The following is a 45,589-nucleotide window of genomic DNA, read 5'->3' as shown; positions in this document are numbered from 1 at the left end:
CACGCCATTTTTCGAGAGGCGCTGCCAGCATTTCTTCCAGTTCGGCATCATCTTCAACAATATAGAATCTGCGCTTACTGTCATCGGTTTCCAAGGCAGTATCAAAGTCTTCTGTATTAATTTGGAGTAGCGAAGCCATGCCGTCAGGCTTATCGCTCTGCTTATCTTGTAGCTTTAGAACGTCGTCAAGTGAATAACCAGCAGCAAGTAGTAAAATAGCATCGGCAGCCTCTTCTGGTAGTTTAGAGATTAATTTATCGACATCATCATCCGTAACGACAGCCCGAACTGCTGGTAATAATTCTTCTGGAACTCCCAATCTTAATAGGTGACGATCGCGAATATCGGCAAATCTTTTTTGTCTGGATGCTTTAGAGTCTGCTGCTATTTCTCGCTCAATTGCTGCTACTTCTTCGACATCAATAATTTGTAATGCACCAGATTCGGGATTAATTTTACAAACTCTTCTTTGCGCCCATTGGTATGCTTCGTCGTGATTATCCACCCATAATAGTAAATAGGTATTACCAGTTTCGGGTTTAAGCACGATCGCTCGATAGCTGCCATCAACTCTGACGGATTTGAGGTTTTTATCAGTAGCATTATGAATTGATTCGTAGTTAATCCCTGAGCTAGTAGGATTTTGCTTGAATTTACTAATAAAGGAATTGGTTTTAGCTTGAGTCTGTCTGGGTAGCTTGCTAAAAGCATCTAAAAAGTCGGCGGCGATCGCCATGCGGATATTGTGATTTAGCATTTTTAAGTAATAAGTAATGAGTAATAAGTAATAAGTTTTTTTGTTTATGTTTAGGAAGTTAGATGGTCATTGTAAAAAGCTTCTGGGTCATTCAATACTTCGGCTATAGTGAAAGTTTTCCATTGATTCTGGGTAAAGATTTCGGTTTCGCTGGTGTCTATGACTAAGGCTAAATTGCGCTCACTCCAGGCTAATTCTGCTTCAGCAATTACGGTATCGGTATCGTCGGTAAGTTCGTAACCGACTTCGGGTACTTGCCAGTTATGAGTTGACATATAGTCGATTAGGGCGATCGCATCTTCATCAAAGACTAATTCTTTAATTTCTTGCCAAATTGGATTGCTATTACTGGCAAAAGTTTCTTTATCTATTGGCGGTGAAAGTAATAATGGTTCAAGTTCTGTTTCGGTTTCAAAACTGCGAGAAGTAACTACATAGCTGTAGTCGAGAAACTGGAATAGGTTGTATTGCCGTAATATTCCAGTCCAAGCTTTAACTATTTCATCATCGATTTCTGCAAAGCGATCGCCGATCGACATAACTACTAACGAACCTTTACTATCAGAAGATTTATGCTTTGGTGGTGCGATCGCAAAATAAGATTGAATTAAGTCATTTTGCTGTATCGACTTCCAGCTCAAATTTGCCAAACGGCAGGAAGTGTTTAGGTCGAATGTATTAATTATCTTAGAATCTGTTAATTGACTGACTTCTTGTTCCCAAAGGTTACGATCGCACTGTGCTTGAGGATTGATGTATGCCAGGGTTCTGAGTAATGCCCAACGTTGCCATAGATTGCGATCGGGTAGCTTGAGAAAGTTAACCAACCATGTAAAACTATCTTTGTCTTTTAAGGGGCGTAATTGTTCGCACTTATATTGTTCGTGAAGTTTATTTTGATTGGTACGAAACAAGCTACTGATATCTTGAGTTAGGAGATTGACGTAAGCACCTGATTGGGAATTAAACTGAGATTCAACATCAGACCAAGTAAGCGACCAAACATGAAAATTTCCGCTTTTAGCGATCGCCATTCTTTGTTGAAAGTCGTGTGATAAGCGATCGCGATGATATTCCCAACCATCGGTAAAGACAACAATGGGTTTGATATCTAGAGATTCTTTGGCAGGATAGAATACGAAGTCAGCGCGACTGGGAATAGCTATTCCATCATTTTGTCCTAGTTCTACCTGGGGTTCGATTTGCCAGGTTTGTTCGCCGATAGAAAGCAAATAACCAGGTTTGCCGTTGATTACTTCTTTACGCAAAGTAGTTGGTTTATCCTCATGGCGATAACGAGCTAAGGCATCAATGAAACGTTGTTCTAAAACGCTATCAAATAAGGCATTTAGCTTTACTTCTGATAATCCAGGCTGAGATAGAGTAATTTTATCTTTGCGGGTGATAATGTCATTTAAAACGGCGATCGCGCTTTTACGACTAGTATTGTCCTGCTCGAAGTTGTTACGATAGGCGTAAACGCATTCATAGCAACCATCATCACAACTACAGCTAACCAGAACAGCTAAAGCTTTTTCTAAAACTGATATTATTTCTTGAGGATTACGAAGTAGCTGCTTGAGATAGCCAGTCCCCCCAGGAACGGTATCGTAGAGGAAAAGGAAGGGTTTTCTGCGGGAACTATTAGCAACGGGTTCTTCACTGACTAAAGTACGAAGATGGTCTACTTTGCCCTGGAAGTGTAGTTTTAGTCCTAGATGTAAAGCAGCTAGGAATGAGGGTAACTGTTGAGAAGAATTGATGGTATCGACGGGCATTAGAATGCGAATTGCTTCTGATTCAAACTGTCTGAATAGATACAGGACATCAATAAAGTTTTTCGGGTTATCGTCTTTCTTACAAGCTAGAGTATGATTGGCTTGATCTTCCCTATCTTGAACTTTGCCACACTCACGACAGATTTTAAACCCGCCCCTCGGACGAGCTTCACCTGCTATTTCTACTGTTTCAGCTTGATTGGTGATTTGACCAAAATTGATTTCACGGAAGTTAACCCGCGAGAGGAATTCAAAGCCAAAGGGAAATTCTTCTGAGTCAATTAGATAAGACTTTTCTCTGGCTTCGGGGGCAAAATCAGCTAGTAGCTGATTGCTAAAAAATGAAGGATTGCGATCGTCTCGGTCATCTCCAATCCGACTTTTGCGATCGCCTGTAGTTGCCATTACCTGACGCAGACGAATCATTTTGCGTTTACGCCCTTCGTCAGCCCACATGGTATCTCCACAGCGCGGACAGGTTTTTTGGTCTGCTGTTTTATGGATATTGAGAGTAGCATAGCTACAGTTACGACAAAAACGCCATTCTTCTATTTCAGACAGTTTTACGTCTATCTGGTCTACTCTAACCTTACGACCTTCAGCATAAAAGGTACTGGAGGGAACGAGTTCTTTGATAGCTAATGCCCCTGGACGTTCGTATTCAAAGGGGCGGGTTTCGTATTTATTATTGGGCTGGTTACTTCTGCGCCAGATGATCGATTTGAGGGTTACGCCAGCTTCGGGGAAAGCATAGTTAGGTAGTAAACCCTCGTCGGTGAAGAAGTTAAGAGTATTTTTTTTGTTGATAAGCTCTACTAATTTCATAAAGCCTTTTCTTTCTAGCTTTAATTCATCTAATTCAGCCTCAAAGTTTTGCGATTTAGCACCTTTTTCTTTATCTTTGATGCGACGACCAAGGGTTTTGATTTGATTTTGCAGTCTTTTCCGTTCCTCAACTACTTCCTGTAGTCGATTGAGGATACGCCACCGCAAACCGCCTTTTTCTTGCTCTCCCTGAGTAATGAAAAGTTCTAGTTGTTCTTTGGTATCTTTATCTATTTCTGCATCAAATAGCCGAATAAAGCCAGATAATAGTTGTTCTCGATCGCGATCGATATAGTTTAACCAAGTATAGGGAAAGCGGTTAATGTCCCCCTGCTGTACTGGTGCTAGAACTCGATTAAAGATTTCTGGTAAATCTGGGGTTTTGCTCGAATCACCGATCCAACAGTCAAGACAGTAAGCGGTTAACTGACGTTGGAGAATTGCCGAAGCATCAAGATAACAACCTGGGGTTTCTACTCCTCCCGCAATCATTTTTAGAGGATTAGACCAGAAATAGAGGTCATGATTTGTACCGTTAGCAATGGTAGTGATAAAGGCATTACCGTCTCTTCTTCCCGCCCGTCCGATTCTTTGCTGATAGTTTGCCTGTTGGGGAGGAATGGAACAGAGTAAGACTGAGGATAAATCTCCGATATCAATCCCCATTTCCAAGGTAGAAGTGGCAGAGAGTAAATTGGGGTCAGAACGATGTTGACTGGCAATAAAGCGACGTTCTAGTTCTTCTCTGACTTCTCTTTCTAATAGTCCCGTATGTTCTTGGGCAAAGATACGTCGTACATTACCTTTAGAGTAGAGATTTTTGTAGAAGTTTAATTTTGCTGTTCTTTCCTCATAATGTCCTAAGCACTGCGATTGTAAACAGGACATTCCATTCCAATAGGATAGTTCGCTATTGTCAGTGACAACAGAGTGATGACAGCTAGAACAAGATAAATGCTTAGTGTCTGTATCAAGATTTAAAGCTGTAGTTTCGATTCCCCAGACTTTAGCGTTTTTATTGGTATAGCGATCGCCTAAAAGACCAAACTCAACTAGAGTATTGAAAGTATATTGATAAATAGCGGGTGTCTGTGCGCCAATTAAAGAATAATCCTGGGTGTCAAAGAAGTTATAATCCTGAGTGTCAAAGAAGTTTTTAACTGCCCAATTTTCCCACCACGTAGAGTTTTTGATAATAACTGGTTCAAATTCCTCGTGGTTTCTCGCTTCTATGGGATAGCTAGGTTTAATCGAAGCGGGTCCCATGTTGGGCATAAAAGTAGGTTTTTGCAAGAGGAAAATATTGCCATCCTGTTCGATGTATTGTTTGGTAAGAGGATGTAAGATTGCTCCTTTTTGTCTCATATGATAAAAAATGCCCAAGATAAACTGTTTTACCCTGTCATTGTTTATATGATGCAGTCCCAGTTCGTTTTGCAGCTTAATTAATACTTCTGCTGTAGCTTTGTCTAACTGTTCGAGATTAAGCCCTACTGCACAAGTCCCTGTCTGTTCTAATGAACCGCCAAAAGAAGTTTTAAGACTGAGTTCTGAGATAATTTCCCAGTCCAAACGGCGATCGCAATATTCTTTTAACTGGGAACTACATTTACCTGTCTTCTGTAACTGTTCCCATTCATACAGCCATTCCAAATCTGAAGGCAGAAAGGTAGCTACATAATCAGTATCCGAACCTAGTTTTTCTTGCCAATATTGTTTAAATTCGGGAATAATTTGCTCTAAGTATTTGTCATTACCCCGTTCATCCAAATACTGTTTGATAGCGGTACGTAAAGTAGTCCTAAAAGTACGGGCAGCAAAGAAACCAGCGCGATGGGCAGCATCCTGTACGGAGTCGGAAAAGGTAATTAATTTGCGATCGTCGTTATAGGTAGAAGCAAACAGCGTACCAATAGCAGCACTAGCCAAACTAGCAGCACGAGAACCCAAGATAGCTAGATTATTCTTAGCCTTACAGAAGGGGCAATCATGACTGGTTTCTCGCCATTTAGAGCCGTTTTTACTCTTCTCTTGCACCATATTCGGTTCGATAACCGAAAGTAAGTTTTTCCCATTACAGGTATGACAGTAAGTAGCTTTGGAAATATTTAACCTCAAGCAGTCCTGGCATAGCTTGCTTTCAATTCTTTCTTTCTCAAGGACACGGGGGGCGAGGTTGCCTCGCCCCAGTGAGATGTCCGTTTCGTATTTTTCATTGTCTTTAATGGGAAAAACAAAAGCAGTTAAAGGATTACGATTAAAAAATGCCGTATAAAAAGCTCTGAGATCGCAATCTAGCTGTTGGTCATTTTGTTTGCGCCGTAAGCTTCCCCAACCAGTAGCCCCACATTCACGACAGTGAATTACAGGTAAGCTTTTCCCCGATTCTTCCGTAGTCAGATCGTCAGCAAAAGTTAGTGCAGGGCGATCGCTTATATCAGCTACCATACGCCGTAATTCTCTCAGCCATAGCTGTATACGAATATTAGCCCAAGGACGGTTATTGATGTCTCGTGCAATGGAAAATAAAGCAGCTAGGCTAGTAAATAAAGCAATTTGATAGGTTGTATCCGTACTATTTGGCAGACGCATTTTACGACTCAATTGCGTCCATAGAGAAGGCAAGGAAGTTGGTTTGCCTGAAAGGATTTTTAGCAGGTTATGAACGATGGGAAGAGACTTCAAGCGATCGCCTAAATCGATGCGCCAGTCTGTTTCATCCCAATCATCTTCTAGGGGATAATTAAACCAGAGTTGATATTGAGCGCGGATATACTTCTCTACGCTCTCATAGTTTTGCGGTAGTAACGAGTCTAGTAAATCTGGACTGGGTACTGGTTGAGGATCGATAAAGGCATCGGCTAAAAACTCTGCTGCACTTAACCTATCTTCGGTAACGATAGAGTTATTATTGAATGTCTCATTAAATATCTTTCCCGCATAGCTTATTAATTCATTCCCCGTGTCTTTATTTCCGCCTAAAGTTGCTGAAGTTCCCACACAAGCCAAATAATTCGCGGGTGTTTGCAAACGAGCCTTGAGACGACGAATCAAACAGGCTAAATCCGTTCCCTGTGCGCCATCAAAGGTATGGATTTCATCTACAACTAAATAACGCAGAGTTTCGGGACTATTACCCACCCATAAACCCCGGTCTTTGGGACGAATTAACAGATAATCCAACATTTTATAGTTGGTTAACAAGATATCTGGGGGACGTTGGCGCAGAATATCTTTACTGGTAATTACTCCCGTTTCTGTCATTACTGAAGTAGGTTCGCGTTCGTTTTCCCCCACAAATAAACCCGCCGTAACATAACCTTTAAGGTTAGAATTGTGCCAAATTAGCTGCGCTAATCTTTTTGCTTGGTCGGTAGCCAAAGCATTCATCGGATAGACTAGGATTGCTTTGATACCTGGTTCGCCTCGATATTTAAAACAATGATCGAGGATAGGCAGCATAAAACATTCAGTTTTACCCGAACCCGTCCCAGTAGCGACAATAGTTGACTGATAGTTAGGGTGTTGCAGTCGCCCGAACGCCTGCTCTTGATGTCGGTGGGGAGGAAAAGCCATCGGTACGTCGGGAAAATAGTTAGCTCCCGCAGTTCCCGATCTAAAAGGCAAACTGGTAGATAAATATGGTCCTTTAAAGATGGCTTCTGGTTCTGCCAAAAAGCGATCGATTAAATCCTCAAAACCAGGAGAAGATGAGCGAAATTCGGTCTTGAGGAAGTCTGTAATACTGGCTTGAATTTCGGAGGCAAGAACGGATGGTATCATGCTTTAACCTCCTGATTAGCGAATCTTTGTTTAAAAGCTGACCAAGCAATCTTGTAATCTTCCTCGCGATTGCAAAGATCGAATGGGGCCTGATAAACAATGGTTCTGGTAACTGTTCCTCCTGGTAGGGTGTTATCTTCGATAGTGCGTTCTACCGTTTCCGTCTTCATATCTTTGATATCTTCCCAACCCGTTTCGCCTCTGGGTGCAGTACGAAGGAAGCCTACCCCTGGAAGTCCTTTACTAGAAGTGAAGACAATGCGCCCGTTTTGGTCGTACCAGGTATCTTTTTCGTATTGGCGCATCACGGGGAATTGCACGCGGTAGATGGTGATTAGTTCGTCTAGGGTTAAACCCAATGCCATTGCTGCGAGTACGTCTATTTCTACTAATGCCTGTCGGCGTTTGTAGTCAGTGCGGAGGGCAACGTTTCTTTGCCAATTTGGGGTTAGGTTGTGGAAGAATTGGTTATTTAATCTGGGGTCTTGTTTTGTCCAGGTGTCTTGATTGAATTCTGGGGTGTAGCTCGTCTCCCAAAGTTCAGCGTAGTGAGTGGTTAGGCAAGAAAGTGTTAAGAAACGGATTTTTAAACTGTTATCAAAACAAGTACCGTAAATTAATGGAAAATCATCTAGTATTTGATGAAGATTTGTTTTTCCTGTCGTTTTAACTAAAAAGTCATAAGCTATAGAATATGTAAAAGAGCCAAAAATTGTTAATTGATTAATATATTGATCGGCAAAAGCATAACTTCTACAGCCATTAATGTGTGCCACACCTTTAGGTATAACTGAACCGATTAAAGTTCTTTCATTGCCAGGAGGTAGCATCCCTCGAAAAGCTAAACGATAATACTCTGTAAACTTTTTGGATTGATTTGTTGTCGTTTCAACCCACGTAACGAGAGGTATTTTGCTTCGATATTCTTCCTTAGTGCAAGCAAGAAAATAATTAGTTCGTGGTAAATATTCATTGGAAATACTTGTTAAATCTAAAACATTATAATGGCTATTTGCGGTACAAACTTCTCTTGGTGTTTTGTTCAGTGGATTACCAACATAAAAATGAGGACCCGAAAGAATTAATTGTTCTGTTGAGCTAGGAAAACAAGTTTGTCTCTTAATAATTCCATCATTTTGAGCATTCACTTCATTCCAACAAGATGTACTAAAGTAGTTCTCTTTTAAATGACTTAATTTTTGAGGTTGAATTGCAAATTTTTCTAATACACTTAATAATTGTTGAGAATGAAGTGCTGGAAGGCGAGTTTGTAAAGCAGGTATATTTTCTCCATCATAAAGTTGAGCAAACAATTTTAGTTTTTGTTCGTCGATCTCAATTATTCTTTTAAGATGATTATCTGTATTCCACTGATTTTCATCGTCTTTTATTCCTGGAACATTACCCTTACCATCATGTTCAAAACTAGCATCAATAGTTTTAGTTAAGAATAAATTAGATATGTTTTTAAAAAATACGGTTTTCGACTTTTCTCCATAAACATTAATACTATATTTATTGTGATGATCGATGTCTGGAAAAAGTTGTAACTCATTAATAAATTGAAAATGAGCTTTAAGGCGTTGATAAATTGATTGTCTAAAAATACCACCTTTTGGATCATCGTAGATTGATTCTTGATGAATGAAAGCTTGTATCCCTTTTTTATGACTCTTTGACCAACTTTGAGGAATAAAACATTTATACAAGTTAGCTTTTTGACCGACCAATAAAGGATAGTTTTGAAAAGCATTAAGAAAATTTTGCGTACCTTCTAAACCTTCATAAACATTAAAATAATCAGGTTTTAATTGAGAATATTTAGTCAAAGTTTCTTCTCTTAATTTTCCTAGCTTACTAGCAGTAAAACCTCGTAATACAAATAAAGGTTCGGCATCACCTAAAACATCACCTTCTTTCCACTCAACTTTTATCCAAGGTGGATTACCTAAAATAAAGTCAAAGCCATTATTATCGGCAAAAATATCGGCAAATTCTAATTCCCAATGAAAGAATCTTTTTTCTTTGGCTATTTCTTCTACTAACTGCAATCGCGGAAAGCGACTACAAAGCATTTTTAAATCTACCGAACCATATTTAGCAATAAATTCTTTGGCTTCTTCTGGGGGTGTAGTTTCAGGAAATAAAGGAATATCTAACTGTTTTTCAGGGGCGATGGGCATTTCTCCTAAAATGACAGCAAGCTCCATCAAATATTCACTACGGCTAGGTAATAAATCGGCTTGTTCGATGCGCCAAAACCATAAAGCACACCAATAATCCATCACCAGTTTTAATCGCCGATAGGCACTGGAATTACCCACACCTTCGGACATTCTTTCTTGAGCCACAATCTTATCTTTCATGCTCAAGCTGCTACGTTTTAGCTCATCATCCTCCTGACCAAAAACAGATAAAGGATCGGTGGTGCGGTTTCGCATCTTACGCTGTTCTTTGACATGGCGTTGCCAAAGTTGATCGATCTTTTTGCTCAAGCTAACTAACTGTTCGATTTCAAATTCACTGTAAGCTTCTCTGCAAAATTCCTTCTGCCAATCTTTAATCTTTTGGATATTGTCTGGTGCTAATTGTTTGATTACCTTGTCGGTATAGTTAGCCATTCCTGGATCGGGTAACAGGAAATGAAAGATAGTCTTAACTGGTAATTCTTCTGTTAATAAAACTCGTTTGGGTTCGTTATCATACCAGTAGTTTTTGTGTCTGTTACTTTGAGGAACTAAACTGGTGTCGTAAACTTGACGACGCGCCCCAATTAAAGAATTACCGCAGTGTAACTGCATTCCAAACCAAGGTACGTGCGCCCCTTGATAAATAGAATTGAGCCATAAAGATACTTCCGCCAACTCAACCGCGACGGGATTTAAGTCAATGCCAAACACATTACGATCCGCCAACAGCATTTTGACTTTCTGCTTTTCTTGCAGATAATTTTCTTGTTTGATACGTCGATCTAATTCTTTTTGTTTGAATTCTAAATAAGCCTCGGCTAATTGGTTAATCGCTTCATTCAAAAACGCAGCACTCCCCATTGCTGGCTCACAAATACGCAACTTGAGAATATCATCAGCCTTTTTATCCTTGAGTAACTCCTTGAGGGAATATTTGACCAAACAACGAGTTAAAGATTCGGGAGTATAGTAAGAAGCGGAGTTTTGGCGATCTCGTCCCGCTAAACGATAGATAAAAGTACCCCTGGGATAACATCTCGGCGTACCGTCATCATTAAAAACTCGTTCCTCCTCGGTATAGTTTTCTAAATCTGGTAACTTAACAAAATAAGCCACCTTTAATTCATCAGTAGTCTTCTCTTTGGCTGACTTAACCTCATACAAATCTTCTTCCGCGAAAAACCCCCGAAAGCAGAGTAAAGCTTCGTAAACCGCACCTAATTGGTTGATTCCCAACTGGGCATATGAAATACGCCCTCTTCTTTTACCTTTACTCGCTCTAGAAAGAGACATTAACTCAATTACGCGACGCAAAACCACGTTACGAAACTTGACTTTATTGAGTAGAAATAAACGCGCAGGATCGAAGAGATGACTTTTCAACGCTTTTAGTTCAAAAGTATCGTGGGTAATTTCTTTCTGCTCTAAATTAAGACTAAAATTCTCATCACCTTCAGGAAATCCCTCCCAAACCAATTTAAACAGCTTTGTAATCGAAGCATCAATAAAATAGCCTTCCGTATCTTCCGTAGTGCGTAACTCTGCTTGTTCGAGATTACGCAAAAACTCTAAACTATACCCCTGACGGTAGATATCCGAATTCATCGGCGCATAACCCAATTCTCGACGCGCCTCGATGTAAAAGAGAAACAACAGGCGATACATATACCGCAGGCATTCTAGAGTTAGCTGTCCTTCATCCAGTTTTCCTTTGAATACTCCTTCATGAAGCTTATTTTGCTTATACCAAACCGCCTCATTACCTAATAACTCAATCGACTCCCGCAGCGCATACTTAAGATCGTCGGAGACAGAAAAAGCGTGTTTGTGAGAATTTTCATCCAACTCATCTAGTAAAGCTGTTCCCTCACTAGGACAAGTATGTTCGCGATGGAGTAAAATCGCCTTAGCTTGCAGGGCATTATTATCCAGACGGGCAAGAATTTCCTCTAGGTCAAAACGCAACAACCGCGAAGCATTCCACTTAAAGCGATCTAGCAAAACTACTTGGTGCATACCAGCCAAAATAATCCAACGAGGCGGATCGTCTTGAGCAAAAATATAGTCAGAAATTAAGTCTTCAAAGTCAATGTTGAGTAGTTCGGGATTTAGATGTTGCTCTGAGCGATCGCTTTCAAACTGATTTTCATTTAAGCTAAGAGATAAGACATCAACTGCTTCTTCTGTCTCGGAAATAGCCTCAATAATCCACAGTAAAGGCTGTCCGTTACTCTTACTAACCTCGGCAACTACAGGAATTATTTCATCGTCTTCTACAACTTTCTCCGTCGGTTTAAACTCATAACCCAGTACAGAGAAAAACTTACATAACCATTGCCTTTGAAGCAATAATTGCTCTCGAACGTCTTTTTCCTGGCTAATCTGACTGCGAGTTTTACAATAATCAACTTTTAGAGATGCGATCGCTTTTGGTGGGGACTTATCTCCTGTTGTTTCTGCTTCTTCATTCCAGCGTTTAACAACCTCTTTGAGATCGTTATGTAAAATAGCATCAAGATAATGGTGGGAATAAAATTCATTCTCGTTGATAATTCCAGTTAAAACAGCCATGCTTTTTAAGTAATGAATAATAAGTAATAAGTAACGAGTTCGGAATTACTTATTAGCCACTACCTCTTAAAACAGCGACAATCTTGATATAGGGTGATTTTTCAGTCGTGGTGCTTTCTTGTACAAAATTCCAATAATCTTCAAAAGTACGTTGAATACGATTTTGCTCTTTTTCTTTTTTACTTTTGGCAATGTTATATGTATTAACTGTCGGCAGTTCAAGCTGCTCACAAGACTTTCCTCGCCATTTTTCCAAGCGATCGTATTGTTCTTGTAACTTTGGATTAATGCAATCGTTATACTCTTTATCTGCTGCCAGGATATTTTTAGTCGCTTCCTCTACAGCTTGCGATCGCAGTTCTAATAAAGACTCGTCTACCTCTTGATTGGTATTGGGAATTGGTTCTTTGCCTAAAAGGGAGCGATCGCGTGTGGCGGTAAATTCTTCTACTCTGACAAACTTATTTTTCTCAAACACTACCCCCAACCACTTGTTAATCAACGGTTGTCCCCGACGATTGGGAATTACTCCAGAGATAATAAATACAACTTCTTGGGGTGCTAAATTATCCCTTAAAGTAATTACTGGTGCTTGATGGCGACCAAATAAAGTTACTCCCCTATCATTGAGCCAAGTAACTATCGGGTGTAATTCCCAAAGATATTGCAAAGAAGACCAACTATCTTCAGCGCGTCTGGCTTCTTCTAAGTCAGTCGCGATCGCTTTTTTATCTGCCGATAACCTTAAAGGTTCATTTTTCTCAGGTAAAATCTCTCTAGGAAAGCGTTTATAGCGATCGCGTAACTCCTTCGGCATAGTCAACTCAATTAAGAGTTCGTCTTCGAGAACAGATAACTGTAAGTCTTGCTCCTGCTTAAACTGCTCTAATGCAGCCACGACATAGCTAAAGTCATCTTTAAACAAGCTCGGCATTTCACCAATCTCTGACTCTTCCCTTGTCTCTGTGCCATCTTCTTCCTGTTTCTCCACAACAGGCTCATCTAATAAAGCAAAGAAATCAAAATCATCATCTGCTAGCTGTTTTGGTTCGAGGGAACTAGCAAAATCATCTGCCGATGTCCCAGACTCAATAGCTTTACTGACAATCCTTATTTCTTCATCAACATCAAACACCCCCATAAAGACTGAAGGATCGCCAATATTCTTAACTGCTTGCTCGTCTTTAACTAATAGCACCTGAATAATTCTCTCAACCTCATCCATCCGAGAATTATTAGAACGAGTTAACAAATAACGAATTTGTGGCTGTTCCTCTTGTCCATAACGATCGATTCTCCCGTTACGTTGCTGTAAAGCCATCAAAGACCAAGGAATATCAAAGTGAATCAAGCGATGGGATAGGTAATGTAAGTTGATTCCCTCTGAAGCTACATCCGTAGCAATCAATAACCTTAAAGAAGACTTTTCGTTACCAAAATCTTCGATGATGCCCATTAAATCTACATCAGACATACTTCCATCTAATGTTGCGATCGCTTCTTTGCTAAGAGACAAATCCTCAGCTAAATTCTTCGCCAAAAAGCGCATTGTTTCCAAACGCTCGGTAAAGATAACAATACGGTCTTTTGAGTATTTCCCCTTCCACGCAAACTCATCTTTGCTTTTACCTTTGATGACAGACAATAGCTGTTGATACTTAGAAAACTCCGCAGCAGTAATTTCTTCTAAGACAGACTTGAATTCTTCTAACTCAGCAATATCTTTATCTTGTGTAAGCGAATCACCGTTTTTCTCTACTTTCTTAATGCGTTTAACAACTGTCTCCAAGCAAGCCATCGGGCTAGACAACATTGCTTTCAACAAAGTTGTCTTAAATAACATCCCTGCTTTCCCCTTCTTATTAATCGAAAGGAGTTTTAAACTATCTAGTATTTCAAAAGCTGACTCTTCTAAACTAGAAGCATCGGCAGCAATTGCGATCGCGCTTCGTTCGGGGAAATTCTTAGCTAACTGATCCTTGACATCCTTTTTAAAACGACGGACATAGAGATCGCGAATTTCGCTTTTACTGTAGTCTTGCTCGGATGCGATCGCCGTGGGATCGAGCATATTCATCAAGCTAGCAAAACTTTCTGCTCGACCATCATGAGGCGTAGCCGACAGCATAATTAAACTATCAGAACGAGTAGCCAGTCTTTCGGCTAATTTCGCCCTTAAAGAAGTACTTTGACCTTTTCCCCGACGCGCTACATTATGCGCTTCATCAATAACAATAACATCCCAATAAGCGTTTTCGATGTAGGTACGATACTCCCTATTCTGTTTCAAAGTATCTACTGAAACAATTGCCTTATCGTAGTAATTAAAAGGATTGTGATTAGTTGGAATACGCGATCTAATTCTTTGAATACCTACTGAATCCAAACGTACTAAAGGAATAGTAAACCGCGACCAAAATTCCTTTTGAAACTGGGTCAACATACTTTTAGTCGTGACCACCAAAATACGTCTTCCTTTTCCCCGTCGAATTAATTCCGAGACTAAAATACCTGCTTCTAAAGTCTTCCCAAGCCCAACCGCATCGGCAATTAATAGCCGTTGACGAGGCATTTTTAAAGCTTTTAAACTAGGAGCTAACTGAAAAGGCAAAATATCCATCGCTGCCTTATGACCAATGTAGAGATTAGAGTCAGTAGGCGCAGTCTGTTTTAAATTACCTTCAATGAATAATAGTGATTTTAAATAACCAGAAGAATTATCAGCAACTAACTTTATTTCTTTGGGATCTAAGACAACTAAATCTTCTTCTAGCTCGGCTATAAACTGTGCTGTTTCGTGTCTGATAAAATTACTAACACCAACGACTTCTATGACTACTCTACTTCCCGCTGAAGCTTTAAGAGTTTTACGTATCAACCATTCAGAATCGCGTATAACAATTCTAGCTCCTGGCGCAAGCACAGCAGAGTTAACCATATTAAATATCTATATAAAATATCTATGTACTTACAAATATGCCCAAATTTAACAGCTAAAATAACAGCGTCGCACAACAAATAAATAAATAGCGATCGCTGTTTGCTTTACGTTGCAGCTACTCGCGCTAAAAAAGAAGTTTTGGTTACTTATCACGGTCAGCCAAGTAAATTAATTGAGCGTCCTAATTTGATTGTTTGCCCTGCCAAATTCCCAACCCATTTTCTTGAGCAACCTTCTCTGCCCAAGTTAAATGTTCTGGTTTTCTACAGGTATGAGAACTTTGTCGATCTTGTTTGGCATAACCGTTTTCTATAACCCAAGTATTCAAGTGAATCTGCTGCTCAATAAGATAGTTAGGCCGAGCTGAAATTTGTTTTACTAACTCAACATCGTAATTTTTGTCTAGCAGTATCCAAGCTTCATAGCGATCGCCAACTTGCTCAAGCTCTACTGTGCCATTACCAAGATTAATTACTGAGTGCAAATAGTTCTTAGCTTTATCTCCAGAAGCATTTACGCCACATAAATTGATGATCTTAGTTTCATCATTACGAGTCACAGTAAAACTTGAGCCACTATTTACTGTTTCTAAAGTCCAGGGTGTATAGTCGGCTGTTCTGTATTTGTATCTTTGCCAGTTATCTAAGCCAATGATGGCAGCAGCTAATAGGGCAGAGATTATAATTATTGGCTTACGGAAGCGTAAATAAAATAGGAATAGCTTGGCTTGCATATCATGGGAACTTGATTTCTATCTAGTATTCCCAAATAAATAATTAATCTAGAGGAATCGCGGCATCAATTGAAATAGCATTAAACCCTTTATTATTGTGCCTTGGATTTAGCAACTGATGTTTTTCAATCTCATCATTTCTACTTTCAATTATTCTTTCAATGACTCGACAACCACGTTTGGTCATCTTTCTTAAAGCTCCCATGCCTATTCTAAATTTGTCTTGATGATTTCTACCTGACGCTTGGTTGTACTCCATAATCAGATCGATAGCATGATTGATTTGGGCTTCGGCTTCAGTTCTTCTATAGTCAAGGCGCTGTCCCCCGAATGAATTCGGGGGCTTGTCCTTATCGCACTGAGGAGAACCCCGCCAACGCACGGCGGCTTTTGAGTAAGAATACTCTTTCTCAACCTCGACAGTAAGCTCCTAACGTCACTCTACTGGGGGATTCTTGACATCTAACTTCGAGAATCGGATAGTTGACTTTTATCCGTCAAAAGTTAAATAAAAGATAGAAAGATGAGATAAGATATAAAGACAAGAAAACAAGAAGAGAAAAACAAGAGCAAGATCTAGTAGTTTGTCACCGTGGAAGGCGATCGCGTCGCGCTGACCGCATCCGCGTCCGCGCGGTAACAGTAAACAAAGTAATTTAATCAAGGGCCAAAGAATGAACGAAACAGTAATTATCCCTAAAAAGGTTATAATGCTGCCTCTATTGAAACTGCTATTCCTCTGAACCTGATTATCAACCAATTAATGATCGACCATAATTATGGAATTATCTCTGTCCCAGCTTCTCTAGTAAAAATAAACGAAGAATTAGACGGCATTATCCCTAAAGGCTGGATTGAAACCGAACGCTTGGGAAAAGTTTTATTTAAAGAAGCGAAGAGCGATCGGCTACGGGCAGCACGTCTAAAACTTAGATAAACTTAGGCAATACTATATATATTGTAAAATGCCTAAGTTAAGTAGATCTGAAGCTGCTTATTTACTGGGAGTATCTACAGACACCTTGCGGAGATGGGAAGAAGAGAAAAAGCTGATTCCAGAAAGAACAGAAAGTGGTCACAGACGATATGACTTAACAACAATTCTCAAAGACAAAGCAACAGAGGGATTAACAGTTTTATACTGTCGAGTTAGTACTCGCCCACAAAAGAAAGATTTAGACAGACAGATAGCAGTACTTGAAACCTATGCTGAGATTAACAAATGGCAAAACTGCTTGACTCTCAAAGACATTGGTTCAAGCGTTAATTATAAAAAGAAAGGACTTAATAAGCTACTGTCTCTTTTAGTAGAAGGTAAAGTATCTAGATTAGTTTTGACTAACAAAGATCGATTGCTTAGGTTTGGCAGCGAGTTAGTGTTTTCAATGTGTGAACTGTATGGAGTAAAAGTAGTGATACTTAATAAAACTCCAGACAGTTCTCCTGAAGAGGAATTAGTTAAAAACGTTTTAGAAATAATTACTGTCTTTAGTGCGAAGCTGCACAGTATGAGAAGTCGTAAAAACGTAATACTTTTAGAAGAAAACCTGAGCAAATTAGTTAAAATAAGTAAAGAAAATTCGGGATAATATATTTATGCCTACATATCAAACTGTATTACCCGAATCAATCTACCCATTTCTCGACCAAATGAGCGAGATATATTCGGCTGTTGAAAAAAATATGCACGTAGCATTAATGCGTGGCGAACCAATAGCCAGTATTGAGAAGTCTCTACAGTCTAAATACAAAGTAGATAGCACCACAACTCGTAATGTCTACCACAACCTCAAAGGTAAGCAGCAAGGAATAAAAGAACTTAGAAAGACTCAGGCTAAAGACTTAAAATCTACTATCAAAAGTATTCAATCTGCGATTAAAAAGCGTCTCCAAAAAAAGCAGATTACTCAAAAAGATAAATTCATTATCCATCAGCAAAAGCGCAGGCTAGCTATTAAGCAGCACAACCTAAAAGCATTACAGGATAAAAATATCGGGTTGTGCTTTGGAACTAAAAGATTATTCAAAGCACAATTTAACTTGGATGCAAATGGCTATGCTAGTCATGATGAATGGCTAGTTGATTGGAGAGCCAACCGCCAATCTAATTTCATGATGGTTGGCTCAAAAACCTATCAAGGTGGAAACCAACTTTGTCGGGTTACTAGCGCTGGGCAGCTAACAATTACAGTGCCACCATGTATGTTAAAGCAGTTTGGTTCTCACATTAATTGTGATGGGGTTAAGTTTAACTATGGTCAAACCTTTGTAGATATTGCCTTGTCTCCAACGCGACATAAGCGAGGCTTGAGCTATCGCAATGGTACAGAAAAAGCTGTAACTCATCGCTTTGTCAAGAAAAATAGTAAATGGTATCTCCATACAACTGTTGAATTGCCCGATCTGCCTTGGATTAGCCACAAAAATAATGGCGCAATTGGTATCGATTTGAATGTTGATAATATTGCCTGGACTTATTGTGATAGCGAAGGAAATCTGGCTAAACATGGTCAAATTAATATCGATTTACAAGGCAAATCATCAGGACAAGCGACACATATCTTAAGTGAATCCATCGGACAGATAATAGATCTAGCTGTTGAGTATCAATGTCCTATAGTGATTGAGAAGTTGGATTTTGCCAACAAGAAAAACAGACTAAGAGAAAGCGGCAAACGTTACGCCAGAACGCTTTCACAATTTGCCTATAGTAAGTTTTCAGAGCTAGTTCATTCCAAAGCTAAAAGTGCAGCCATTCAAGTTATAGATGTTAACCCTGCCTATTCCTCGCTTATTGGCATGGTTAAATACATGAGTTTGTACGGGTTAAATTCGGGTACTTCCGCAGCATTAGTACTCGCTCGTCGTGGTCTTCGATTCTCTGAGCGGTTGCCTAGATTCTGTAACGCCTTATTCGCGCCAGTGGATGTGAATAAGCACGTGTGGTCTTATTGGGCGCGTATCTCAAAGCTAGTTAAGGGTTGCCGTAGGCATAGCTACTTTGGGATGAGAGTCAGGGTTGGAGTCAAGCCTACTAGCCAGAGTTCTCAAGAGAGCAGGAAGCTAGCAGGCAAAGATTATTCTACTCCTAAAATCCTTAGTGAATCTCTGTGCTTGGATTCATGTCTGCCTAAGTTTACCCAACTTTGCCTAGATTTTAAGTAGCGCGAAGATATTGCTGAGTCTAGAACAGATTGGTCGGAAAAAGTGGTTTCAGAAATTAATCAACTTACAGGTCTTCCTACAGCGCTTTGTGAGCTTGCTGTCATGGTAGAGGACGAGCGAGAAGTTCCTGGTACGATATCAATCGATCTGTCTCAACCTGACGATGAAGAACGTTTTCCGCTGGAAAATCTTTTGCAGCAATCTATGAGTCAATATGATTACGCTTTTGATTATCAGGTTGATAATGTAATTCAGGCTTTATCAGATAACAACATTCAACTCCCGCCAAATTTTCCAGTTCCCGAAGGCATCAAAGATGCTGCTGATATGTTTGTCGGAGTTTTAATGATGGATGCGACAGTAGGTAATAGCGACCGTCATGACCGAAATTTAGATATTGTCAGACAGTCTAGTGGGCAATTTTATCTTTCGCCTGTATTCGATCATCAGAAATTTGGGTTAGAAACCTCGTCCTTCTAGGACGGCTTTACTTTTAAACTAATTCGCTATATACTGTAAATACAGCGAATTACTTTGGATATGTACGCTACTCAAAAAAATCAACTCAGAAGACTTAGCCGACAGGAATTTAAAGCTATGTCTGCTTTGTGTCGTTTGAGTAAGAATCTTTTTAACGTGGCGTTGTATGAATGTAGACAATATTTCTTTAATGAAAGAAAACGTCTGACGTATGAATCTAATTACCACTTGTGCAAGTCGAATGAAAACTATCGGTTGCTTAATACCGACATTGCTCAACAGACTATAAAAGTGGTGGATAGAAGTATAAGGTCTTTCTTGGGACTGCTCAAAGCAATATCTATTGGACGCTGTGACCAAAGACCTAAACTGCCTAACTATTTGCCAAAAGAGGGATATTTCCCTTTGATTATTCCTCGTATTAGACTCAAGGATGGGTATTTTGCAGTACCCATGTCTCGTGAGTTTAAAGAGGAATATGGCGAGGTAAAGATCCAACTTCCAGAAAGGCTGAAAAATAAAAAAATTAAGGAGGTACGAATACATCCAAAATACTCGGCTCGTTGGTTTGAGGTTGAATATATTTTTGAAGACGAAAAAATAGAAGCATCTGTTGATTCCAGTAAAGCTATTGCTATTGACTTGGGAGTTGATAATCTGTGTGGTTGTATCGATACTGATGGGCATCAATTTTTGATTGATGGAAAACGACTTAAAAGTATTAATCAGTGGTACAACAAACGCAATGCACAACTCCAATCTGCTAAAGATAAGCAAGGTATTAAATCGTTGACCAACAAACAAGCAAGACTGAATCAATGGCGTAGTAACTGTGTCAGAGACTATTTGAACAAGGCTACTAGATTGATAATTAACCATTGCCTTGAATATCAAATAGGTAAACTGATAGTTGGTTACAATCCAGGCATTAAACAGGAAATCAATATTGGTAAGTCTAACAATCAAAACTTTGTTCAAATACCCTTTTGGCAACTGAGAAGCAAGCTTAAAGCGCTGTGTTTTAGATACGGAATTGAATATCTTGAACAAGAGGAGAGCTATACTTCTAAAGCTAGTTTTTACGACCAAGACACAATACCCTTTTATAATGCCGACAACCCCACAAAGAATAAATTCTCTGGAAGGAGGGTTAAGCGTGGATTGTATAAAACAAAGGATAAACATTTAGTCTCAGCAGATATTAATGGCAGTGCTAATATTTTAGTTAAAAGTAAGCACAGACTGGATTTCCAGCGAGTGTCTAGCGGGTTTTTGGCTAACCCTCTAAGAATAACTATCTCTTAGGAATCCCCGTCCGCGACGGTCGGGGAGCGTCAACCTTTAGCGATCGAGGTGAAGAGATAAGCGGGATAGAAGTATTTAGACAGGCTGCTACAATACGTCCTCAAGCAGCTAAGATCTGGTTAAATAAATTGCAACAGCTTGATTTTAGGCAAATTGAACGAGTCTTTGCCAAAATACCCAGTGAGCGTCTTACTCAAGAGGCAAAGAACTTTGCTCTTGAGTTACTCAAATATAATCGAAAGCAGCTCTTAAGTTTAGATTTAGTTTTATCCCCTAATAACCAGCAGCAAGACAGGGTAAAAAAGATTGCTCCAATTTTGATCGACTATCTCAAACTCAATCAGAACAAGATAGTGGAAAATGGCAATTCGGTAGTTAAATTTGATTCAAAAACTAAAATTATCACTTATCAAAATAAGATCGACCCTCAAGAATATTTAACAGCTCAATATATAGAAAATGAGTGGCTCGATCTGGGAACTAACATTAGTCAAACCAAAGAATCTTATTTTACTGATATTGCTGCGGTAAATCTTGCACGATTACAAAGCAAGAAACCGAAACCCACAAATTCCGATTCTCCTGGCGACCAATCTAGAACTAGAAAGAGAGCGAGGGGGGTGTGACCCTGCTTGACATCATTTTTAGCTCGATCTTTAATAAATTTTCTTTTAGTAATTTTTGTCCTTAGCGCAAGTGTTGTTGTTGGGTGTAATCCAGCTACCTCGATTAAAACAACTACTGATACCAATTCCCCCACTGCTACAGGTGAGGCTGCCCTTACTTTAGGCTATAGTGCTTGGCCTGGTTGGTTTCCTTGGCAAGTCACCCAAGAATCAGGGATTTTTAAAGCCAACAATGCCTCAGTGGAGCTTAAATGGTTTGATGGTTATTTAGAATCCATCAGTGCTTTAACCACAGGACAAATTGATGCCAATAGTCAAACCTTAAACGACACGATTAGCAGTGCTTCTGGCGGTGCAGATTTAGCTATAGTTTTAGTCAACGATAACTCTACTGGTAACGACAAAATTATTGTCAGTGAAGGAATCAATAGTGTTGCCGATCTCAAAGGGAAAAAGATTGCTGCTGAAGAAGGGACAGTCGATCATTATTTATTATTACTCGGGCTAGAAAAAGAAGGTTTATCCGCAGCAGATATTGAGTTTGTACCTTTAGAAACAGGTCAAGCAGCTACAGCTTTTGTTGGTGGTCAAGTTGATGCCGTTGCCGTATTTGCTCCTTTTACCACTCAAGCTCTAAAACGACCTGGCAGCAAAGAATTATTTAGTTCCAAAGACTTTCCTGGAGCAATCTCCGATCATTTAGTCTTTTCGCGCCAGTTTGTCGAAGAAAATCCCGAACAGGTACAGGCTACAGTCAATTCTTGGTTTGCCACCCTCGATCGCCTTAAGCAAAATCCAGAACAAGCCAATAAAATCATGGCGAAAAAAGCAAATGTAACCCTCGCCGAATACGAAGATTATGCCGATGGTACGACCATCTTTTCAGTAGAAGACAACATCAAGGCATTTGAACCTGGTCAAGATGTCACGTCATTGCAGTTTTCAGCGCAGAAAATCAGCGATTTTTTAGTTAAATCAGGTTTAGCGCAACAGGCTCCCGATCTGAGCAATTTATTTGACGATCGCTTTGTCAAAGCCTATGCAGCGAAACAAAAGAAAAACCTATAAATCTGAGTTTCCCCCGATTGTCCCGAAGGACAATCGCAACTGGTGAGTTGAAAAACTAGGATTGGCTTCACCTTACCAGCATAAAATAGCCCCTATCACTAAATCTATTAACTATTTCTATTTAAGATTTACCAAAACAGTTTACTAGTCTGTATAAGCTTAAGTTATGACTCTTATCTGACAACGATCGAGGAGAATTAGATGATCATCGTTCGATTTGATCATGTAAACTTGTTTCTATGAAAGTGAACAAGTTTGGTCGGGCTGCCATCCTGACCCCGACTCAAATAACTCTACTATTTAACGAGGGATTCACCAAACCCCGCGATCGCGCCCTCTTTGGTGTGTGTTTATATGCAGCAGCAAGAATTAATGAAGCTTGTACTTTATTACGTGGCGATGTAATAGGTATCAAGGGGGTAAGAGATGTTCTAGTAATCCGCAGCTACAACACCAAAGGCAAACAATCTACTAGAGAAATTCAAATACATCCTCAACTAAAAGAATATTTAAATCAACATCATCTCACTAATTTATGGGCCACTCGTCCTCATCTATTTCCAGGCAGACATGGTAAAGGAAGCATTCATAAGGGTAGTGCAGATAAAATACTACGTGATGCTTGCTATAAATTAGAAATAGAAGGTGTCTCGACCCACTCCTTTAGACGCACTGCATTAACCCGTATGAGTGATTCTGGTGTGCCTCTACGACATATACAGGCAATATCAGGTCATAAAACTTTAGCAGCATTAGAAAGGTATCTAGGTGTGACGGAGCAGCAGAAAGAAACTGCTATTTCTACTTTGAATTTTTAGTACTCAATAGTGCTTGATTAATTAAGCACTTAACTAGTTACTTAATTAACTGCTTAAGCAGTTAATTACCTCGCTTTCCAGCATATGACCCAGTAAATCAAACTGTCAAAGAGTTATGTTTTTTTTATCTACTTTTATAAGACGAAAATGTTAGCATTTTCATCTCTCATAATTACTAACTGCTTGATTTAACTGATGAATGTTCATCTCACTGAGACTGTCGATTAGGTTTAAACACTTCGATTTCATCAATTTATTTCGCTGGCTGTATAGTCTAATTAACAGTTGACTAATTCGATCTCCATCCCTGACATAGTACAGTTGTTCAGTAGGTAAGGTCTTTAAGTGTTCTATAAAGCGATTGCAAACTAAATATGTTTCTTGAGGCAATTTAGCAGTAGTTTTGGTTAGTGCGTGGATTAAAGCGTCAGAATTATTGTTAAATGCAGGACTATTGACAAATTTCTGTATCAGGTTTACGTAGAGTTCTAGTTCGTCAGCTTCAAGTTCATAAAAACATCTGGCAGCTTGAGAGCGAACATCTTCTTCGAGATCGCTAAATAGTTTTATCAGTCCATCTACACAATATTGACGAAAGTTCGCAGATTTAAAATTTGCTGCGAAAACTTGAGCTAAAGCCTTTCGATGAGTGATGGTTGCCGATAGACAATAATGAGCGAGATCTTGACCTTCATCCATTTCTAAAGCTCTCATTGTAGAGATTCTTGAGCCGACTTCAATTATGTCAGGCTGTTTTGAACGTATCATCTTTTCTAAAAGAAATTTTAAAATCTCAAAATGCGTATACGTGGAGTATCTCAAGAATCTTTCAACTGTACGTATTCCTAGCAAAACATCTTCTGTATCGCAGAGCTTTAAAAACAAATGAACAGCCAAATCACGGTCATAATTTAGCATTGCCGTGAGAGCTTCAGCAGCACAACTTCTTACAGCAATTGATTTATCTTTTACTATTTTCTCTAAAGAATATTGAAAATAAGCACCGCGAGTTTTATCAGCAAAAATTAGACTGGCGATCGCTTCTACCGCAGAACCTCTGACCGAATTTATTCCAGCAGTTAATATGTCGCCACCGTAGTAAACGGTATCGTTTGGCTCTGTCTTGTGCCAGAATTCTTTTTCAGGATCGGAGTCATTTAGGGCATAGTAAATTAATATATTCATCGCCCCAATAGACCAAGGCAGACTAGCTAGTTTTTGGCATAAATTGCTAATTGCTCGTCCACAAGGCTTGTCAGGGAGTTGATGACATCTTCGGATAACACTAGAAGCAGTCACTACATTGGTGAAACTATATAAAAATAAAAGACCAGCTAAACAATCTATATTAATCAGAACACTCCAAAACTTAATCGGGATATTGATTTCTGAATTTGCCAAACCATTTAAAATTGCGTCGAAATAATAAGTATGACAATCATCTGATAGTTTCCAGATTAAGTGTGCAAATCGAACAGGTTCTTTGGCGGCAGATTTTTCCAGATTTCTTGATAACTCTAATGCACCGCCTTTAGTTAAGTCACTTTTTCTAGAATTTATGCCATCAGCATTATACTTATTTATTGCGTTTAGCCACTGTTCATCAGTCATATAGCTTGTAACGTCTTGACTAATTGGAGATCCAACAACGAAAGCTTCTACTGCTTCAGGAGGTTCAATATTATCTAGTTCTTCTGTTAATAGGTTTAATGACTTAAATTTACGTCGCCATTCACTCCAGCGATGAGCAATAGTTGAATCAAAAGCAAAAAGCTGAATATTATTTAGTAAAATTAAATAAGCTATTTTGTGGTATTGAGTATTAGAAGAATAAGCTAAAGTAAATATTTTAGTGGCAATTATCTGTAATTGCGATTCTGCTGCAATCACAAAGCTGTCAATTAAAACAAATTGAGGATATCCTCGTAAATGTAAAGAATATTCCACACTTCTTTTTAGAAATCCAAGATATTGAGAGCAAGATAACCAATACAATAAATTTATAGTTTGCGGAAATAGCTTGAGTGTTGAATGCTTTGGAACTCGAATATAGAAAAAATTAGAATCGTGTAAGTAAGTTGTTAAAGGAATACTTTCTTGCTTTCTCTTATTCCAGACAGGATAATAATTAAATAACGTATTTTTTAGTTTATTTAAATCTGAAGCAGAGCAATAAGGAATAATATTAATCAAAAGCTGGCCTGTTGCCCAATATGGAGCAGCATGGATGTTGCCATTACTAATATCGTAACCATTTTTTAGTCTACTTGGAGATTGACAAAGAAAGTTAGTTGCATCTTCATAAAAATAAGCTCCATTTGCTGTATATGCACGAACTATAAGAAATTGAATTGTTTTAAAATCTTGGTTTGTCTTAAGTTGTTGTTCAATAATTACCTTACAATCTTGCGGTTCTTTAATAGCAAGATCTTGAAGTGCTTTCTCAAGACAGTTTAATAAAATATCTTCAAAATCGTAATAATTGTCATACTTTATGTAACGCCATACATCATCTTTCCACGGTGGATTGCTACTTGAAGAATCGACTGTAAGTTTTATTTGTTTTAAGACAAAAGGCAAAATGTATTTTATAAAAGAGCGAGGAGATCTATTCGCACTTGCTCGGATGACGCTTTCTGCACTTTGACTGTGAGGAAAAATACTATTTTTATAATCAAATAAGTTGTCTTGATCAATAGCGATACTTAAATTCAAATAACGATCTAAATAATGACCTATTGCTTCGCAAGCCCAATCAGAATTGTTTCTAGGTAGTGAATGTATTTGTGACCAAAAATCTAAGCCAGTATGGTCAAAAATATCTTTTTTTCCATCATAATAGCTTTGATTGAGTAAATTTAAAAATAAATCAAAAATTTGGCGATTATTACCTAAATAAGTAAAATCTATAATCTTATTAATTAAGTCTTGTCCTTTCTTTGAGGAATTGGTTAAGGGGTTTAATAAGTTGGCTACTATTTCTGGTGTTTCTTTTTGAGCATTCCACAACAGATATGTTGCTCGGTTGACATCTCTAATTTGACCGCTATTAAGCCATCGAGTAACTAGCCCTAAAGATGCTAAAAGTTTGAACCAACTACTAGAGGTGCATATTGCTGACCAAGCTGAACGATTTAGACTACCATCACCTTCAAGCATCGGGAGAAGTATTTCCCATTCTTCTTCTTTGGGGTTGTTTAATGTCCCTAGCCAAGCAAATATTATTTGTTTGATATGAAAACGAATATTACTACTGGTTAATAAATCCTCAAGATGTTCGAGATAGAAATCAAAATCGCTTTCTCTCTCATGAATTAAAATTTGCTTGACTTGAGTACGGCGAAATAAATGCTGTTCATCGCTATACAAAAGGGTTAATATATCTTCTTCACGAGCAGCAAAACGTCTGGCAAAAGCATAATCAAAGAAACCGTCATGAAAAAATCTATAACGGTTGTTATCTTTAACTAAAATATGTTCTGATGCCATAGCTTCAGCATCTGCTTGATAATCATCTACAACTGCCTTTGACACAGAAAGACTTTGTTTTTCACTCATGCGATCACTAATAAGATCGATTATCTTTGTCCATTCGATTTTACGTTCAAGCCTTGCATTTAGTTTTCTGGGCTTATAATCCCAAAAGCGATCGTATAAATCTTTGGCAGTAATAAACTCAAGTGAATTACTAGTTGAGTCTGAAGCTATTTGCGATAATAACCATAGATGTAGGGGAACAGACAGTAAATTTAGTTGTTGTGAGTTTAGTTTTGTAGCATCCAAATTCAACTCAGCAACTATTTCTCTAACCTTGTCATGACTGAGATAATTGATATTGAAGGTTTCAGCTATACCCTTAGTGTCAATTAATTTCTTTAATCTATAATCGTTATCCAGATCGAACTGACGGCAGGCTAACAACAAACCCATATTAGGATAAACTAAAGTCTGTCTAATTATTTCATTGACGCACTCAAAAAAATCTGGATGACGACCAGAAGCCAAACTAACTGTATCCAACTGATCTATTACAAGTACGCATTCTCTACCTTTAGCAATACTGGCTAAGACATTAGTAGGAGAACCAGGTAACTTTAACTGTTTACCAACATCATCAGAATGATCTACTGGCTTAAGATTATCTACACGCATTGACAATACAGGAATGCCTAGATCAATCAGTGCTTTTAAAACCTGAAGCATGATCACACTTTTACCAATTCCAGCTTCTCCCGTTACTAATACTGCCTTTTTTCCAGTATTTGACTGAAGTTTAGACAAAATAGTTTGAGTTTCATCACGGGAAATTATATTGTCTGCGATCTCAATATCTTTGAGTCTTTTAATATAACGACGATTTGTATTCTCAACAGTAGCTAAAACACGCGTGTCTTTTCCCCATTCGCGACGACGATATCCTCTTTGACTTAGATAATGCCAGATATCATGTGTATTCAACTCTTTACGAGTACTATTAAGTATCAACTCAGCTAATTCAATTCTGATCGTCTTGGGGTCTTCTTCTACTAGAGTAGTAAGACGATTTTCAATCGAATCAATTAAAAAATCTTCTCCAACGGTTTGAATTTTGACTTTTCTTAAAGCTTCATATGCTGATTGTGGAGAGCAACTTTGCCATTTTTCACGCAGGACTTTAAATTTAGTTGAGATACCTATATCATTAATTCTTTTTCGTTCAAATTCTGTAAATGAGTTGGAGTTTTTAGCACGGTAAGCTAGTTCGTATAGCTCCTTGGCATTTTCGGTCGAAATAAATACACAGGTAACATCTGGTTTTTGAAGATAATCCCAAAAGTCGGAAAGAACGCTAATTTGATTTGTTTCTAAAGACTTTAATGACCAGTTACCACTGCTGCTTTTCTGCCTTTTAACCTGATGATACTCTTTCTTGCCTTTGCGCCACATGAAGAATTCAAAAGCATCTTCTCCTGGAGGTTCTAAGTATATCGACTCGGCTTGTTCATCCATAACATCAATCATGCAATGAATTGTCCAGCGAGCTTCATAACGATTACCCAGTTTATCTGCTTCTCCACCAGCTTGAGGCATAAGACAAAATATATAGTCTGCTAATCTGTCTGATCTGAATCAATAATGACAAACATTCTTGTATATTGGTTAATATGCAAAATCAGAGTCCTGTTGTAGCTATTTTTTTATCTTAATATCTCAAATAACAGACAAGCAGAATTATCGGTAACACAAGACTAATTTATCGAAAAATACTGGCATAATTAATTTTTAATAAACATATTCCTCTATAGAATGACTAAATTTAGGTGTCTCCTATTTTATAACTTAATAGACTCAAAAATCCCCCTCTACATACTGTCTCCTAAATCTCTTTTCAGGTTATTAGTAGACAGTTTGTCTCGCAATTGATTTATTAGACAGCTTTGGAGGGTATGACATAGTAACTAACTAAGCGCTTAATCGATTAATTACTTAACTGCCTACTTGATCTTTATGGTTAGTGAGGCTATAACAAGTCAGATAATCACTTAAGCAGTTAATTAAATAACTACTTATTTGGCTAATCGATTAATCGCTTAAGCACTTAACTGATTAACTATGATCGTAACTGTAGCCTCATTTAAAGGTGGGGTAGGAAAAAGTACTACCTCCATTCACCTAGCCTCCTATTTCTCCCAGGAAGGAAAGAATAATGTACTGTTACTCGATGGAGATGCTAACCGTAGTGTTTCTAATTGGGCTGAAAGAGGCAAGCTACCATTTCTTGTAGCTGATGAACGACACGCGGCTAAATATTCTAGAGATGCAGACCACATCATCATCGATACTGCTGCCCGTCCCAATGAGGAAGATTTAAAAACTCTAGCTGAAGGTTGCGACTTATTAATTCTCCCTTGTGTACCTGATGTACTTAGTCTAGAGGCAATGATGCTGACAGTAGAGGCGCTAAAAAAGCTAAACAGTGATAGCTATAAAGTTCTATTGAGCATAGTGCCACCTAAACCAAACCGAGATGGAGATGAAGCCCGTAAGTCATTACTAAAAGCTGACTTACCTTTGTTTGATAGTTCAATTAGAAGGTTTCAAGCGTATAAGAAAGCAGCACTATTAGGCGTTTCAGTTGATAAAGTCAACGATAGCAAATCTAAGATTGCTTGGAAAGATTATCAGGATGTAGGTAGAGAAATAGAGGAATTATTCTAATGTTTGATGATGTATTAAAAGGAGCTAAAGCTAAAAAGAATAAAGTAGAGAAAGTAGAAGAAATTGAATCTACTGTCACTAGTCCTGCTGAGACAAAAGATATTGATGAGGCAAGTACTAATACTCTCAATACTCCTAAAAGAAGTAAATCTACTGGTAAAAGAACAGATCCGACCTATAAACAAGTAGGTGCTTATGTCAAGAAAGATACTTACCTACAAATTCAGAAACTATTGCTAGACAAGCCCGACAGAGATTTCTCAGATTTAGTGCAAGAACTCTTAAGCACTTATCTAGACAACCAATTAAGCAATTAAGTGATTAAGTGATTAAGCATTTCTAGCTTTCAGCGAACGACAGGGGCTAAAATAGCGCAACGGGGCATATCCCCTTATACACAATAGGAGTTTATTTCAATGATCACAGGTGAGATTAAATCCAAGGTAGATAAACTTTGGACGACTTTTTGGAATAACGGTATCAGCAACCCCCTGTCTGTGATCGAACAAATATCCTATTTGCTGTTCATTAAAAGGCTCGACGATCTGGAGTTAGCCAAGGAACGGAGAGCCCAGCGACTAGGGCAGCCAGTTGAGAATCCTATTTTCTCAGAAGAGCAACAGCGATCGCGCTGGTCGCATTTTAAGAACCTCACCGATGCCGAGGAAATGCTTAAGATCGTCCGCGATGAGGCTTTCCCCTTTATTAAAAACCTTGGTGGTACAGTAGTAGAAACCGCCTATGCCCGACACATGAAAGATGCGGTGTTTTTGATTGCCAACCCTGCCCTGTTAACCAATGTGGTTACGCAAATCGAGCAGATTCCGATGGAAGATCGCGATACCAAGGGCGACCTTTACGAATATATGCTTTCCAAGCTCACTACCGCAGGAACAAACGGACAGTTTAGAACCCCCCGCCACATTATTAAGATGATCGTGGACTTGATGAACCCAGGAGCAAGAGAAATTATTTGTGACCCTGCCTGTGGTACGGGTGGTTTTTTAGTGGCTGCTGCTGAGTATTTACGAGACTTGAAAGACTCCGACGGCAATTTAGTTTTAAATGCCCCAGGCAACCGCGAGCATTTCAATAGTGATATGTTTCATGGGTTTGATTTCGACGGAACGATGCTACGAATTGGCAGTATGAACCTGATGCTGCACGGGATTGAAGATCCTAAGATTGAGGCAAGAGATTCCCTGGCAGATGCTTATTCAGAAATAAAAGAAGCCTTCACCATGATTCTGGCAAACCCGCCGTTTAAGGGTTCGGTAGAAAAATCGACGATCGCCAAGGACTTAACCAAAGTTATCTCTACTACTAAAACCGAACTACTATTTTTACCGCTATTCCTGCGACTACTAAAAATTGGGGGACGTTCGGCTGTCATTGTTCCCGATGGGGTTTTGTTTGGTTCTTCCAATGCACATAAATCGATCCGTAAAACTCTGATCGAGAATCATAAACTAGATGGGGTGATTTCTATGCCGTCGGGGGTATTTAAACCCTATGCAGGAGTTTCCACGGCAGTTATTATCTTTACCAAGGTTGGAGTAGAAAAAGACGGTACAGATTATGTGTGGTTCTATGATATGAAAGCCGATGGGTTATCCCTGGATGATAAACGACAGCCGATTGAAGAAAATGATATTCCCGATTTACTGGATAAATGGCACAACCGCGATCCGAAGCAGAAGACAAATCGTAAATCCAAGGCGTTTTTTGTTCCTAAGAAAGAGATTAAGGATAACGGCTACGATCTTTCAATTAACCGCTACAAAGAGATTGAGTATGAAGAAGTGAAATACGAACCGCCCAAGGTAATTTTAGGTAAACTGCGATCGCTCGAAGCAGAAATAAGTTCTGACCTCGATGCACTAGAGAAGATGTTGGGGTAATGACGAAAGAAGAAGTCTGGCAAAAGGTTAGTCAAATTGTTGCTGATTACCCTCTTCTAGAATGCGCGCGTTGTGCTGCTTCGGTTATGCAATGGTTACAAGATAATGGAATAGAGGGCAAAATCTTGAGATTGAGAACCAAAAGACGCAGTGAAGTTTTTATTATAAGCGATCGCTATGGAGGCAATGAATCGATTACCGAAAATGGTACTCATTATGGTGTAGAGGTCTACGGGCTAGTATTTGACAATTTATCTACAGAGGGTTTATCGAGAGATGCTTGGACAAAAGATTTTCACTCTCGCAGCGATAAGTTTGTTATAGATGAATTAACTTCTTTGTAATTTACGATAATAGGAAAATTTTTATGATCGATTTATTTGAAGTCTTACAGAAAATAGAAAAATCTCCAGGGATGTATATCGGTCGTCCTTCAGTCAGCGATTTATTTATGTTTATTGTTGGCTATGAATTTGCTCGTAGCGAAATGGATCTTGAATTAAGCGAAGCTGAAAATAAGTTTTATGAAGAATTTCAACCTTGGTTACAAAAAAAGCTAGGGGTCAAGTCAGTTACTTCCTGGGCTAAGTTAATCATGCTTTCTTGTCACGATGAAAAAATTGGGTTTGAATCTTTTTATCGGTTGCTAGCTGAGTTTAGACAAAGTGATGAGTTATTAGCTAAAGAATCAAATCTAGAAGTGAAAGTATAGCGATGTCAGTTAAATACGAATTGATCATTTATTGGAGCGAGTCAGACCAAGCTTTTATCGTGGAAGTGCCAGAATTACCTGGATGTATGGCAGATGGTCAAACCTATGTCGAAGCGGTAACTAATGCCGAGGTGGTGATACAAGAATGGATTGAAACCGCTCAAGAATTAGGGCGCGATATTCCTACTCCAAAAGGGCTAGTTAACAGTTAGTTAAATGCTAACCATTGCTCACCTTTTTTAACTTTCGCTTCAAGCCACGAATCCAAGTTCTAACAGCATCAGATTGAGTAATTTCTTTTTGTTTACAGTATGCGTCTAAGACCGCTTTATCTTCATCTGAAATTCTTATATCTAGTCTTTTCATCTGCTGTAATATTGCTGTACAATATTACTATGTTACTAGGATTCAAGACTAAGCTCAAACTTAATAACAAGCAGCGAACACAAATGGCAAAACACGCTGGTGTGGCTCGTCATGCTTGGAATTGGGGGTTGCGCTTAACCAAGCAAATCTTAGATAACAATCGAGATAATCCAAAGGAAAAAATTAAGTTTCCATCTGCTATCGATCTACATAAATGGTTGGTGACAATGGTAAAACCTGAGTATCCTTGGTACTACGAATCATCTAAGTGTGCGCCCCAATTTGCTTTAAAGCAGCTAAGAGAAGCATGGGCTAGAGCGTTCAAGAAAGTATCAAAACCGCCGAGATTTAAAAAGAAAGGACGCAACGATAGCTTTACCTTAGATGGCACAATTAAAGTAGTTGACCATTTCAAGGTTCAGCTACCGAAAATTGGTGTAGTCAAGACATACGAACGTTTGCCTTATGGTTATAAGCCTAAGTCAGTAACTGTAACTCGTAAAGCAGACAGTTGGTATATTTCTTACAAGATTGAAGTCGAACCAGAATCGACTTTTAAATCAGTAGACGTTGTAGGGGTCGATCTAGGAGTCAAAACCCTGGCTTATCTGAGTACGGGCTTTTCTTTCAATAGCCCGATGCCATATCGCTGTTACTTCAAAAGACTTGCTCGACTTCAATGGTTAAACCGAAATAAGAAAATTGGTTCTAACAATTGGAAGCGCGCCCAATTAAAAATAGCCAAGCTACACGCTAAAATAGCCAACATCCGCAAAGATACGCTTCACAAACTCACTACTTATCTAGCCAAGAACCACAGCCAGATAGTAATCGAGGATTTAAATGTGTCGGGAATGTTAAAAAATGGCAAGTTAGCTAAGGCTATTGCTGACATGGGATTCTACGAGTTCAGAAGACAATTAGAATACAAGTGTCAACTGTATGGCAGCAAGTTAATTATTGCAGATCGCTGGTTTCCTTCGAGCAAAACTTGTAGTAATTGCAATTGGCATAACCCAGAGCTAAAGCTATCCAATCGATGGTTTCTATGTGTTGGCTGTGGTTCTTTTATCGACCGAGATTGGAACGCCAGCATAAATCTAAGTAGGTGGAGTCACCGCCAAACTCAAGCTTGTGGATAGGAAGTCGCCGACGACCCTAGTTGAAGCAAGAATTTTTCAATTTGTTAGCAAATGTTAGTAAAAAATGAACGGAGGTTGCTTTATGCTTAGGAGGAAATGTTGGGATGAAATTAAAAGAACAAAAAACTAACTGGAAATATCCTCAGATGGGGGAAGTTTGCAACTTTATTGGTGGAAGTCAACCACCAAAAAGTGAATTTATTTTTGAACCTAAAGAGGGTTATGTAAGATTACTGCAAATACGAGACTACAAGTCTGATAAAAATATAACGTATATTTCACAGCAAAAAGCTCGTAGATTTTGTAGTAAAGATGACATCATGATTGGTCGTTATGGACCACCTTTATTTCAAATCCTAAGAGGATTAGAGGGAGCTTATAATGTTGCATTGATGAAAGCTTCGCCTAAAAACGCAAACATTTTAGATAGAGAATATTTATATTATTTTCTTAAAAACGAAAGGTTATTTAATTATGTTGTTTCTAACTCTGAGAGAACAGCAGGTCAAGATGGCGTAAAAAAAGAGTTGCTTGAAACATATCAAATCCCCCTTCCTCCCCTCGAAGAACAAAAGCGCATAGCTGCGATACTGGATAAAGCTGATGCTATTCGACGGAAGCGAAAAGAAGCGATCGCCCTAACCGAAGAACTCTTGCGATCGACCTTCCTCGATATGTTTGGCGATCCTGTTACTAACCCGAAAGGGTGGAAAGTGGTTAAGTTTGAGGAAATATTTGAAAGTATAAGATATGGAACTAGCACCCCGCCTATTTTTGAGGATAAAGGCATTCCCTTTGTTAGAGCTACGAACATTAAAAACGGCACGATTGTGACAAATGACTTAAGGTTTATTAGTTCGGTAGAGGCGAGAAAAATTGAAAAATGCAAGCTTAAATATGGAGATATTGTCATTGTCAGAAGTGGTGTAAACTCTGGCGATAGTGCTTTTATTTCAAAAGAGTATGAAAATGCGTATGCTGGCTACGATATGATTATCGACATCAGCCCATCGCTTTCTATTTTTTACAATTACCTAATAAACGATAATTCAGGAAAGCAAATGATCGAACCTCTTACAAGGAGAGCAGGTCAACCACATCTGAATGCAGATCAAGTCAGAAATCTTGAATTTATTCTGCCTCCTCAAAATCTAATTATTGATTTCAATGAAGTCTTTGATATTTACAACTTAGAAAAACAAAAACTGGATATATCGTTAGGTTATTTAGATAATCTTTTCAACTCGTTGCTGCAAAAAGCCTTTCGTGGGGAACTATAAAAACTTATCTTAAAATATGCCTCCTTTAATTGAAGCAATACAGGAGAAGATAAAAGCTTTACTCAAAGAATAAATCAATCATGAACTCAGAATATCAAGAAACACTAATTGAAACCAAAGTAACTTATTCATTAAAAATTAATGGTCAATTTTTCCTGATTGAAAACGTTCCCGCAAGAGTTAATCTAGAAACAGACGAACAATTCTTTGCTCCTGCTACTGTAGAACGCATTCAAGAGATTATCGCTCGGCAACAGCAACCAAGTCACTTTATCAAAACCCCTGTTTATGATTTTGTAGCTTAGTTTGGATAGAGTAAAGGAGTGACTTGGTTGCCACAAGAAAAAGAAGTTGTTTGATTGTATTTCGGGAACTCTAAGACAAGAGTTGATTGAGCAAGTATATGGCATCCAATTTTGATTTTCTTAAAGAGCAGTTTCCAGAACTTTATACCCATGCTACCCATGCCGAAAGCATGGCATATTCTGCTCCCCGTACCAGTTGCTTCTATGCTCGATTTACCTTAGAACAGGCGGTTCTCTGGCTTTACAATAACGATACCTACCTGAAACTTCCCTACGATGATAATCTCGGCGCGTTAATCCACGAACAAACCTTTAAGGACAATCTCAAACCTGGACTATTCCCCAAGATTCGGACAATTCAGAAGGTCGGTAACTTAGCAGCTCACAGTTCCAGCCAGATTACCTCTAGAGATTCTCTCCGCATCGTTGAGGATTTATTTCACTTTCTCTACTGGCTCTATCGCTTCTATTCCCCCAACGGGAAAAACTTACCTGTCATTTCCTTTAATCGCGAACATATCCCACAACCCGAAGCACAAAGGGATATGTCTAGGGAGCAGTTGGCAGAGTTAGAAGCCAAGCTGTCTCAAGCAGACGAGATGAAGCAAATTGCTTTAAATAGGCAGCAGCAGACAGAAAGCGAACTCAACGCCCTCAAACAAGAGATAGCTGCCTTAAAACAGCAAAATGAGGCGGTAGCAGATACCCACGATTACCACGAAGCCGACACCCGCCGTTACTTACTCGATATCCTCCTCCAAGAAGCTGGTTGGAAGCTTGAGTCTCCCGATACGACGGAGTATGAAGTTGAAGGAATGCCCAACAGTGCGGGTAAGGGGTACGTTGATTACGTTCTTTGGGGTGATGATGGTAAACCTTTAGGACTCATCGAAGCCAAACGAACCAGTAGCAATCCCACCAAGGGCAAGCAGCAAGCCAAACTCTATGCCGACTGTTTAGAACAGAAATTCGGGCAGCGACCAGTTATTTTTTACTCTAATGGTTACAATCACTGGATTTGGGATGATGTTACCTATCCCCCAAGAGAAATTCACGGCTTTCTTCAGAAAGAAGAACTGGAACGAATTATTTTTCGCCGTAGCAACCGTAAAAACCTGGATTTGGTAATTCCCAAACGGGAGATAGCAGGACGGACATACCAACTAGAAGCACTCAAACGGATTACCGAAAGTTTCGACCGTCAAAACGCCCGTAAATCTTTGCTGGTCATGGCAACAGGGACGGGCAAAACCAGAACCGCTATTTCTCTGGTTGACCTGTTAATGCGGGGTAATTGGGTCAAACGAGTGCTTTTTCTAGCAGATCGTAATTCTCTGGTCAATCAAACCTTCCGTAATTTCAAAACCCACCTACCTCTTGTTACCCCCGTCAATCTCCTAGAAGATAAAAAAACCAAAGATAAAAACTGGGGCAGTGCTAACGTGGTGTTATCTACCTACCCCACGATGTTTAATCGCATTAACAAAGGAGACTTTAGCCCAGGCTATTTCGATCTGGTAATCGTAGATGAAGCACACCGAGGTATTTATCAGAAATACCAAGCACTGTTTGAATATTTTGATAGCTTGCTGGTGGGACTTACCGCTACTCCTCGCTCGGAAGTTCACCGCGATACTTATAGAATCTTTGACTTAGAAGCTGGTGTTCCCACCTTTGCCTACGAACTAGAAGACGCGATCGCCGATGGTTATCTCGTTCCCTCTCAAGGTATTATCGTTCCCTTTAAGTTTCTGCGCCAGGGTATACGCTATGACCAACTAACCCCAGAAGAACAAGCAGAATATGAGGAGAGATTTGCCGATGAAGAAACGGGGCAAATTCCCGATGAAGTAAATGCAGCAGCCATTAACAGGTGGTTATTTAATCAAGATACGGTAGACCAAGCCCTAGAGTTGCTCATGTCCAAGGGTCTAAAAGTCGAAGGTGGTGACAGGTTGGGTAAAACCATTATCTTTGCTCGCAATCACGACCACGCAGAATTTATCGTGCAGCGTTTTGACCTCAATTATCCTAACTACAAGGGCAAGTTTGCCCAGGTAATTGACAGTCACAACAACTACGCTCAAAGTCTCCTCGATGACTTCTCAGAAGCGAGTAAAGAGCCGACCATTGCCGTGTCGGTTGATATGCTCGATACGGGGGTAGATGTTCCTGAAGTAGTTAATTTAGTGTTTTTTAAACCAGTCTACTCCAGAGTCAAATTCAATCAGATGATCGGTCGGGGTACGAGACTTTGCCCCGACTTATTTGGTGTGGGACAAGATAAGGAAAAATTCTCTATTTTTGACCTGTGTAGTAACTTCGACTATTTCAGCCAGGAAATAGCCGAAAAAGACCCCAAAATTGCCGAGAGTCTTTCAACTAAGCTCATTAAAGCTAGGTTGAAGCTGACTCAAGCTATCTCAGAAAAAGATACCACTTCAACCGAAAACCAAAAACTCAAGCAGTCGTTACTAGATGATTTACACCAGCACGTTTCTACGATGGAGAAACAGAACTTTCTGGTGAGAAAGCACCTTGAGCGAGTAGAAGAGTTTTCTAGTCGCGATCGCTGGAACGATCTGAGTCAAACCGATACGGTACAAATTGCTGAGACTCTAGCCACCCTCCCCAACGGATTACCAAAAGAAGATGAAGTTGCCAAACGCTTCGATCTTCTTTGTCTCAAGCTCCAATTAGCGGTACTCGATGGAGCCAGTGATTTTGTCGAACTGCGGGATAAAGTTAGAGATTTACTTTCGCGCCTGGAAGAAAAACAAACCATTCCGATGGTCAAAAAGCAGCTACCACTGATTCAAGAAGTACAGGCTGAAACCTGGTGGTCTGATGTTACTCTCAGCGAAATTGAATCTATCAGGCTTAAATTCCGTGATTTGGTCAAGTTTATCGATCGCACCGAGCAAACTATCGTCTACACCGATTTTAAGGATGAGTTGGGAGACGTGACTGAGGTTGATGTCCCCATTCAGCAGACGGGTTTTAGTCCCTATCAATACCGTAAAAAGGTAGAGGCTTATATTAGAGAACATGAAGATCATATCGCTATTTATAAGTTAAAACGCAACGAACCTCTAACAGAGCAAGATTTAGACGAATTAGAGTCAATGTTATTTTCAGCCGAGGAAATTGAAAGTAAAGAGCGATTTGAATCAGTTTACGGCAGAGATCTGAGCTTAAAGCTGTTTATCCGCCAGATAGTCGGGTTAGATCGCAATGCAGCTAAGACTGCCTTTGCCAAGTACCTAGAGGGTGGTAATTTTAATGCCAATCAAATTCGCTTTGTCGAGAATATTATCGATTACCTGACTCAAAACGGCGTGATGAATCCAGGTTTACTCTATGAATCTCCCTTTACCGATCTTCATAGCAGTGGGTTAGATGGGCTATTTAACGACAATCGAGCCGATGAAATTGTCACTTTGGTGCGCTCGTTTAATGAAACTGTCGATAGTTCTTTTAGAGGAGTTGCTTGATTTGACCTTCTGCCCAGTTGCTCAATCATCACTCTCGAAGATCGACATTATATAACCATTTCGATCTGCTCGATAATTTTGTTGGGCAAATTCTAACGCTTCTACTTTCTCCTCAAACTGTTTGACAGTAATAAACTGTTGTTCCCCCAGACTGTAACTAAGACGAGGTACTTTGACCGCAAAGCCATTATCCTCATGAAAAATTAGACACAGATAACCAGATTCGGCTTCCCAAACTTTGTTGGCAAAACTAACTGCCATTTCCCGATTGTGGAAGCTTTTTACCGTAATCCATGGTTTTAGTGGGTCGGGGTTGGGAATCTCAATTAAATACTGTATTGTGACTTTCCTTGTTTAATGTTCACCAAATTATTATTTTAGTCAAATTAATATGGTTTTGTGTGATTCGTTGGTGTAACGAAGTAGAAATTATCTACGAATACATCGCACCTAGAAACTGGGTTTATACTCAGTTAGGTCAAAAGGGAAAGGTCGAGAAGGTAAACCCACAGGGCGCAATCTCGTAATCAATTTAGTGAACAACATATTTACACATTTGGGCAGCTTTTGTCTCGAACATGATACAAGTCAACATTGTTGGAGTTTGCTTCTTACCAGTCCTCGACCACTGTGGAAACGCAAATTCGTCAAGTCCAATTATCATGGCAGTTTTGACTGCACAAGGCAGTGACAGCAGGCTCCGCCTTTTAAAGGCAACTGTAAAGTTCTTTTCAACGAGTACAAAGATGTGAATCTAAAGGCGAAGTTGATTCTACAGCTACAAAAAATTGTCTTCCATCAGGTAAAGTTTTAATCGCATTAGCTTCGACAATTGGGTCGCCTGGTTTCCAATCAACGGGGGTTATCCGCGAACTTTTTTTGACCTGTTGATTTGGGTTTAGATTGTCTAAATTAGCCAGACCATCATCATAAGAATAATTATAAGGACTTGGGGGTAATCCAAAGCCTGTATCGATTACTCGAACTTTCTCAAAATGGCTATTCAAACAACTAGCTTCACGTATTTCCTCTCCAGCGATCGCTTTAATGTCTTCGGCTGCTATGACAGTATCCTCCTCGGTATTGGTTTCAGGAGAGTTAATCGTAACTGTTCCATCAATGCCCAATTCAGACGAGGCAGTAATATCGCTAAAGGGACTCAACTGGTTACGAGAGTCTAAACCAATGATATAACTTGATTCGATCTCGATATTACCTCCATTCCCCGCAACTGCATTGGCAGTAATATCGCTATTATCTAAGCCAGCTAGAACATCAGAATCAATACTAATGTTGCCACCGTTTCCTGCTCCTCCAGCAGAAGCCGTAACATTTGATTGATTTGAAAGTATCAGGTTATCTGCGCCTATAATAATGTTTCCTCCCCGATCTCCTTGGACAGAAGTAGCCTGTATTTTGCCAAAATTATCTAAATTAATTGAATCTGACAAAATCGTTAAATTGCCCCCATTAGTCTTTAGAGAGGCTGTATTAATTTTGCTTACCCTTTCCGAAGCTACTGGATCTAAAGCAAAACGATCTACTCCAGAAATTTCTATTTCTTGTGCATTGATGTTAATGTTGCCAGCATCACCAGAACCTAAGCTAATAGCTCTGATAATTGAGCCATCTAATATTTTTAAGGAATTGGTAATGATGCTGATATCACCACCATTACCGAATGAGTTTAGCCGTGTAGAAGTAGATATTCCTCCTGCAAAATCAGCAAAATTACCTCTGGTTCCACGTAGCTCAATATTTTCCGCTACAATCTTAATATTTTCTGCATCTCCAGCCGCAGTCTCGGCTGTGATTGCCCCACCGTCATATATTTTCAACTGTTTGGCATTAATTTTAATACTGCCTGGAACACCAACGCCTTTTTCATTGAAAGAGCTGCTGGTAATATCTGCATTAACAATGTTTAATTCCTGAGTTTCGATATTTACGCTTCCTCCCTTCCCAGGGTTTTTCCCAGGAGAAACAGATATTCCCGTTCTGGTTCTAATAGGATTTGAAGTAGAAGAACCATTAACTTTACCGTTAAGAAAAATTTGTTTGGCTTTCAAATTAAGCTCTCCTCCTGCTCCAGCGCTAAATGTATCTGCTTTAACCCTTCCACCGTTTTCTACTCGCAACACAGAAGTGAAAATATCAAGGTTGCCACTATTGCCATTGGAATTTATACCTGTACTTGAATTAATAACTGAAGTAATCAATCCGTCATTATTAACTCCTGCAACCAAAATATCTTCAGCATCAATGTTGATGTTTCCTGCCGTACCTTTAAAATTAGAAAAGCTAACGGTACGAATTTCACCTGCGTCTAAAACTCGCATCTTTTTGGCGCTAATATTTATTTCACCGCCAGTACTAATTTGATTGCTTGAAGATGTTACTAAATCAGCTCCAATTAAACTAACATTGTAAAAATTGCTTTTGCCTTGGAAAGTAGAAAAGTTGGTATTAGAGTTTTTATTGAAAGATACGTTAATTATGTTGTTTTCCGAACTTCCTTTAACTTCTAATAAATTTGTCGCATACAAATCTATAGAATTATTAGAAGATAGACTGGTATTAGACAAAACTACCGAACCTCGATCGAGAATAATATTTTTGCCAGCTAAAGTAACGTTCCCCGCCGTCTCATCGCTAGCGTCTATATAGGCAGCATTCTGCAAATTAATGTCTCTAAATTGCGATACATTAACAAAATTTGATTTAAACCAGTTTTCGTCTCGTACCAATTTTATAATTTGATTCTCACCAGCACTAACAACCTCAATATCTCCACCGTTAAAAGTCTGCAACCCTCCACCATTAAAATTGATGTTTCCGCCAAATAAAGAAATGTTTTTACCTGAGTCTACCTTGAGTCCAGAAGTATAGTTTCCAGAGATTACTTTAAATGAAGGTATTTCAACTCGCACATTATTTTGTAGACCATTAACCTCAATATCTCCAGGATTACTGCCCATACCCAATCCTATAGGCAGATTAATTGTCAACGTAGGTATATTGGGATTTGCGGCACTAAAGCGATCGCCATTGTCGAAATTTATTTCATCGGCAGTTGTCGCTAAAAACGAGCCATTCACATTAATTGCTGAATTCTCGCCAAAAATAATTCCATTAGGATTCATCAAAAATAAGTTGGCAGCACCATCAACTCCTAATGTGCCAAAAATCTCCGAGACATTTCCTCCTGTAACGCGAGAAAAAATATTTGCTATTCCTGCTGGATTGGCAAAATCTACACTTGCTCCTTCGCCTACGTTAAAATCGCTGAAGCTATGAAATAAATCATCGCCTCTAATCGCTCCCCCTTCAATGCGAGCGCGCAATTCGTCGATTGAATTAATTTGTGAGTTTTCAGCGCCTAATGTATTATCAGGGGTTATTTGTGCCAAAGTTTTGACAGGACACAAAATAGAAAATAGGCACAAAATCAAGAAGCTTTGAACAAATCTAGACATTACAACTAATAATTATTGTGGAAGAAACCGCTCGACATTGTGTGGAATTACAGTTAGATTACCACAATCTTGCGGAGCTATGGCCGCTTTGATGCTGTAGTCATAATCAATTTCTGGATGGAAATAAGAACTGTAAAAAATGGCGTTGGCAATTGAGGCGTAAGGTACTTTGGTAAGATCGGGGATAGCGTGACGGGAAATCATACAGACACGCTGATTGGGTAAAGTTTGATGCAAAAGTTCAAAGTTGACAGCATTTTTGTCTTTCATGTAGGTTTGAGGAGATATGAATTTTGGTCGAAGGTAACTGCTGTTAATTCTTGTACATACTATTGCCAGAAATAGCAAACAGGACAATCCTAAATATTTAGGTTTGAGTATAGTTTGATTTTGTAGGGATGATACCAAGGATAAATTAAACGAAACTAGCGTAATCATCCAAAACATGAAATAGCGTAACTCATGTGATTGAGGAAAATTGGCACAAAAAATTGAGGCTAACAAGACAATTATCAAAGCCATAGTTGCATTCCCTTTACTTTTGTCCTGGGATGTTAATTCGATTAATTTATTTAATCTTTGTTTCGTGGTAAAGAGAACGAGCAATAGTATGTTGCACACTACATATGCACCAAAGAAACCACCAGCACGGTCTAAAATTTTAGGATCGTTAGCGTAGTTGTACTGATCTGCTGTCCATTCAGGGGTATTAATTTCTAAGACGGAACGTAACCATTTTTGAGGTCGATTGCTTTGTTTGTATGTTGCGGGTGTGGCTCGATGATTCAAGACTATACCTGCGACTTCAACCTTAACAGGATATAGAGGATTACCATATAAAACTGTGTTTTTGATTGGTGTAGCAAAAATAAAAGTAGAAGCGATCGCCGTCACTAAAATAATCGAAATAGTTGGGCGCTGCCGAGATTGGAAGTTGGGAAAATATAACCAAGCTAGCCTAATTACAATTGCCCACCACAGCAAACCGATTAAGACGGTTAATTGAGGCTTGGTGTTGGCAGCTATCATTGCTCCCAAAAAAACAGCTAATAGTTCTCTTTTACTAGGCAGTGTTGCTTGGCTGTAAAAGCGATAGAGCATCATCACTACCACGGCAACTCCAATATTACCTGGAAGATCGACAAAGCTAGTTGCAGCATGGGTTAAAACAGCAGGAATCGCCAAAATAGCAATTGCTGATAGATAAAGAGGAACTTGGAAAAAACTGCGGAGAAAGAAAAAGTAGATGATTAAACTCAGATACCCAACTAAATTAGTTGATTGTACTCTGTCTGTTATTTTCCAAAATAAACCCTGAAAAAAATGCGCTAATAGAGGAAAACCGTCGTATCTGTATTCAACTAAATTTTCTGAAGAAAAAGAAGACTTAGGAATAATACCCCAAATCCTAGCAGCAAAGGGTAAGTGATACCAACCCACATCATAATTAGTGTCGACATCAATGATTGCTTTGAGAAAAATTGCACTACAGATAATGATGGCAATCGCACTTAAAAAAACTTCTAATTTACTAGCGTTAACTATTATTTTTTTCATCTATCTAATTAAACAGGGTAAGGTTTCCACATTCTGCGGTCAAATTTAAACTGGATAGGTGGTTCGAGTTCTACTTTAAATTGAGGATGTTCGGGATTTAAAAGATAATTATTTTCTACTGGCACGATGGCTGAAGGAACTTTAAGAATTGACGTTCGACGAGACGTTAACCAATCTTGACCTATTTTTGGGAGCAGAGAATAAGAAGCAACATCCTGCCAGTTTGGGGGTAAATCTTGAAGTTTGACTTCTTCAACTTTTAAGTTAGTCGGTAGATGAGCTTTTATTGCTACTAACGGAACGCGATCGCTTTCTAAATGGACAAAAATTTCTAGTGAAGCCAAAGCCAAACTTTCAGCCGTATAGATAATCCTGTGTCCTTGGAAGTGCCACCTACCTGGAACATACAAGCCACCCATACCTGAAAATGCACTCGATTGATATTTGGCCGCGCAAATACGCCAGACAAACATTAAGCAAATACTCCATAAGCAGCTTGCAATAGTATCTGTTCTACTTGTCTACAGCCAGAGTCTGTATCTAGTATTTCTAAAGGAGTTTTATTCTCTAAGGCTATTTTGGGAGTAGATAACCATCTTTGAGTCTCGATTTGGTCTTCAAATAACTCCTGGGCTTGGCGAACAATTTTGCTAAACCTGAGCCAGCGATCGACTAAATTAGGCTTGAGCAGGGGATTGCGTTTTTCGTAGCGAAACTGCGTACTTTCGGAAATGCCTAAAATATGGCGCATTTGTAATCTATTGAGTCGATACTCAGAAGCTAGCTGTTGAATTGAAGCATAGTTTATTTGTTCGGTCTTTGGTAATGATTGAGTCATGATTTTATCTGTCTCCAGCTATTTTCATCTGACATTATTCTACTATCAATTGATAGTTAGAGATTACTCCCATTGATATCTCAACAAAAGATCGATAATAGTTATCATTGAGCGCGTTGTGGTTGACTAAGATTCGTGAGGGGTTTAACAGAGGCAGGAGGTTTTACAGATATTGGTTGAGCAAAAGCGGGAAAACTTGGCGAAGAGCGCATGAAAGGAATTTGTTCGACAAAATTTAGAACGGCTTGAGGAGAGACGACCCCAGCATACATAGCAACCATTTCGCATTCTTCTAAAGAACAATCAAACTCCTTGAGCAAAGTGAGGATAGGAGCAGGGAGAAAGACAGTTCGACGCTGGTTCAACGAGTACCAGCCTTCTCTTCCAGACAGCAAATCTTCGCGACTGTAGATGGTAGGGTCGCCATGACGAAGGGAAATATTTAGCAACTTTTGTTCCGTATCCGATAAAGGTAGAGATAGCTGCCGATTTTTAGGGCGAAATTGAGGGGCGCGAAGACTATTTCTCGATCGTGGATAGCAAGAGCGATCGATTTTGAGGGGAGGGACAGGAGGTAAATAGAACAATAAGGGAACTGTCTCGCCCTTAATAGTACCTGCGCTGTAGCGGACATCTATCTGTAATGTCTCTTCCACACGAATTTTGCCTATTTTCGTAAGTTCCAAGCGAGTTTGATAATCAATGGTCGCAATTTGATTATTTGGCTGATTGAGACGAAATTCCCAAGCTAAATACACATCTCGATAGCCACAGGTGCGGTCGATTATTTTAGCTATTTTGCTTGGCTGTCGATCTTGCCAAAGATTTACAGTAGCTTTTTGCCGTTGATTAAGTCGAGGGTTAGTCATCGTTAAACTTCTACTTGCTGAGTGTTGTCTTCAGTTTTGAGCCAAGATTTTGTAGTCTGAATTAATTGCTTGATTTTGAGACTGACATCAATACCATTTTTAATAATTAGAGAGGCAAAGTTATCTGGAGTAGGCTGGACAAAACCATCAGTTATTACGGCAAAGAAACTTTGACCGTTAACGTTGGATGTAGCTGTTTTTGACCAAAAACATACCTAGATTTCTGGCAACAGAGAATTAGGCAACTCATCAAAATCGCGTTTAACAGCGTGGCAAAACTTTTTGGTTTGGTCTAAAGTCATGGTCGGTTCGGCCAGCCCCTTTTCCCAACGGCGGACAGTAGATACTGCTATACCGATCTCTCTGGCCAACTGTTCTTGAGTCAGATTAGCATTACGTCTTAATTTTTTCA

At 39.1% G+C, this 45,589-nt stretch carries 33 protein-coding genes; 18 read left to right on the top strand and 15 right to left on the bottom strand.

Annotated features, from left to right (window positions below; all coding sequences use genetic code 11):
* From KME09_01865 to KME09_01840, 6 genes are all read right to left on the bottom strand, one after another.
* On the bottom strand, positions 1–757 hold a 757-nt coding region (locus KME09_01865; GenBank protein ID MBW4532662.1), incomplete at its 3' end, for a hypothetical protein.
* A gap of 50 nt (positions 758–807) precedes the next feature.
* Complete coding sequence (locus tag KME09_01860) at positions 808–7,143, bottom strand: DEAD/DEAH box helicase (GenBank protein ID MBW4532661.1); 6,336 nt, start codon at positions 7,141–7,143, stop codon at positions 808–810.
* The gene (locus tag KME09_01855) at positions 7,140–11,903 is read right to left on the bottom strand and encodes a hypothetical protein (protein MBW4532660.1); all 4,764 of its coding nucleotides are present in this window, start codon (positions 11,901–11,903) and stop codon (positions 7,140–7,142) included. The genes KME09_01860 and KME09_01855 overlap by 4 nt, the downstream gene beginning before the upstream one ends.
* 52 nt (positions 11,904–11,955) lie before the next feature.
* Positions 11,956–14,841 carry a DEAD/DEAH box helicase gene (locus tag KME09_01850; protein MBW4532659.1) on the bottom strand — a complete coding sequence of 962 codons (2,886 nt, stop codon included), beginning with the start codon at positions 14,839–14,841 and terminating at the stop codon, positions 11,956–11,958.
* A gap of 184 nt (positions 14,842–15,025) precedes the next feature.
* On the bottom strand, positions 15,026–15,577 hold the full coding sequence (locus KME09_01845) for a thermonuclease family protein (GenBank protein ID MBW4532658.1): 552 nt from the start codon (positions 15,575–15,577) through the stop codon (positions 15,026–15,028).
* A 43-nt stretch (positions 15,578–15,620) separates the two neighbouring features.
* The gene (locus tag KME09_01840; GenBank protein MBW4532657.1) at positions 15,621–15,959 is read right to left on the bottom strand and encodes a hypothetical protein; all 339 of its coding nucleotides are present in this window, start codon (positions 15,957–15,959) and stop codon (positions 15,621–15,623) included.
* A 381-nt stretch (positions 15,960–16,340) separates the two neighbouring features.
* On the opposite strand from KME09_01840, the gene KME09_01835 reads away from it, so the two are divergent.
* The 8 genes from KME09_01835 to KME09_01800 all read left to right on the top strand — a co-directional run bounded on the left by KME09_01835 (position 16,341) and on the right by KME09_01800 (position 23,039).
* Positions 16,341–16,514 carry a hypothetical protein gene (locus KME09_01835; protein ID MBW4532656.1) on the top strand — a complete coding sequence of 58 codons (174 nt, stop codon included), beginning with the start codon at positions 16,341–16,343 and terminating at the stop codon, positions 16,512–16,514.
* Between the two features lie 28 nt (positions 16,515–16,542).
* The gene (locus KME09_01830; protein ID MBW4532655.1) at positions 16,543–17,166 is read left to right on the top strand and encodes an IS607 family transposase; all 624 of its coding nucleotides are present in this window, start codon (positions 16,543–16,545) and stop codon (positions 17,164–17,166) included.
* 7 nt (positions 17,167–17,173) lie between these two features.
* A complete protein-coding gene (locus KME09_01825) occupies positions 17,174–18,742 on the top strand; it encodes an IS200/IS605 family accessory protein TnpB-related protein (GenBank protein ID MBW4532654.1) in 1,569 nt (522 codons plus the stop codon).
* 42 nt (positions 18,743–18,784) lie between these two features.
* Positions 18,785–19,222, top strand: a complete 438-nt coding sequence (locus KME09_01820) for a hypothetical protein (protein ID MBW4532653.1) — start codon at positions 18,785–18,787, stop codon at positions 19,220–19,222.
* A 60-nt stretch (positions 19,223–19,282) separates the two neighbouring features.
* Positions 19,283–20,527 carry a transposase gene (locus KME09_01815; protein MBW4532652.1) on the top strand — a complete coding sequence of 415 codons (1,245 nt, stop codon included), beginning with the start codon at positions 19,283–19,285 and terminating at the stop codon, positions 20,525–20,527.
* Positions 20,528–20,655: 128 nt separating this feature from the next.
* Positions 20,656–21,153 (top strand): hypothetical protein, encoded by a 498-nt coding sequence (locus KME09_01810; GenBank protein MBW4532651.1) that lies wholly within the window; start codon positions 20,656–20,658, stop codon positions 21,151–21,153.
* A gap of 6 nt (positions 21,154–21,159) precedes the next feature.
* Positions 21,160–22,221: an ABC transporter substrate-binding protein gene (locus KME09_01805; GenBank protein ID MBW4532650.1), complete on the top strand. Its 1,062-nt coding sequence runs from the start codon at positions 21,160–21,162 to the stop codon at positions 22,219–22,221.
* Positions 22,222–22,460: 239 nt separating this feature from the next.
* Positions 22,461–23,039 (top strand): site-specific integrase, encoded by a 579-nt coding sequence (locus KME09_01800; GenBank protein MBW4532649.1) that lies wholly within the window; start codon positions 22,461–22,463, stop codon positions 23,037–23,039.
* Positions 23,040–23,198: 159 nt separating this feature from the next.
* On the opposite strand, the gene KME09_01795 is transcribed toward KME09_01800, so the two are convergent.
* Positions 23,199–28,109: a hypothetical protein gene (locus KME09_01795; protein MBW4532648.1), complete on the bottom strand. Its 4,911-nt coding sequence runs from the start codon at positions 28,107–28,109 to the stop codon at positions 23,199–23,201.
* A 522-nt stretch (positions 28,110–28,631) separates the two neighbouring features.
* Here KME09_01795 and KME09_01790 point away from each other — a divergent pair.
* The 6 genes from KME09_01790 (at position 28,632) to KME09_01765 (ending at position 32,062) form a co-directional block, all read left to right on the top strand.
* Positions 28,632–29,237, top strand: a complete 606-nt coding sequence (locus tag KME09_01790) for a ParA family protein (protein MBW4532647.1) — start codon at positions 28,632–28,634, stop codon at positions 29,235–29,237.
* A complete protein-coding gene (locus KME09_01785) occupies positions 29,237–29,554 on the top strand; it encodes a hypothetical protein (protein ID MBW4532646.1) in 318 nt (105 codons plus the stop codon). The genes KME09_01790 and KME09_01785 overlap by 1 nt, the downstream gene beginning before the upstream one ends.
* Positions 29,555–29,653: 99 nt before the next feature.
* Positions 29,654–31,138, top strand: coding sequence for a type I restriction-modification system subunit M (locus tag KME09_01780; protein ID MBW4532645.1), 1,485 nt, complete (start codon positions 29,654–29,656; stop codon positions 31,136–31,138).
* Positions 31,138–31,482 (top strand): hypothetical protein, encoded by a 345-nt coding sequence (locus KME09_01775; GenBank protein MBW4532644.1) that lies wholly within the window; start codon positions 31,138–31,140, stop codon positions 31,480–31,482. Before KME09_01780 ends, KME09_01775 begins: the two co-directional genes overlap by 1 nt.
* A 23-nt stretch (positions 31,483–31,505) precedes the next feature.
* On the top strand, positions 31,506–31,850 hold the full coding sequence (locus KME09_01770) for a hypothetical protein (GenBank protein ID MBW4532643.1): 345 nt from the start codon (positions 31,506–31,508) through the stop codon (positions 31,848–31,850).
* Positions 31,851–31,852: 2 nt separating this feature from the next.
* A complete protein-coding gene (locus tag KME09_01765) occupies positions 31,853–32,062 on the top strand; it encodes a type II toxin-antitoxin system HicB family antitoxin (GenBank protein MBW4532642.1) in 210 nt (69 codons plus the stop codon).
* A gap of 7 nt (positions 32,063–32,069) precedes the next feature.
* Here KME09_01765 and KME09_01760 read toward each other — a convergent pair whose 3' ends face one another.
* On the bottom strand, positions 32,070–32,216 hold the full coding sequence (locus KME09_01760) for a hypothetical protein (protein MBW4532641.1): 147 nt from the start codon (positions 32,214–32,216) through the stop codon (positions 32,070–32,072).
* Positions 32,217–32,245: 29 nt separating this feature from the next.
* Between KME09_01760 and KME09_01755 the strand changes: the two genes are divergently transcribed.
* From KME09_01755 to KME09_01740, 4 genes are all read left to right on the top strand, one after another.
* Positions 32,246–33,358 (top strand): transposase, encoded by a 1,113-nt coding sequence (locus tag KME09_01755; GenBank protein ID MBW4532640.1) that lies wholly within the window; start codon positions 32,246–32,248, stop codon positions 33,356–33,358.
* A 104-nt stretch (positions 33,359–33,462) separates the two neighbouring features.
* Positions 33,463–34,638, top strand: a complete 1,176-nt coding sequence (locus KME09_01750) for a restriction endonuclease subunit S (protein ID MBW4532639.1) — start codon at positions 33,463–33,465, stop codon at positions 34,636–34,638.
* A gap of 80 nt (positions 34,639–34,718) precedes the next feature.
* A complete protein-coding gene (locus tag KME09_01745; protein MBW4532638.1) occupies positions 34,719–34,943 on the top strand; it encodes a hypothetical protein in 225 nt (74 codons plus the stop codon).
* A 98-nt stretch (positions 34,944–35,041) separates the two neighbouring features.
* Positions 35,042–38,437: a DEAD/DEAH box helicase family protein gene (locus KME09_01740; GenBank protein MBW4532637.1), complete on the top strand. Its 3,396-nt coding sequence runs from the start codon at positions 35,042–35,044 to the stop codon at positions 38,435–38,437.
* Between the two features lie 21 nt (positions 38,438–38,458).
* Here KME09_01740 and KME09_01735 read toward each other — a convergent pair whose 3' ends face one another.
* From KME09_01735 to KME09_01705, 7 genes are all read right to left on the bottom strand, one after another.
* On the bottom strand, positions 38,459–38,698 hold the full coding sequence (locus KME09_01735) for a hypothetical protein (protein MBW4532636.1): 240 nt from the start codon (positions 38,696–38,698) through the stop codon (positions 38,459–38,461).
* 470 nt (positions 38,699–39,168) lie between these two features.
* The gene (locus KME09_01730; protein ID MBW4532635.1) at positions 39,169–41,913 is read right to left on the bottom strand and encodes a filamentous hemagglutinin N-terminal domain-containing protein; all 2,745 of its coding nucleotides are present in this window, start codon (positions 41,911–41,913) and stop codon (positions 39,169–39,171) included.
* Positions 41,914–41,925: 12 nt separating this feature from the next.
* Positions 41,926–43,470: a hypothetical protein gene (locus tag KME09_01725; protein ID MBW4532634.1), complete on the bottom strand. Its 1,545-nt coding sequence runs from the start codon at positions 43,468–43,470 to the stop codon at positions 41,926–41,928.
* Between the two features lie 8 nt (positions 43,471–43,478).
* Positions 43,479–43,943: an RES family NAD+ phosphorylase gene (locus KME09_01720; protein MBW4532633.1), complete on the bottom strand. Its 465-nt coding sequence runs from the start codon at positions 43,941–43,943 to the stop codon at positions 43,479–43,481.
* Positions 43,943–44,308, bottom strand: a complete 366-nt coding sequence (locus KME09_01715) for a DUF2384 domain-containing protein (protein MBW4532632.1) — start codon at positions 44,306–44,308, stop codon at positions 43,943–43,945. The genes KME09_01720 and KME09_01715 overlap by 1 nt, the downstream gene beginning before the upstream one ends.
* A 104-nt stretch (positions 44,309–44,412) precedes the next feature.
* Positions 44,413–45,177, bottom strand: a complete 765-nt coding sequence (locus KME09_01710) for a hypothetical protein (protein MBW4532631.1) — start codon at positions 45,175–45,177, stop codon at positions 44,413–44,415.
* A gap of 215 nt (positions 45,178–45,392) precedes the next feature.
* A partial coding sequence (locus KME09_01705) for a helix-turn-helix transcriptional regulator (protein MBW4532630.1) occupies positions 45,393–45,589 on the bottom strand: 197 nt, incomplete at its 5' end.

It is taken from the genome of Pleurocapsa minor HA4230-MV1 (assembly GCA_019359095.1).
GTDB classification, from domain to species: Bacteria; Cyanobacteriota; Cyanobacteriia; order Cyanobacteriales; family Xenococcaceae; genus Waterburya; species Waterburya minor.
Note: the sequence above shows the minus strand (reverse complement) of the source record. Positions and strands in the feature narration are given on the sequence as shown.

Excerpts from the sequence above, each read along its gene's own strand:
- KME09_01795 (MBW4532648.1), bottom strand. The coding sequence starts at position 28,109 with ATGCCTCAAGCTGGTGGAGAAGCAGATAAACTGGGTAATCGTTATGAA.
- KME09_01815 (MBW4532652.1), top strand. The coding sequence starts at position 19,283 with ATGTACGCTACTCAAAAAAATCAACTCAGAAGACTTAGCCGACAGGAA.
- KME09_01775 (MBW4532644.1), top strand. The coding sequence starts at position 31,138 with ATGACGAAAGAAGAAGTCTGGCAAAAGGTTAGTCAAATTGTTGCTGAT.
- KME09_01735 (MBW4532636.1), bottom strand. The coding sequence starts at position 38,698 with ATGGCAGTTAGTTTTGCCAACAAAGTTTGGGAAGCCGAATCTGGTTAT.
- KME09_01830 (MBW4532655.1), top strand. The coding sequence starts at position 16,543 with ATGCCTAAGTTAAGTAGATCTGAAGCTGCTTATTTACTGGGAGTATCT.
- KME09_01860 (MBW4532661.1), bottom strand. The coding sequence starts at position 7,143 with ATGATACCATCCGTTCTTGCCTCCGAAATTCAAGCCAGTATTACAGAC.
- KME09_01850 (MBW4532659.1), bottom strand. The coding sequence starts at position 14,841 with ATGGTTAACTCTGCTGTGCTTGCGCCAGGAGCTAGAATTGTTATACGC.
- KME09_01765 (MBW4532642.1), top strand. The coding sequence starts at position 31,853 with ATGTCAGTTAAATACGAATTGATCATTTATTGGAGCGAGTCAGACCAA.
- KME09_01760 (MBW4532641.1), bottom strand. The coding sequence starts at position 32,216 with ATGAAAAGACTAGATATAAGAATTTCAGATGAAGATAAAGCGGTCTTA.
- KME09_01770 (MBW4532643.1), top strand. The coding sequence starts at position 31,506 with ATGATCGATTTATTTGAAGTCTTACAGAAAATAGAAAAATCTCCAGGG.
- KME09_01745 (MBW4532638.1), top strand. The coding sequence starts at position 34,719 with ATGAACTCAGAATATCAAGAAACACTAATTGAAACCAAAGTAACTTAT.
- KME09_01835 (MBW4532656.1), top strand. The coding sequence starts at position 16,341 with ATGATCGACCATAATTATGGAATTATCTCTGTCCCAGCTTCTCTAGTA.
- KME09_01725 (MBW4532634.1), bottom strand. The coding sequence starts at position 43,470 with ATGAAAAAAATAATAGTTAACGCTAGTAAATTAGAAGTTTTTTTAAGT.
- KME09_01855 (MBW4532660.1), bottom strand. The coding sequence starts at position 11,903 with ATGGCTGTTTTAACTGGAATTATCAACGAGAATGAATTTTATTCCCAC.
- KME09_01730 (MBW4532635.1), bottom strand. The coding sequence starts at position 41,913 with ATGTCTAGATTTGTTCAAAGCTTCTTGATTTTGTGCCTATTTTCTATT.
- KME09_01785 (MBW4532646.1), top strand. The coding sequence starts at position 29,237 with ATGTTTGATGATGTATTAAAAGGAGCTAAAGCTAAAAAGAATAAAGTA.
- KME09_01825 (MBW4532654.1), top strand. The coding sequence starts at position 17,174 with ATGCCTACATATCAAACTGTATTACCCGAATCAATCTACCCATTTCTC.
- KME09_01755 (MBW4532640.1), top strand. The coding sequence starts at position 32,246 with ATGTTACTAGGATTCAAGACTAAGCTCAAACTTAATAACAAGCAGCGA.
- KME09_01845 (MBW4532658.1), bottom strand. The coding sequence starts at position 15,577 with ATGCAAGCCAAGCTATTCCTATTTTATTTACGCTTCCGTAAGCCAATA.
- KME09_01800 (MBW4532649.1), top strand. The coding sequence starts at position 22,461 with ATGAAAGTGAACAAGTTTGGTCGGGCTGCCATCCTGACCCCGACTCAA.
- KME09_01750 (MBW4532639.1), top strand. The coding sequence starts at position 33,463 with ATGAAATTAAAAGAACAAAAAACTAACTGGAAATATCCTCAGATGGGG.
- KME09_01715 (MBW4532632.1), bottom strand. The coding sequence starts at position 44,308 with ATGACTCAATCATTACCAAAGACCGAACAAATAAACTATGCTTCAATT.
- KME09_01780 (MBW4532645.1), top strand. The coding sequence starts at position 29,654 with ATGATCACAGGTGAGATTAAATCCAAGGTAGATAAACTTTGGACGACT.
- KME09_01740 (MBW4532637.1), top strand. The coding sequence starts at position 35,042 with ATGGCATCCAATTTTGATTTTCTTAAAGAGCAGTTTCCAGAACTTTAT.
- KME09_01790 (MBW4532647.1), top strand. The coding sequence starts at position 28,632 with ATGATCGTAACTGTAGCCTCATTTAAAGGTGGGGTAGGAAAAAGTACT.
- KME09_01720 (MBW4532633.1), bottom strand. The coding sequence starts at position 43,943 with ATGTTTGTCTGGCGTATTTGCGCGGCCAAATATCAATCGAGTGCATTT.
- KME09_01710 (MBW4532631.1), bottom strand. The coding sequence starts at position 45,177 with ATGACTAACCCTCGACTTAATCAACGGCAAAAAGCTACTGTAAATCTT.